Below are 57,671 nucleotides of genomic sequence, written 5' to 3' on the forward strand. Positions count from 1 at the left end.
TGGGCTGATGTCATCAACCGCGCTAACTTGGGTATGGAAGTAATGCACGAGCGCAATGCTCACAACTTCCCGCTTGATTTGGCTGCAAGTGAAGTCACCCCAGTGGCAATGGTTGCTCCTTCTATCAATGGCTAAGTTTTAGTCTTTGATTGACAAAAAGCGCTCCTAGTAATAGGGGCGCTTTTTGTTTGGGGAAAAATATTTTTACTGCGAGGAGGGGAAGTATAGCAGCCACTAAGGGTGTTAGATCGAGCTTATTTGAGGTGGCAATTCGCGGAGATAACAGTTCCCTCGCTTCTGGTAACTCCTGTTAGGCTGGATTGAAGTCGGCTTCTGCTTGGAGACTCACTCATGATAAATTCAAGTTTCTTTAAACATCACAATACATTCATAATTTTCTAAATCGAGAAATAGGCCAACTTGCAAAGTTCCTATTTGTTCAAATCCCTGTTTTTGGTGAAACATTAGGGAACGAGTATTAGCTATTGGCTGGGTAACAATAAACAGCGAAATAAATGAATTTGTAAAAAGTTGATAAATTTCTTTATACATAAATCGAGCCACACCTCTACCCATCCAATCTACCTTTGTTGCTACTCTTTGGAGATAAAAATGCCGCTCGCTTGTGACTCTTTTCTTAAAAACCTCATCTTTCCAGATAATTTTATCCAATTTTTCATTAGATATTTTGGGTTGTGATATAGCCACAAATCCTAGAATTTCCCCATCGGTTTTAGCGGTCACAAAATATCTGCATGGATTATTTAAGCTTTGGACAATCTCATCTTCAGTAATTTATGTTAGCAAAAAGCCGCGCTCGATCGAGGTATTTTGACCGCGCGCATGAGAATTGTGAATATTGACCATCGCCTGTATGTCCTCTCGATCGACTTCCGTGGGCAGCAAGACTATTAACAAGTCTTACTGTAGGTCTATTTGCACTCCTCCTGCGATCGCAAATAACTTCCAGGTAGCGTGGCAACTGCTACAGTGTTTTCCAACAGATCGAAGAACTCAACGCTATAACCTGTTTCTAGTCCATCAACCTGATGCTGTTCCACAACCGTACCGATATCGCCAGCATCAAGTCCTTCTTCAGGAAGGTTGCACAGCAACATGACATCTGAATAAAGTTGATAGTTCATAATTCTTCTGATTCGGGAAATTGTTGCTCGTATTGGGCTAGAATTTCTCGAACTGTTTCGGCGGCGATGTCTGATAGGTCTGATTTAGAATAGATAGTCACCAAAACGATCGAATCGCTAGTTTTGAGGTAATAAATAGCACGGTAGCCAGCACTTTTGCCTTTTTGAATGTCACTGTTTTTAATTCTGACTTTGAAAATTTCGTACTCCATCCCCGGAATGCGATCGCCCGGAAGTTCCCCCGCTTGAAGTTGTTCGATTACAGGCTGAATGTCGTTGCGAATGTTGCGATAGCGTTTGCCTAAAGTTCGCAAGTCTCGTTGAAATCGGGGGGTGAGTTCAATTTGGATCGGTTGTGGATCAATTGTCATCAATGCCATCCCACAGTTGAGACAAGGGGAGAGTTTGTCCGGTAATTGCCTCATGGAAGCCTTGCTGAATCCCTTCGATGACAGTTTCAGTGGGGTCATCATCGGGATCGATATCAGTGTTTTGACGAATTTTTTGTTGCAGTTCTTTGAAGCGTCCTTTATAGATATCTTCCCATTTATCGGACTGCAAGAATTTGATGAAAGCTAAGACTTCTTGTTTTTGGTCTGGCGATAAGACCTTCACATTTTCCAAAATGGCTTGTTCGACGGTCATAATTATCCCTTTTTTTTGATTGCTATTCTACAATCTAGTAACAACATTATATCAAACGGGTGCGGCAACAGCAATTCGGGGGTGAATTCAATTTCGATCGGTTGTGGATCGGTTGCGATCACTCAATTAAACAGCAACAACACCAGATAAGTGTTGTATGTAGCACACGGACACTTTGTCCTAGAGCATTCTAGATCGATTTCCTTTGGTAGATCCTACAAAAATTTGATATCATACTGGTATTTACAGTTCCTTGGTTAATATATGCCAGAAGTAAAGCTGTCTCTTGAAGGTGAAGGTGTTGATATTGCGGCTGCACAGCTCTTTGAAACCACGGGGTTGCAGGGTAATTGGGAAGTAGCAAAAGGTTCTCTCCCTACGAAGGAAGGCACATTGGCAGTGATAGGTACTGTTATAGGGATCGTGGGCGGTACAGTCGCAGTTGCGGAACAAATTCGGAAGTGGTATCAGGAATATAAGAAACCTAAGAAGAAATTTGATGTAGTGCTTGTGGCTGGAGATGTTCGAGTGGTTTTAGAGAATGCCACGATTGAAGATATTCGTGCCGTACTAGAAGAACTGGAGAGTTAGTGTGCAAACGCTTTACATCAAGTTAGTAGCGCTTGAAAACCAGTTTGTAGAACTGCGTTACGCCTTTGGAGAACCCGCAAGGTACGAAACCCAACGGCTTGATTTATCATCCATCGACAACTTGATCCAGAAAGCAAAAGGCAGCTATTATATGTTGCTGCCTGATTTGGAAGGTATGGGCCATCAACTGTTCTGCTGGTTAGATGGTACTGGCAGGTGGTTGAGTCGCGCAATTAATGACTGTAAAGAGGAAGGGTTAGTTTTAGCACTAGATGTGCATGAACGATTAGGACATTTGCCCTGGGAGACTTTACATGATGGAGCGCAATTTATTGTAGAACGTGTAAATCCAGTGATTGTGCCAATACGTTGGGTCGATCGTCCTATCCAGGATTCGCACGATATTCAGCAAGGTCCTCTACGGCTCTTATTCATGGCAACGTCGCCAGACAATGTAGAACCATCACTAGATTTTGAACAGGAAGAAGCCCAAATTTTGACGGCAACCACAGATATTCCTCTCGATTTACGAGTTGAGGAAAGTGGTTGTATTACAGAATTGAGCAAGCTCTGCGGGCGTTATCGCGAACCATTCGATGTGTTTCATTTGACAGGACATTCATCTATTGAAGATGAAAAACCATTTTTTTTAACAGAAACAGAAACTGGAGAACGCCATATTGCATATGCCTCGGAAATTGCTGCTGCTTTGCGATTTCGTATGCCCCAGTTAGTGTTTTTATCAGGTTGCCGAACAGGTGAAGCACCGAGTAATGGTGCAGTATCCTCTTTGGCGGAATCATTGATTGAGCAAGGATGTAGAGCCGTTTTAAGTTGGGGAAGGCCGATCGCAGATGTAGTCGCAACACAAGCCGCAGCATATCTCTATAGCAAACTTGCTGCTGGATATCAACTTGCAGAGGCACTTGCCAATACTTATCAGCATTTGCGAGAGGCTAAGGTAGAGGACTGGCATCTACTGAGACTGTATGTTAGCGGTAAGTGCCCAAAAGCATTGGTTGAACCATTGGGTGATCAGGTATGGTTACCCGAAGAACCAATTTATGAACAGTTTCTAGATTCGCAAGGAATTGTTCGAGTTGCTACACCGCAGGAATTTGTGGGACGACGCAGAATACTGCAACGTAGCTTGAGAGCATTACGAGCTCCAGATAAGCTAGGTGTGATTTTGCATGGTTTAGGTGGAGTTGGGAAAAGCACGATCGCAGCAAGGCTTTTAGAACGTTTACAGGGCTATGACAAAATATTCATCTACCGACAATTAGATGAGGACAAACTGCTAAGGCAGCTTGCAGAACAATGTCTATCGGAAACTGGGCAAGACATTCTACAAGGCAAACTCCCGCTGGCGCAAAAGTTAACTAAATTCTTACGAGAAGGGCTAAATGAATCAGCGCAAAGACTAATCTTTATTCTTGATGATTTTGAAGCAAACTTAGAATTGATAACGGATGGTAGTGCGGTTCTCAAGCCTGATGCTGTACCAGTCCTGATGGCTTTATTGAAGGCAATAACTCAGTCTCGTCTTCCACACCGAGTAATCATCACCTCTACATATGATTTTCCGCTTCCCGATCTAGATCAACGATTATATCGAGAGCAATTAGCTGCACTATCAGGTGCAGATTTACAGAAGAAATGTAATCGTCTAATATCTTTTGCACCTGGTTCTGAAGTCGATCTAGAGCTACGACTCAAAGCTTTGAAAACTTCGGCTGGTAATCCTCGCCTGTTGGAATGGTTGAACAAAGTTTTACAAGTACAGCATCTTAATCAAAAACAAATTCTGGAGGAAGTAGAGAAAACCAGCAAAGAGTTCCGTGAAAGTATTTTGGCAGAGGAATTACTGAAGCGACAACAAACTAAATTGCGACGAATGCTTGGTTTTTGCTTAGTTTATCAGTTACCAGTACCTGCTTCTGCTATAAAAATTATTTGCCCAGAAACTTTTGAGGTAGATAGTTATATCTCCCGATCTGTTGCACTCGGTTTACTTGAGCGCATACACAGTAAAGAAGAGACTTTGTACTATGTTCCGCGAATTTTAGAACCACTTCTTGATTTTCCTGAAGACTCGATCGAGTTATACAAAACTGCGGTGGAACATTTGCATCACATATGGTTAGTTAAAGGTTTTCAAAATGGTATGGTGGCAATGCAAGAATTATCAGAAGATTCTCTGTACGATACTTTTTTAGAGCAAGCTTTACCCACAGATAGGTTATTAGAATTGTACCGACTTGCAACGGAAGGCTTAAGACCAGATGTATTAACAGAAGCAAACTGGTTTTTAGTCATGCGTCTCTATAAGCAAAAAAGGTATAGAGAGGTAGCTACGCTATGTAAATTCGTTATGGAAGGAGCGTTCGGGTATTTAGGGATTTATCCTGTATCTTCCAATCTTCTATACTATTTGGCAAAAGCGCAGGAACATATTGGTGAAGTAGAAGAAGCTTTGGATAATTATCAAGGGGCATTAGATTTATGCTCTCAGCAATGCGAAACGCAAAAAGATTTTGTACTTCCTAAAATTACTAAAGCTTCTATACTTCATGATTTAGCTGATTTGCATAATCAACAAGGGAACTATCAAAAGGCTCTTGAACTCTGTTTACAAGTTCTTCAAATTGATAATGATAATGATAACGATCGTGGTAAAGCTATATCACTCAATCTATTAGCGGAGATTAGAAAAAATTTAGGTGAACCAGAAGAAGCACTAAAAAATTACAAAAAAGCCTATGAATTGGCCCAAAAATTCAGAGACAAAGATTTACTGTTGACTATACAAACTAATATGGCTGCTTTTCAAGTTGATCGGGGTCAAATTGACGCTTGGGATAATTTATTGTCAGGTTTAGTTTCAGACGAAGTACAATCCAAGAACTTTGAAGTTCAAATTAAGCTTCTCAGCAATACTGCATCGCAGAAGCTAAAACAAGGTGAAATAGAAGAAGCAAGGAAACTTCTAGAACAATTAAATAATCTACTACCCCAAATTGATAATCTTTGGCTTAAGGCAGCACTTTTACACAATTTAGCCACTTTTAGATCGGAGTGTGGCGAACGTGAGCTTGCTTTAGAGCTTTATCATCAAGCTCTCGAACTGCACAGAAATAATGGCGATCGACCACATGAAGCACTGACGCTTCAACAGATAGGAATTCTTCATAAACGTCAAAACAATATTGGTGAAGCTTTAAAGTTTCTTGAAGAATCCTACCAATTATATTTAAAAATTGGAAACAAAGAGACTCAAGCTAATGTATTACTACTAACCGCCGAAATACTGATAGATAGAAATGAATTTTGTAAGGCAGAAACAAAAATCAATACTGCTTTAGAACTAGCCAGCACAATTAAACTCCCTCAGTTGTATGCGCTTGCTCTCAGAGATATGGGACTGCTGCAAATAAAACAGGGAAATTATGATGCGGGAACAGATTTTTTAAGGCAAGCTTTGGAACAAGTTAACTCAGCCGTTGATGTTGTTCTTCATGCTACTATTCTCAAGCTTCTAGGAGAAGTTTTATCTACTCAAGGCGACGTAGATGAAGCCCTTAAACACCTAACAGATTCTCTAGAGCTTTATTCCAAAATTAATCAAACTGAGGATATCAAAGAAGTCCACAAGCTGATCGGAGATGCTCATTCTCATAGGGCTTTACAGATACATAATATGGCAGTTCGAGAGGCTAACTTAGGTCATGTAGAATCAGGAATTAAATTGATTGAACAAGCTTTCTCTCTAGTTGAAGAAGTTGAAAATGAGGAAATTAGAGCATTTATTCTATTGTCATGGGGAAACTTTCTAATCATACAAGGAGATTTTGAAATAGGTATAAGTAAAGTATTTCATGCGCTTAAAATAGCTGAGGAACAACAACTCTCCCGAAAGCAAGAAATGCAAGATGCTGCTTTGGCGGTACAGTATGGAAAAATCAGACAACTGTTTGAACTATCTCAAGAGAAATGTCAGAGCAAAGAATTGGATGATGCACTTACTGTGGCTCTGCAATGTTTGAGACTAGCGGAATTATTAAAAGATGTTGAGTGGCGTTCGGGATGCCTCTCATTACTCGGGCAAATCAAGGTAAATCAGGGCGATTATGAAGGTGGAATACTAGATATTGAAATGGCTCTTTCTTTGGCTCAAGAAAATCAGCTTGAGGGAATTCATGAATTACAGCAGGTAATTTTTGCAGTCAATGGGTATGAAGCAGTTCGACTTTATCAGAAAGCTGACTCCGCTCGCCAGGAGGGAAATCTAGAAAATGCTATTGAGCTTGCTTGGGAAGCATTTGAATTTCAATGCCGTGTTAATCACAAAAACAATCAACCTGATACTTTGTGTTTTATCGGAAACTTTTGATTGTTTGCAATCAACCAGAGGAAGGATTGAATAAGCTACAGCAGGCATTAGATATAGCGCAAGAATTACAAGCGCCAGAAATCATAAATCTGGTTCAAGAGGTGATAGATCATTATCGTACTCACCAAGGGGATTGAATATCGAGATACCGTTAGACGACGAGGTTAGTTGGTGAACAATTTGGTAATCGCTCGTGAGGAATAGGTAATTGCTGATTGATAACAGCCATTACCCATTCCTCATCCTAAACCCTAGCTGCCACCAATTCGGGCGACATCGCGAGCGTTTTCTTCAAATGCAGCCGTCAGCGCATCATCACCGCTTAAACCCGATGCGATCGCCCTTTCAATAGCCTGCAACACCCGCTTATAATCCCTCGGCATCACCTTCACAAACACCGGCACCATCGAGTCCCAATTTGCCAGAACCTTCGATGCTTTCGCACTTCCAGTCAAATCAACGTGAGTCTGAATTAACTGCCGCAAATCGCTAATCTCCTCAACATCCTCCAGTTTTTCCAAATCCACCATCGACATATTGCAGCGAGTAGCAAAATCCCCCGCCTCATCCAAAATGTAAGCAACACCGCCACTCATACCCGCTGCAAAATTGCGCCCGGTTTCACCCAAAACTACAACTTTGCCGCCAGTCATGTACTCGCAACCGTGATCGCCCACACCTTCAACTACTGCATTCACGCCGGAGTTACGCACCCCAAAACGTTCGCCCGCCATCCCTCGAATGAAAACCTCGCCGGATGTCGCGCCGTAAAGCACTACGTTACCGACAATCACGTTTTCTTCCGCGACAAAGGTAGAAGCTGGGGACGGATAAAGGATAATCTTGCCGCCGCTGAGCCCCTTGCCCAAATAGTCGTTAGCTTCACCTTCGAGTTCCAGGGTGACTCCCTTGGGCACGAATGCGCCAAAGCTTTGCCCAGCGCTGCCTTGGAAGTGCAGGTGCACCGTGTCATCCGGCAAACCTTCCCAGTTGCGTTTGGTGATTTCGTTGCCGAGAATTGTGCCGACAACCCGGTTGATGTTGGTAATTGGCAGTTTGGCCTGTACCTTCTCGCCGTTTTCGATCGCACCTTTGCACAAATCCAACAACACACTCATGTCCAGAGACTTTTCTAAACCGTGATCCTGCGCCATCTGACAATAGCGCCCGACATCCGCCCCAACTTCCGGCTGATAAAGGATTTTCGAGAAATCCAAACCCTTAGCCTTCCAGTGTTCCACAGCTTGCTGAGGTTCCAAAACATCAGTCCGCCCCACCATTTCATTCAGCGTGCGGAAGCCCAACTGCGCCATAATTTCCCGGACTTCCTGGGCGACGAAGGTCATAAAGTTTACCGTGTGCTCGGGGTCGCCGGTAAAGTTTTTCCGCAGCAGCGGGTCTTGCGTCGCCACGCCCACCGGGCAAGTGTTCAGGTGGCACACGCGCATCATAATGCAGCCCAATGTCACCAGCGGCGCGGTAGCAAAACCGAATTCCTCAGCGCCAAGCAAGGCAGCAATTACTACATCGCGGCCAGTTTTCATTTGACCGTCAGTTTCCACCACAATCCGGCTGCGGAGATTGTTGAGTACCAAAGTTTGGTGAGTTTCCGCCAGTCCCAATTCCCAAGGTAATCCGGCGTGTTTGATCGAAGTCTGGGGCGACGCGCCCGTACCGCCGTCGTAGCCGGAAATCAACACGACATCGGCGTGGGCTTTCGCAACCCCGGCCGCGATCGTCCCGACTCCCACTTCCGACACGAGTTTGACGCTAATCCGCGCTTCTCGGTTGGAATTTTTCAAGTCGTGAATCAATTCGGCCAAATCTTCGATCGAATAAATGTCGTGGTGAGGAGGAGGCGAAATCAAACCCACACCCGGAGTCGAGTTCCGCACCTTGGCAATCCACGGGTATACTTTTTTACCCGGCAACTGTCCGCCTTCACCGGGTTTCGCGCCTTGCGCCATCTTGATTTGCAGTTCCCGCGCTTGGGAAAGGTACAAGCTGGTAACGCCGAAACGCCCGGAAGCAACTTGTTTGATCGCGCTGTTTTTCGAGTCGCCGCGATCGTTCGTCCAAGTGTAGCGATCGGGATCTTCGCCACCTTCACCGGTGTTCGATTTGCCACCAATGCGATTCATCGCTACTGCTAGCGATTCGTGGGCTTCTTTAGAAATCGAACCATAACTCATCGCCCCAGTTTTAAAGCGTTTGAGAATAGATTCGATCGGCTCAACTTCCTCAATCGGTATCGATTCCCGCTGTTTGAATTGCAACAAACCGCGCAAGGTAAAATGCTGCTGGTTTTGTTCGTTAACCAGCCCCGAATACTGTTTGAAAAGCGTATAACTGCCCTCGCGCACCGACTTTTGCAGCGCGTGAATTGTCTGCGGACTAAACAAATGCGCTTCGCCTTCTTTCCGCCACTGATATTCGCCGCCGACATCGAGAGTATGTCCGCTGGATGGGCGGTCTGGGAAAGCGTGATTATGGCGCAAAATAGCTTCTTGGGCGATGACTTCGAGGTCTACGCCTTCAATCCGCGAGGCTGTCCAAGCAAAGTATTTATCGACTACGGATTTGTTCAAGCCGATCGCCTCAAAAATCTGCGCGCCGCGATAACTTTGAATTGTCGAAATCCCAATTTTCGAGGCAACTTTCGTCACACCTTTAGTGGCGGCTTTGACGTAGTTTTTGCAAGCTGTTTTGTACTCGACATTTAGCAGCAATCCTTCGCGGATCGAATCGGCGATCGTCTCAAAGGCCAAATACGGATTAATCGCGCCGCAACCATATCCAATAAGTGTTGCAAAGTGATGCACTTCGCGCGGTTCGCCGGATTCGAGTACGAGTCCCGCCCGCGTGCGCGTACCTTTACGGATCAAGTGGTGGTGCAGGCCCGCAACTGCCAGCAGCGCCGGAATTGCGGCTTGGTCTGGACTGATACCCCGATCGCTCAAAATGATGATATTCACCCCGGAGGCGATCGCGCTGTCTGCTGCTGCAAAAACCTCTTCTAAGGCTTGTTCGAGACCTTTTACCCCGCTTTTGGGGTCAAACAAAATCGGCAGTGTAATCGACCGGAAATTGCCCTCATTTACGTGTTTGAGCTTAGCTAATTCTTCATTGCTGAGAATGGGCGTTTTCAGTTCAATCAAATGACAGCTTTCCGGTTCGGGTTTGAGCAAATTGCGTTCAGCGCCGATCGTAGTTTCGGCAGAAGTTACAATTTCTTCGCGGATAGAATCAATTGGCGGATTAGTAACTTGAGCAAACAACTGCTGGAAGTATTCGTAAAGCAGTTTTGGGCGGTTGGAAAGCACCGCCAGCGGCGTATCCGCACCCATCGCGCCGACAGCTTCCACGCCATCTTTTGCCATCGGCGCTAACAGCAACCGCAGTTCTTCAAAGGTGTAGCCGAAAGCCATTTGCCGCTGCAATAATGTTTCGGGATGAGATTCTGCTACTGCCGGCGCATCTTTCAGTTTGGCTATTTCGACCATGTGCTGGTCGATCCACTGGCGGTACGGGTGTTCTGTGGCGATTTTGGTTTTAATTTCCTCGTCAGAGACGATGCGGCCTTCCTCGGTATTTACCAAGAACATCCGCCCCGGTTGCAAGCGACCTTTTGATACAATTCGTTCTGGGGCGATCGGCAAAACTCCGGCTTCCGATGCCATAATTACCAAGTCGTCTTTGGTAACGCAGTAGCGGGAAGGGCGCAAACCGTTGCGATCGAGCACGGCTCCGATCGATGTACCATCGGTAAAGGCGATCGAAGCTGGGCCGTCCCAAGGTTCCATCAAGCAAGAATGGTATTCGTAGAAAGCTTTTTTCTCGTCACTCATGGACTCGTGGGCTGTCCAAGGTTCGGGAATCATCATCATTACAGCGTGCGGCAAAGAACGCCCAGCCAAAGTCAGCAATTCCAAAGCATTATCAAAAATCGTCGAGTCGCTGCCTTCGATATTGATTAAATTGGGGATTTTCTTTAAGTCATCGCCGAATAGTTCAGACTCGAACAGCGATTGTCGCGCGTGCATCCAGTTAATGTTGCCGCGCATCGTGTTAATTTCGCCGTTGTGGGCGATGTAGCGGTAAGGGTGCGATCGTTCCCAGCTCGGAAAAGTATTCGTGCTGAAGCGCGAGTGAACTAGGGCTAGAGCGCTTTCCATGTCCGGGTCGTGCAAGTCGGGATAGTAATCGCCGACTTGCACCGGCATTAACATACCTTTGTAGACGATCGTCCGGCACGAGAGAGTGGAATTGTACCAATAGGGGTCTGTGTTAGTCCTGCGGATGGCATTGTGAGCTCGTTTGCGGATGACGTACAGTTTCCGCTCGAAAGCCGCCTCGTCAATACCTGCGGCGCGCCGGAGGAACACTTGCTGCATGAAGGGTTCGCTAGATTTGGCGGTGTCGCCGAGGGACGAGTTGTCAGTGGGAACATCGCGCCAGCCCAGCACTTCCTGGCCTTCTTCGGCGGCGATTTCCTCAAAAATGCGTTGGCCGTTTTCGCGTTCAGTTTGATTTGGCGACGAGTAAATCGCGCCAACGCCGTACTCGCCGGCTTCTGGAAGTTCGATGTTTAGGGCCGCCGTTACTTTTTTGAGAAACTTGTGGGGCACCTGCATCAAAATCCCGGCCCCGTCTCCGGTGTTGGGTTCGCAGCCGCACGCGCCTCGGTGGTCGAGGTTCAATAGGATTGTCAGTGCCTGCTCGACAATTTCGTGGGATTTGTTACCCTTCATGTGTACGATGAATCCGACTCCGCAAGCGTCGTGCTCGAACTGCGGATCGTATAGGCCTTGTTTTGCTGGCAGTTCGTTGCTGTTCATTTTGATGTTTTCCTAAAAGTGACGAAAAAATTGCGATCGACAGAGTACCGAGCTTTTTATTGTACCTAATCTGTATTTTCTAATCATGTCTGCTTGTAACTTTTAAGCTTAAGAAAATTGTTATCTCTCAGCAGTCATGATTCATTAGCCATGAGTCATGAGTCATTAGTCAGAAGAAAAATTATCTCCCTCTTCCTCTCTCACCCTGTCCCTCTCCCCCAATCCCCCACTGTCCCCCTGTCCCCCTGTCCCCCTGTCCCCCTCTCTTCCCGTCTCCCCGTTAAGCTTCTTTAAAGCACAGGCCTTTGAGAATGAAGATTTGATGTAGATTGGGGCGATCGCAAATACGGGGTTACAACTGCTGTGATGATTTTGCTATGGTGGTCAAGGTGGGTCGATCGGGCAGAGCAGACAAAAGTGCAAAACTCTACAGTCCGCTAACCGGTTCGCGCGATCGGACTTCGGTTTTAAGGATAAATTAGCTAATATCACAATCCAACGTTGTTTACCACAGGATTCAGCAAGCAATCCTCAAGGAGTGAAAATCATGGTACAGATTCAAGAAATTTCTCAAGTATCTACTCTGCACGCACCTGCTGCACCCAACGGAATAGCCGCTACAGAATTGCGGCCTTGGGGTTCATTTACGACTCTAGAAGAAGGCCCAGGATATAAAATTAAGCGGATCGAAGTTAAGTCTGGACATCGCCTCAGCCTGCAAATGCACCACCACCGCAGCGAACACTGGATTGTGGTTTCTGGTACTGCAAAAGTTACTTGCGGTGAAACAGAAATTGTTCTGTTTACCAATCAGTCTACCTACGTTCCTCAGTGCACTTCTCACCGCCTGGAAAATCCGGGAGTTATCCCCCTGGTTTTAATTGAGGTGCAGAATGGCGAATATCTCGGAGAAGATGATATTATCCGCTTTCAAGACGATTATGCTCGTAATGAAAAGGCTAAGTAACTCAAGTTGCTAAAGATATAGGGGTAAGGTGCGCGGCCCGGCGCACTTTACATTCTCCGGGTAAGGTACACGCCTAGACACATTCTACATTTTCAAAATTCAACATTACTTCCCAATTACTAATTACCAATTACCAATTACTCATAATGATTCATCTGAGCAAAACAGCAGCAACAGAAGTAACGCGCCTTAAGTCGAAGCATCCGAATCCCAATGCTTTATTTCGTCTGGGCGTGGAATCGAGCGGCTGCTCCGGTTTGTCTTATACAATGGCATTTGACGATGCGCCAGCGCCAGAAGACGCTTTATGCGAGTCGGAGGGAATTTCCGTTGCGATCGACCCCCAGCACTTAAAATATCTCAATGAGCTCACTTTGGATTATTCAGAAGACTTGATGGGCGGAGGTTTCCGATTTCACAATCCCAATGCCGCCCAAAGCTGTAGCTGCGGCAACTCCTTTTCTGCCAAGGAATAATCCCTAGGATGACACTCAAAGACTTAGAAAAAGCCCAAAAAACTTTCAAATAAGCCGATAAAGACTACCGATATCGACGCCAGTTCAGCATTAGGAACTGACGACAATATCGAACTCAGAACTCCCAATACTGACTCCGTAATATTAGATCCGGTTGCATCGGAATGATTAAACGGATGATTAATATCAATGCCGCTAACACTCTTCATGACTGTTGACTGTTTACTCGGCTTCAAAAAACTGAATGGTTGAGTATTAACTTTTGACTCGATTTTATTATTCCGATGCAACCGGAAACGATATGAGAACTCAGACATGATAGGTCGGACACGGCATCATGCCGTTCCCCTAACCAGATTAATTGTAGGGACACGGCGCAGTCCCTTCTCGAAAGCTGTGGGTAATATTAATTCCGATGCTACCGGATTTGATTTGATATCACTTCCGCCCTGAAAAGCGCTATAGATTGTTGGTAAAACCCGCCTTTACATCGCGCAAATTATACTATCCCGAATCAACCAGAAATAACATAAAAGCTCGATCGACTATTAACACAATCAAGCTGGCGTACCGAGAATAGTCCACTGCATTAACTGCTGCCACTCGGGAGATTGAGCTAATAAATCTGCATCGAATTCATTTCCCGCATCCTGCGAAAACTCGGCGAAAGCTTCCGCCCAATTAATGACTGTTTCCACAGGCAAATAAGGCGTATAATTCCAAGAACGCTGCAAAAACTCTACCATCTCAACAGAATGACCGGTGCGGTACAAATACCAAGCAATCCAAACTAAGGTACTGTACTTGATTTGCTTTTCCAACAAACGTATTTTATCCGGCAACTCGGGGCGGGCAAAAAAATTATCCATCACTGCCGCGAGGGATCTAGCCTGCGGTAAACCTTTGTACATGGCGCTTTGTTCGTGCTGGCGGTAGCAAACAGTTACTTGTTGCAACCACTCTGCTTCGCATCCCATTAAGGCTAAACGCAGCACTAAATCTGTATCTTCCGCCGGGGGAAATCGAGGATCAAATCCGCCGACGCGCTCTAACCACTGACGGCGAAATACCATCGCGCTGGGTAATACTGGTTTCCACCGCAGCCACATTTCTAAGTCTAATTTAGGTACATTTTGCCAGGGTTTGACATCTTTTAGCGGTTCGCCTCTACTATTAACTAGACGCCAGCCGCTGTGAACTATTCCTAGATTTGGTCGCGCTGCAAATACAGCCATTTGTGCTGCTAATTTGTCGGGAAAAAAGTAGTCGTCAGCATCCAGAAAGGCGATGAATTCTCCTCGCGATAGCTCGATGCCGTGATTCCTGGCAATCGAAACTCCTTGATTCTGTTGGTAAATGTAGCGAATTCGATCGCCATATTTCTCTAAAACTAACTTGGTATTGTCTCGGGAGCCGTCGTCTACGACAATAATTTCCCAGTTAGCATAGGTTTGATGCAGAACGCTATCTACGGCTTGGCCGACGTAATCCGCGCAGTTGTAAGCCGGAATTACTACGCTCACCTGCGGGGTGCGATCGATCGTAACATTACTCATAATTAATTATCTTAAATTCGATTGCGTCTTTATTTTACAATGAGCGTAGGGTGCGTCAGGAACTGACGCACCCATTAAGGGCTTCTTGTGTTCATTAATTTGGGGTCAAGAATTTGCCAAGGTAAGTTGGTGCGAGTTCAGTAAATCATGGGGACGAATTGCCAAAGGGTAGCGATCGCCTTTTACCTTCAAATACTTGTCAGCTATTTGCAAAACCTGTTCCGGATTGGCTGGCTTGCTCAAAAAATCCGAAGCACCTGTCAATTTCGCTCGCGTGCGGTCAATTATACCGTCTTGACCGGTCAAAAACACGATCGGAGTTTCGCGAAAAGCAGGTGTTTTTCGCAAAAAATTGCACAAAGCAAAACCGCTTGTCTTCGGCATCACCACGTCCATAAAAATTAAAGCAGGCTTTTGTTTGGCGAGGAGGCCCACTCCCTGCATCGGGTCTTGAATTTTTAGGACTCGATATCCCTCCGGCAACAAAATTTGCTCTAAAAATTCGCATACTGTCGGACTGTCATCGATACAAGCAATCAAAGGGCGACCCGGCCCAGCGATCGCCGCGGCAAGGCGCCACTGTTCTATAGGCGACGGCAAGTCTGGTACTGTTCGGAAATTTACTAAACCCTGCTTGATGTAATTAACTAAAGCGCGAGTTGCCACTGTCACGCACTGCTTTTTCTTAAATGCAATATCCCAAAGAGTATTCTCGCCGTTGAATACGTTACCCAAAGCGATCAAAGAATTAGAACTAAATCGATTTTGCTGCAACTGGGCCGACGGTTTTAAAAGCGGTGCTTGTTCTGGATCTACCAACCACAAACCCATTCCTTTCCACTTCTGCCAAATTTCTTCTGTACAACACAGAACTTTCTCTACTTCTGTTAAAGACAGCAGCAAAGAAGAAGTAATTGTAGAAAAATATTTCTGGGACGGACGCCACTCCCGGCGCAAACCCGATTGACCGATCAAAGCAAAGAACACTTCGGAAAGGCTGGTGTGGACGATCGCCTTAGCTTGTTCCAGACTCATTTCGCTGGCTGCTACCCCTCGCTGAAGCAGTTGATATTCCCACAGTTCTCCAGCATTGAGGTCTCTGAGATCGACATGAAAATTTCGACAGTGTTGCCCGATCGCCCTATACCAGCGCCTCGCTCTGTGCGATCCTCCCGTAGCATACACCAAACAACCCTGAAAAAAATAAAGTTGCCATTGTTGCTCCCCTTGCTCTAACAGGAGTTTCCCCGTTGCTTGTTTCTGGCTGAGTACAGCCAGAGTATGGGACAACATTTTGTATCCGATTGCGGTAGCAGACATATCAACTCGCATCCCCTGTACTCTGTTTGTACCATTATATAGCTGCTGAGTTTTGAAAGATAACAGTAATATTACTGAATTTGAGTTAAAAAACACCACTAATTGTGCGAATTTAACCCTCTCAGGGAGTGATTCCCCTCGGGCGTTTTAGCCAGGAGGATGCAACGCCTCTTTGTACTATTAACTAATAAATAAAATACTGTTTGTTACTAATAACTAATTGCCCTCGCTATCTTTGGGAGGTACTGGATCGTAACCCCCAGGATGAAAAGGATGACAGCGCAAAATTCGCTTAAACGCCATTGAACTGCCACGGGCAGGCCCAAATCTTTCTATTGCTTCGATCGCGTATTGCGAGCAAGTTGGGTGAAATCTACAGGCGTTAGGCAGGTAAGGAGAAATCCCCATTTTGTAGCCTCGGATTAATCCGATTAGCAATATTTTCACAATTTTTACCTCAGTGATTGATTAGATTAATAGCAAAATATCGTCCCCTACCGCTGTCAGCTAGGTGAATCGAAGGCATTCTCAGCATTGATAATTACGCTAACTTTTCCAGTCCTAATTATACCTATTTTCCTTTTTATTTTAGATAGTTAAAGCACAATTTGAGGAGATAATATGGTACTTGTCTCTGAGTTGGCTACTTGACCGATACCTAAAAAATTACCGTCTCGATCGTAAACCTGCAACGGGTAGGGATGTTGGGGTATTGGGTTGGGGAAGGGATTGTTGCTAATTTCTTCCTCTCCGCCGATCAGCGTTTCGGGAATCGGGAGGCGCTGTCCTTGAAACCAGCGTTTGGTATATTCAGGAGAAAGGACGATCGCCCCTAAATGTCCCAAAACCGCCGATGGCAAAATCGGGCAGAATTTATTCTCCTGCAATTGCAGTTCCAATTGTTCAAAACTGAGACTTTGGTCGATCGAGAAACCGCTACTTTCGGTGCGAGTCAAACAAGCCAAAGTACCGCCTGTATTCAACACCGCGCCCAAATCCCGCGCGATCGCCCGAATGTAAGTACCCGCCCCGCAGGCGATCGACAAATCCAATTCAGGAAAATCCCCCGATCGCCAATCCAAGATTTCCAGTCGAAAAACCTCGACATTCCTAGCAGCAACTTCCACAGTTTCGCCTTTTCTAGCTAACTCATAAAGGCGTTTTCCTGCCACCTGCACCGCACTAAAACTCGGTGGAAACTGCTCAATTTTTCCTATAAATTTTGGCAGTGCAGCTTGCACTTTTTCCAAACTCAACTCCGGCACCGGTCGAGAATGGATAATTTCTCCTTCTAAATCGTCAGTAGCAGTAGTTAAGCCAAACCGAATCGTGCCTCGGTAAGCTTTATTGTGTTGGAGATATTGCAGCAGTCTGGTTGCTTTGCCCAGGGCGATCGGCAAAACGCCAGTCACAGCAGGATCGAGGGTTCCTCCGTGTCCGACTCGCTTGAGTTTCAATAGTCGGCGCACTCGCCCCACGCAGTCGTGAGATGTCATGCCCGCAGGTTTGTTGAGATTGAGAAAACCGTCAGTAGTCATTAGGAAGAAGGAAGAGGGAAGAAGGAAGAGGGAAGAAGGAAGAAGGAAGAAGGAAGAAGGAAGAAGGAAGAAGGAAGAAGGAAGAAGGAAGAAGGAAGAAGGAAGAATGCAACGGGCAATGTATGGGATTTAAGTGATACAAGGAAGCAGGAAAAAGGAAGATGAGAAGTTTTGAGCTTGCTTTATTGGGGAACGCTAAAGCTAAAATTATTCGCAAGGCGAAAGCGGTTTTGAGTTAAAATTCAACATTAAAAACTTAAAACTAAAAAGTACCCGCCCGCCCAATTATCAATTCCCAATTCCCAATTACCCATTACCCATCAAAAAATAAAGTCAGCCTGACTGATAGAAGTGCGGGCAACTCCGAATAAAGTAGCCAGAGTTTCCTTACTGCTTGTAAACTGAATAATTGTACTCGTCGTAGTTCCGGCCCCAGCGGAAATGGTGAGTTCGCCAAAGGTGAGACCGGCAGTCAAGCGAATTCGATCCGTACCATCAGTAAAATCTGTAATCACATCACCATCTGCCTGACGCCCGATCGCAAAAGTATCGTTTCCGACGCCGCCAGTTAAAGTATCTCGCCCGCGATCGCCCGATAAACAGTCATCGCCGATGCCACCAAACAGCGAGTCATCGCCCGCACCCCCAAAAAACGTGTCATTACCCGCGCCGCCCAACAAAGTATCAGTGTCTTGGTTGCCAAACAGCAAATCATTGCCATCGTCGCCCAGCATTGAATCAGAACCTTTACCACCGTAGAAAGTATCGTCGCCGAGGCCGGCCAAAACGCTGTCACCACCCGCACCGCCGAACAGCAAATCATTGCCAGCGTCCCCCAGTATTGAGTCGTCGCCGTCGCCGCCGTAGAGGGAATCGTTGGCGGCTAAGCCCAAAATGCTGTCAGGGCCACCCAAACCAAATATCAAGTCCGCGCCCGCACTACCCCTGAGAGAGTCGGGGCCACTGGTGCCATTCCTGCCGCCAGATGCCCCGGAGGGACGGGTACCCGTGGCGGGAGTTGGGGTTGTGACGGGAATTGGCTGAACTGGCACTGCTGATGGCATGATTCTCAAGATGGTAGAAATTTGCCATTCTAACTTAGCTTAAAAGCGGAAGTTATAAGCTCGCCAACCCCCCAGATCAGAAATATCGATCGCATCCGCCACAGCATAAGGTTCGCACAAAAAGCCCTGCACCGTCGAGCCGTCCTCCAACACCAGCGTACCAATTCCCAGCGGCGGGGGAATTTTAGCGACAAATCCGCCGAAAGCGGAGATCGACAACTCCCAAACTTCCACCTCGATCGCGCTACCGCCCTCTATCTGACGCACCAATCCCGGCTTGCCCAGAGCAGTACCCGTCAAAGCGTACAGCTTGTAAATCGGGCTGGTACGGCAGGCGCGAACCAAAATGCCTCCCCCCTCAATTAGTTGATAATTCAGCGGCTCACCGCTCAAATGAGCGCCAACTACGGCTATTTTGACTCGTTCTTCTGAGGAAGATTTGGCTGCGATGGCGGGTTCTGGGACGGTTGGCAGCGCCAGGCCGGTTGCGCCCAAAGTTCCCCCCAAGCGATCGTGGAAAGCAGATCCCAGGCTGCAGAGCGATAAATCGTGCCACGCAGGAGCCATCAGTGTCAATCCTGCGGGCAATCCGCTGCTTTGAAACCCGCTGGGTACTGCGATCGCGCACAAATCGAGCAAATTCGCAAAGTTCGTGTAGCGCCCGAGATTGGTGTTGAGCGCGATCGGCTCGGCTGCAACTTCTGCGACAGTATATATCGTACCTGTCGTCGGCACCGCCAACACATCCATTGACTGCCACTGAATTTCTGCCTTCTGGCGGAGCTCGGCCAACCGATAGGACGCGCGGTAAGCCGCGACGGCATCGTAGCGTTTGCCGCCGCTGATAATTTCGTAGACGATCGGATCGATATCCTCTGGGTGCGCGTCGAGGAAATCGCCGATCGCGGCCAACCTTTCTGCTACCCAAGGCCCGCCGTAGAGGAGTTCGGCAGCATCCGCAAAGGGTTTGAAGTCAATAGGTGCGATCGTGCAGCCCAATGATTGCAAGCGCGCGATCGCTTCTCGGTAGCGCTGTTCGGCTTCTGCATTCCCGAAAAATTCGAGTTCGCCCTCTCCGGGAACCCCCACCCGCAAGCTGGATAAATCCGGCAAAACTTTCGTTTCAGGGTGGCGAGAAAACGCATCCTCAGCGTCAAAACCGCTGGCTACTTCCAGCACGGAGGCCGCATCCGCACAGGTGAGAGCGAACACAGAGACGCAATCGAGCGATCGCACCGCTGGTAGTAGGCCGCGAGTGCTGATCGAGCCGCAACTTGGCTTCAGCCCGACAATGTTGGTAAAAGCAGCGGGAACCCGCCCCGATCCTGCCGTATCGGTACCCAGAGCAAAACTCACCAATCCGGCCGAGACTGCTGTGGCGGAACCGGAACTCGATCCGCCCGGGATGTAGCGCCGATCGAACGGATTGCGGCAAACTCCATAGGGCGTGCGGGTTCCCACTAATCCTGTGGCAAACTGATCCATGTTTGTTTTGCCGATCGCGATCGCACCTGCCGCGCACAGGCGCTCTACGACTGCGGACGATCGCGCTGGAGTGCGAGCAAACGCAGGACATCCCGCCGTAGTCGGAACGCCCGCCCAATCGAGATTATCTTTGATCGCAAAAGGTATTCCGTAGAGCGGCAATTGTTGCGGGTCTAGGCTTTCCAAAGCTTTGGCGCGTTCGAGGGTTTCCGCCTGCGGTGCTAAATAAATCCATACTGCCGGATCTGCATAGCGTTCGATCCGATCGTACACGCTGGCGATCGCATCGGCAGGCGCGATCGAGCCGGTGCGGTAGCGAGCGAGCAGCGAATGAATGTCGAGACTCTGAGTGTAGTTAACTTTTTCCATAATGCACCCTCAATTAACTCTGTCGATTTTAGATTTTAGATTTTAGATTTTAGATTAAAGAAATGACTTCACAGGCTGTGTTTGGCGATCGTTCGATTTTAGATTTTAGATTTTAGATTTTAGATTGAAGAAATGACTTCAAAGGCTGTGCAAGGCGATCGTTATTAAAAATAGAAGGTTAGTTTACCGCATTGTCGATCGTACTTGCATCTAGTCGAGGGATCGAAGTATTTCTTGAGAAATATTCAACCCAGACCTTGCGGGTTTCGTCTTTGTGTGCAGGTAAACTTCGCGATTTCCAATCGCCCCCTATCATCGCCCGCTTTAATCTTCCAAAAATTTTAATTAACAACTCCCAAAAAAACCATTTTTTGTAACATCTTACACATTTTCTCATTAAGTTTGCTGTTACCGTTTGAAACGTAGCAATCTAGTAAAATTGCACGCTACATTGTGCTTACCTTTCAAAAAGCTAAGTGCATTGCTGTTACTGACTGTCTCGAATAACTCCTTGGGTTGCAAACAGGACTTATACAGACAAAAACCAAAAAATTTAACCGCTTCTAGGGTTCCGATTTGAATCAGTTTCTAACTCAGCTTAGAAAGTTCAAGTGCTGGTCCGAGAGAAGCAGACTGGTCATCCCAATATTTTATTAATTTGAGGGGAACACTAGCCAGTTACACGGCGGGATAAAAGCCCGGGAGAAACGCGATCGGTCATCAAGACTCGGTTCGTTAGCTCTCGGGCTTTATCCTTGTATATCAAGGGGGTTTGCGGAAGCTAAGGAAGCCAAAGAAGGTGCAAAAGCTCGATCGACATATTCACCTCTAACCAGCAACCAGAATATGCTATGAATATCCGATATTACTCCCCAAAAATAACGCGATCGCCCTTATCCTACTGCGCCCTATTTTTCATCACCTTGTTTTTCGCTGTCGGCTGCGTCAACCCGGCAATTTATATCAAAACCACGACAGAAAGCGAAGCAGCTTCTTCAGTAAGTGCTGATGCAGTTAGCCTCGGATTTAGCGCGTGGCCAGGCTGGTTTCCGTGGCAAATTGCCAAAGAGCAAAAGATATTTGAAGCCAACAATGTTCCTGTAGACTTAAAATGGTTTGACGGCTACTTAGAATCGATCAGCACCCTCACAGCAGGACAGATAAATGCTAACAGCCAAACCCTCGGCGATACCGTAAACTCTATATCAGGCGGTGCCGATCAAGTAATTGTTTTAGTCAACGACAACTCGACTGGAAATGACAAAGTGATTGTCGCCGAAGGCATCAATTCCGTTGCCGATTTAAAAGGCAAAAAAGTTGCAGCCGAGGAAGGTACAGTCGATCACTTTTTATTGCTGTTAGGGCTGAGAAAAGCAGGTTTATCAGTGCAAGATATTCAATTTGTACCGCTGGAAACTGGTAAAGCTGCGGCGGCTTTCGTCGGAGGACAAGTCGATGCGGTGGCAGTATTTGCGCCGTTTACCACGCAAGCATTAAAACGATCGAACAGCAAGGAACTATTTAGTTCAAAAGATTTTCCGGGGGCGATTTCCGACCATTTGGTATTCACGCGAAAGTTTATCGGCGAACACCCCGATCGAGTGCAAGCGCTGGTCAATTCATGGTTTGCCACATTGGAATACATGAAATCAAATAAAGAGAAATCTTACGAGATTCTAGCCAACCGCGCCGGAGTTAGCGTCGAGGAATACAAAGAATATGAAAATGGCACTAAGATATTTACGATCGAGGAAAACTTGAAAGCCTTTCAACCGGGAAATGACATGACATCATTGCAGTTTGCGGCGGCCGAAATGACTAAATTTCTCGTCGATGTAAATTTAGCAAAAACCCAACCAGATATCAGCACATTATTTGACGATCGTTTTATAAAAGCTTATGCCGAAGGTAAAAGCTAAAAGGCATAATTTAGGATTGTGCAGACACAAAAAACCGTAAAAAAAATACTTTTTATAATCCCCAAAATCTACTCCAATTACTCGACAAACCGTTCCGCAATTAAATCATGCCACCAAATCCCGATCCGCGATCAATCCAATCCCACCTCAAGCAAAAAAACCTAAATCCCACCGTTTTCTGGCGGATTGCGGAAGAGATACCACAACCCCTCAATATTGGGTTAACGGTAACATCGATCGCACTGCCGCTGCTGCTGTGGTCGCTAGTAACAACCTTCGCCAACGTAGACCCCAAATTTTTGCCTTCCCCCGGCAAAGTTTTAGAGGCATTTGGTCGGCTGTGGAACACTCGCGAACTTTTGAAAGATACGGTAGCGAGTTTGTGGCGGGTGGGAGTGGGCTTTCTGTTCGCCTTGGTTTTTTCCATACCAATTGGCGTGCTGATGGGCAGTTTTCCCAGTATTCGCGCCTTGCTGGAACCCATGTTCGGCTTGATGCGATATATGCCCGCACCAGCGTTTATTCCCCTGCTAATTCTCTACTTGGGAATCGGCGAAGAACCCAAAATTACCCTGATATTTATCGGCGTCTTTTTCTTCAATTCGCTGATGGTGATGGATACAGTCAAGTTTGTTCCAAAAGACTTGATCGAATCTACTTATATGTTGGGCGGTAATCGCTGGGAAATCCTCACTCAAGTTATTTTTCCCCACGTTTTGCCGGGAATTCTTGATGCTAGCCGCATCAACTTAGCTGCGGCTTGGCAATTGGTAATTGTCTCGGAATTGATTGCGGCAACCGAAGGCTTAGGCCGCCGGATCAGCGTCGCAGGTCGATTTCTCCGAACCGATGAAATTTTTGTGGGGCTGATTGTCATTGGGGCGATCGGACTGACTTTTGATTTGCTTTTTCAATACCTGCTGCGGGTTTCTTGTAAATGGTCAAGTCAGAAACAGTAAGCAGATGTTAAAAGGCAGAATGGTGTCATTTTTTTACTTACTACAATACCGAGGATAAACTCATGTTTCTACAAATCAACAACCTGCACAAAAACTTTGAAACGAAAAACGGTAAATTAGTTGTCCTCAAGGACATCAATATGAGCATCAAGCAAGGCGAATTTATCTGCGCGGTAGGCGCATCCGGTTCGGGCAAATCTACTCTGTTGAGGCAGATTGCGGGATTGGACAAGCCGACAACAGGGGAAGTGAAAATTGATGGCAAAGAAGTTGTTTCCCCTGGGCCGGATCGAGGTATGGTATTTCAGCATTACACTCTTTATCCTTGGATGAACGTGCAGGAAAATGCCGAGTTTGGCCTCAAACTTCAAGGCGTGTCCAAGAAAAAGCGGCGCGAACAAGCGAGCTATTATTTGAGTGTGGTAGGATTGACGCAGTTTGCTTCGTCGCTACCGAAGGAATTGTCCGGCGGGATGAAACAGCGGGTGGCGATCGCCCGCGCCCTCGCTTCTGAACCTAAAGTGTTATTAATGGATGAACCTTTCGGCGCCTTGGATATCCACACTAAAGAATCGATGCACGAATTCATGCTCGATTTGTGGCGTCGCACTCAGATTACAATCTTTATGATTACCCATGATGTGGAAGAAGCGGTGTTTCTTTCCAATCGGATTTATGCTTTGGGCGCTCGTCCCGGTACAGTGAGAAAGGAAATGTCGATTAATTTGCCCGATCGCACTCCCAGCATTAAACGCCACGCCAAATTCCACGATTACCGCGACGAACTCATGGATTTGATGCGGAAACACGGACAGGAAGCAGTTGCAATGGCTGCTTAAATAGAAATAGGTTTGTATTTGCACTTGTGGGGCGGGCAGGATGCCCACCCCACAAGAACATTCACTCTTTGTGGAACGGGCCGAAGAGCCCGTTCTTGAGAATGGTGCAAGATGTAAACGGACAGGAAGCAGTTGCAATGGCTGCTTAAATAAAAATAGGTTAATAGTTGCACTTTTTGCGCCGGCGCCAAGAGTTTAACTCCCAACCTAAGTAAGTGGAAACTTAACATCTTGCACCCTTATCAATTACCTATTTAGGAACGGGCAAGATGCCCGTTCCACAATAAAAGTGAGTGTTGTAGAACGGGCATCTTGCCCGTTCTTGAGAATGGTGCAAGATATCAGTGGGAATAAATATTACTTTGGGAGAGGGCGGGTTTTGCCGCTACAAAATACTATTGTTTTATTTCGCTGACCTACCCAAATACATCAAGAGGAACTTATGGTGCAACTATCATCGATCGACCCAAACTCACAAATCGATTCAAGCCTCGTATTAATCGAAGAAACCGTACCGGGTGGCGCGTACTGGTCGGGAGTCATCAAGCGGGGAAACACCCTGCGAATCACCGATTTAGAAGGCTCTCGCGGCGTTTCCATGCTGTGCTACAACGCCGACAATGCGATCGAACGTTTCAACGCAGCAGACACCGCCAAAATTCAATTCAACGCCTTTCTCAAAAAAGGCATGGTGCTCTACACAGACATGGGGCGCATCCTATTTTCCATCACCCAAGACACCTCCGGCTGTCACGATTTGCTAGGAGGATGCAGCAACGCCATTAGCAATGCCAAAAAATACGGCGAAGGAGACTGGAAAAACTCCCGCGACAACTTCCTCAAAGCCCTAAGTCGGTGGGGATTGGGCAAAAAAGATATCATGCCCAACCTCAACTTATTTACTCGCATTGCCGTCAAACCAGACGGCACGATGGAGTTTCGCGAAGGCTGCGAAAAACCTGGTAGTTTTATCGATTTGCGAGCCGAAATGAACGTATTGACCATTATATCTAACTGCCCCCACATCCTGCATCCGGGTTCAATTTACGATCCAAAACCCATCCAAATTCAGATTGTGAAAACCCCCGCACCCGCACCAGACGACTTGTGCCGCACCGCCAACCCGGAAGCCGTGCGCGGGTTCATCAACACTGATGCTTTGTTCGTGCAATAGACTCGATTCCAGCACTCAATCTTGTCCGCACCAATCGGCGGTAAAAAATTCTGCAATTCCATCACAAAAAGTGAACCATGACTGCAACTACTCAACAAGTCCTCGATCCAAAAACTGCAATTTATAACGAAGTTTTACCCGCCAGACATCCCTGGTCTCGTGTCATCAAAAAAGGACAGATTCTCCGCATTGTAGATTTAGGCGGAAATCAAGCAGTAGATTTTTTAGTTTACAATGCCGATGACCCTTCCGAACGCTACAGCGCCCCCGATACGATCGTCAATCAAGGCAACATCTTTGTCACTACAAATAGCCAACTCCTTTCCAACGAAGGGCGAGCCATGATGACCATAATTGCTGACTCCTGCGGGCGACACGATACCTCCGGCGGCGCCTGTAGCTGCGAGAGCAATTCGGTGCGGTTTGGACTAGATAAAAAATACCAGCACGCCTGTGTTGAAAATTTCCTCGCCGCAATTCTTCCCTACGGTTTGGGCAAGCGAGATTTAGTCAGCAATCTCAACTTTTTTATGAATGTTCCGGTTAGCGAAGATGGCACGCTTGAAATTGTTGACGGCATCTCCGATCCGGGAAGTACAGTTGATTTGCGAGCTGAAATGAACGCGCTGGTTGCTATTTCTAACTGCCCGCAAATGAACAATCCTTGCAATGCTTACAATCCTACGCCGATTCAGTTGATTGTTTGGGATGCGGTATAGGTTGTAGTTGCGGGTTCGCCAGAGACCGCCAGGGGTTTAAACCCCTGGCTAATAGCTAAAGTCCTCTAAAGAGGACTGAATAATCGATTGCCCATTAGCAATTAGCAATTACCAATTACCATTAACAATTACCAATTACCAATTACTTAAATGTTTAACAAAGTTTTGATTGCAAATCGCGGTGAAATTGCCTGCCGAATTATCCGCACGCTCGATCGCCTCGGAATTGCTTCGGTAGCAGTATATTCTGAAGCCGACGCCCGCGCCAAGCACGTTTTCGCCGCCAGCGAAGCCGTTTGTATCGGTGCAGCCGCCGCAGCCGAGAGTTATTTGCGGTTCGATCGCATTCTCGAAGTTGCCCGCCAAACTAAAGCTCAAGCTATCCATCCGGGTTACGGCTTTTTGAGCGAAAATGCTGAATTTGCCGAAGCTTGTGCAAGCGAAAATATTGCATTTATCGGTCCGACTCCGAGTCAGTTGCGCTGCTTTGGATTGAAGCACACCGCGCGGGAAATAGCCGCTGCAAATCAAGTGCCGCTAACTCCCGGAAGCGAACTTTTAGCAAGTTTAGAGGATGCGGAAAAAGCGGCTGGGGCGATCGGCTATCCGGTGATGCTCAAAAGTACCGCAGGCGGCGGCGGCATCGGTTTGCAGGCTTGTTTTGGCGATCGAGATTTGGCAGAAGCCTTTGAAAAAGTACAGCGTTTGAGTCAAAGTAATTTTAAACAAAGCGGCGTTTTTTTAGAGAAATACATTCAAACAGCCAGGCACATTGAAGTCCAAATCTTTGGAGATGGCAAAGGAAATGTCATAGCCTTGGGCGAGCGAGATTGTTCGGTGCAGCGGCGCAATCAAAAAGTAATTGAAGAAACCCCCGCCCCTGCTATTAGCGACGAACAGCGAAATCAGTTGTACGGTGCAGCCGTGCGGCTGGGAAAAGCGGTAAATTACCAGTCAGCGGGTACTGTTGAATTTGTATTTGATGTCGATGCGAAACAGTTTTATTTTTTGGAAGTCAACACGCGCTTGCAAGTTGAACACGGCGTTACTGAAGCTGTCAACAACATCGACCTCGTTGAGTGGATGGTAAAACAGGCTTCTGGAGATTTGTTCCCCCTAGAAGAGTACCGCTATCGGCCGCAGGGACACTCAATTGAGGTGCGAATTTATGCCGAAGATGCCGGCAAGAATTTTCAGCCGAGTTCCGGGTTGCTGAATCAAGTTGCGTTTCCCGAAAACGTCCGCTGCGACAGTTGGATAGAAACCGGCACGGAGGTTACTCCTTTTTACGATCCGCTGCTAGCCAAAGTAATCGTTTGCGGGGATAATCGAACGCAGGCGATCGCTCAACTCAAAGCTGCTTTAGATGCCAGTGAAATAGCGGGAATTGAAACTAATTTAGATTACCTCAGCCAGATTTTGGACGATTCCCGATTCAGCCGGGGCGAACTGAGCACCCGCTTTTTAAACTCTTTTGAATACGCACCTTTAACGATCGATGTATTGGATGGGGGAACCTACAGCAGCATTCAGGATTATCCGGGGCGGATTGGCTATTGGGATGTGGGCGTGCCGCCTTCTGGGCCGATGGATCATCTGGCATTTCGATCGGCAAATCGTTTAGTAGGAAATCCCGAATCGACAGCAGGACTGGAATTCACAGCTACAGGTCCAACTCTGCGCTTTAATGCCGATACAGTGATTAGTTTGACTGGTGCAATTATGAAGGGAACCCTAAACGGCGAATCGGTGCCGTTTTGGACAGCAATTCCCGTAAAAGCTGGCAGCATTCTCAAGTTAAAAGCCATTCAAGGCGGCGGCTACCGCACTTATTTAGCGGTGAAACATGGCTTTAATGTCCCCGATTATTTGGGCAGCAAATCAACTTTTGTACTGGGCAAATTTGGCGGACACGCAGGCCGCACGCTGCGTCCGGGAGATGTGCTTAAACTGCTTCAAACTGCAACTCTGGAAGCAGAAATATCTTTGCCTCCGGAACTAATTCCCACCTACAGCAATAATTGGGAAATTGGCGTTTTGTACGGGCCTCACGGCGCGCCGGATTTCTTTACTGAGTCAGACATCGAAATGTTTTTCTCTACAGAATGGCAGGTGCATTACAACTCGACGCGGACGGGCATTCGGCTGATCGGCCCGAAGCCCACCTGGGCGCGTCAAGACGGCGGGGAAGCGGGTTTGCACCCGTCTAACATTCACGATAATGCTTACGCGATCGGCACGATCGATTTTACGGGGGATATGCCTGTAATTCTCGGTCTTGACGGCCCGAGTTTGGGAGGTTTTGTCTGTCCTGCTACTATTGTGCAGTCGGAATTGTGGAAAATCGGGCAACTGAAACCGGGGGACAGCATTCGCTTTCACTGTTTGAGTTTTGCTGAAGCTTTGCAGCGGGAATTAGCACAAAATAGGCAAATTGCTACTTTTAGTTTGCCTGTTTTTGGGGAAAATGCGGAGGAATTGCCCGCAGTTCCCGCTTCTCCAATTTTGCACGAAATTCCAGAATCTCCGGGACAGGTTGCTGTTACTTACCGTCAAGCTGGGGATAAATATATTCTAGTTGAATACGGCCCGTTGGTGCTGGATTTAAATTTGCGTTTTCGGGCGCACGCATTGATGGAACAGTTGAAAGCAAATCCGTTGCCGGGTGTTATCGAATTAGTGCCGGGAATGCGATCGCTCCAAATTCACTTTGAGGGCCGCCAGATTTCGCAACAGCAGCTAATGCAGGCGCTGATTGCGGTGGAGGCGGAACTTCCGGCGATCGAGGATTTGGAAGTGCCGGCGCGAATTGTGCACTTGCCTTTATCTTGGGAAGATGAATCGACGCTGTTGGCCATTGAAAAATATATGCAGTCTGTGCGATCGGATGCACCTTGGTGTCCCAGCAATATTGAGTTTATTCGCCGCATAAACGGGCTTGACAGCATCGAACAAGTCAGAGAAATTGTATTTAATGCTAGCTATTTAGTGATGGGTTTGGGAGACGTTTATTTAGGCGCGCCCGTCGCAACTCCCCTCGATCCGCGCCACCGTTTGGTTACTACTAAATACAATCCCGCCCGCACTTGGACTCCTGAAAATGCAGTTGGCATTGGCGGCGCCTATTTGTGCGTTTACGGGATGGAAGGGCCCGGAGGTTATCAATTTGTCGGCCGCACGGTGCAAATGTGGAATCGGTTCAAACAAACGGCGGATTTCCAGTCTGGTAAACCTTGGCTTTTGCGCTTTTTTGACCAAATCCGATTTTATCCGGTTTCTCATGAGGAATTGCACCGCTGTCGGGAAGCATTTATCGAAGGGAAGTTTAAATTAAAGGTTGAGGAAATCACGTTTAATTTGAGAGAATACAATGAGTTTTTGCATTCTATTGCTAACAGTGCGGCTGAATTTAAAGCGCAGCAGCAGGCCGCATTTAATGCAGAGCGCGATCGCTGGGCTGCATCCGGGGAATTTGAAGCTGAATCTGCCGCAGAAGCCCCGGCGGATGTGGCTTCTGAAACAGCGGCGGAGGTTACTTTACCGATCGGTTGTGAGGCAGTTGTCGCTCACGTTTCGGCCAATGTTTGGCAGGTGCTGGTTAATGTTGGAGATGCGGTTGCAGAGGGCGATCGCCTGTTAATTTTGGAAGCGATGAAAATGGAAATTGCTATTACTGCTGATGTTGCGGGCACTGTTGCCGAGTTGTTTTGTGAAAAGGGGCAAACGGTGACAGCCGGACAAATTCTAGCGGCTGTTCAACCGAATTAATCCCTCTGTTGTCACTTCGGGGACAGTAGAAGCCGTTGGATAATTGGGGGATGATTTTGATTGTTTTGTGGGATGGGATATCGTAGCCAGTCCAATGTATTTTGACTGAAGGTGGGACACGCCACAAGAATCATCCTCTAATTGTACAATGCTCGCTCATTTAATCAAGGTTTAGCAGCAGTTACCCCTCCTAAAGGGTGCGGGTACATCAATCAAGCAGGCTAGTGGGCGATCGCCCCGCAATTTTCGGCGGCGGGCAGTTTTTCGGAAGGCTTAGCCGCTGTCAAGCGCGATGGCAAATCTGGCTTCATCAATCAAGCTGGAAAGCTGGTCATTTAGGAGGTTCGATGCTCTGTTTAGGCTTTAAATTTGTTTAAATCTCGTTAACTTAACTCCAGCAGCCCAGAATAGACCGGCGAACCATCCTGAAATACCAGCAATTCTCCCGGCTGAATTTGCGTCCAAACTTCGTTATCTGTCAGCGGAAAAGTCGCAATAACAGCCACGCGATCGTCCTCGTTGGTCAATTCCCGAAAATCGACAGTTACATCTTCGTCGATCGAGTGCGCGCTAGCAAAAGGTGCTTGTCGCACAATATAATGCAGATTAGTAGAACAATGGGTGAACAAGTGTTCTCCATCGGAAAGTAAATAATTAAAAATTCCGTGTTCTGCCAAACTTTTAGTAATTTCCTCCAGTACCGGGTAAATTTCTGTTAAAGCAGGTTTACTTTGAGGAAAAGTAGAGCGCAGCTTTTCTAATATTAAACAGAATGCTTTTTCGCTGTCAGTTTTGCCAACAGGTTTGTAAACTCCGGCACATTCTGGAGAAAAATTTTCGAGATTTCCATTGTGAGCAAACACCCAATAACGCCCCCAAAGTTCCCGAATAAAAGGGTGGCAGTTTTCCAGAGCAATTTCGCCTTGGGTAGCTTTGCGGATGTGAGCAATGACGTTAGTTGAATGAATCGGATAGCGACGCACTACTTCTGCAACCGGAGAAGCAATCGCAGGTTTAGAGTCTATAAAAAGGCGACATCCCAAACCTTCAAAGAAAGCAATTCCCCAACCGTCTTGATGAACGTCTGTTCTGCCACCTCTTGCAGAAAAACCCTCAAAAGAAAAGCAAATATCTGTTGGAACATTGCAGTTCATTCCCAGTAATTGGCACATAGCTTTTAAATCTCTGGAGTTTGAATGGATGTCGCAGCTATTGGCAGCTACAGATTGGCGGTACTATTATTATAGTATTAACGGGCTTAAATAAATTAAATATACCTAATATTTTTGCTTGGTCAAGCGTAATGATACTGAACTTAAAAGTTTTGCTAGCTAAAACAATTGATTGTGTTTCTCTGCGAACGATGTTAATCGCTCACTCGCTCCGCACTATTTACCTGCATACAACGAGTATAAAGTTTTAGCCGATATGCAAAGAAATTGATATAATTTTGATTGTTTGCGGCCATATTTACGAAAAAACCAACCCCTTCGTAATTCAACAGTTTAAAAAATATACTTCTTTTTTTGCTTAATTGCTATGAAATAACAGAAAAAAGTATTATCTCTTCTAATAATAAATGCCAGCCGCGAGCGATGAAAAATAAATAAATTTGTATTTTTATATCGCTACCATCAGCAGTGAATATCATTACTATTTGCTACTTGATTATTGCTGGTTAGCCAGATATTTTGAGGAAAATTAAAGACAATGACCAAGGAATGTCTGAGGAAATAAGAGCGCTGATTTTTGACTCTTCATTCACTACTAAATCTGTAGGAAAAAAACGGGAACCGGATTGTCAATCAGCCGTCACATAGTGGAAGAAAGCGAGGGAGGCAGTTTGACTGGTTCGTTGGTTTTGGGAGAAGGAATGGAATTTACGATCGCCCTTCATCTCGAATAGTACGCGCGTGCGTAGCTATCCCGTAGGAAATCACACTTTTTCTCACTTTTGTTTGTAGCTTTTGTCTCACATAGTATAAATAACATGAAAAATCAAAAGTGCGATCGACAAATTTGGAAAATCCTTAGCAGCTTAATACTAGGATTTGGATTGCAGGCATTATTCAGCATTCCCGCCTTAGCAGAAACGACAGATCCTGAAACAACAGTAAATAGTGCAAATTCAGAAGATGCAGTTAATGAATGGTATCAATTACCCGCACCGACAAATAATCTAGCGGATAATTTTGATCGTAATCCCGATCGGCAATTACTCGAAAAATCTGACAAGGTAGAGGTAAATTCACCGATAAACCCCGCATCCGAGCCGCCTGTACCTATCGCGAGTAAGATAGAAACTTACATACCCGAAGCTAGCGAAACCCAGCCCGCAGCAATACCTCCGTTAGTTAAAGAAAATAAATTAGAAACTCCCCCCTTAGTTTACCAGGCTGAAAACTCACTAGAACAAGTTACATCAGTTTCCCAACTCAGCGACGTACAGCCCACAGACTGGGCATTTCAAGCACTGCAATCCTTAGTAGAAAAATACGGCTGCATAGCTGGATACCCAGACGGAACCTATCGCGGAAACCGCGCCCTTACCCGCTATGAATTTGCAGCGGGGATCAATGCTTGTTTAGATACAATCCGCGAGTCCATCGCCAAATCAACTGAAAGTCTAGCTAAGCGAGACGACTTAATAAAACTGCAAAAATTACAAGAAGAATTTGCCGCCGAAATTGCCACAATCCGAGGCAGAGTGGATGTGCTAGAAGCGCGAACTAGCGAACTAGAAGCCAATCAATTTTCAACCACAACTAAGCTGTCTGGATTCACCGTTTTTGGAATACAAGGGCGCACTCCCAACCGTGCGGATCGGACTCCCAGAGACGGCAAAAGAGATACCAAAGACCCGGGTACAAATGTCAACATCATTAACCTAAATCAATTCTACTTAACCACTCAATTTAGTCCTCGCAGTAACTTATTAATCGGTTTTTACAACCAGAACGGAAGCAATTCACCACAATTAACCGAAGACGTAAACCTTGCTTATAATGTAGCCGAAACTTCTGGATTAACTCTCAGCGACCTCAACTACCGCTTCCTGGTCGGGGACAAATTGGCAGTGTTTGCAGGAACAGCAGGAGTTAACATGATTACCGCTTTTCGAGGGCCGAATCGGGCAGAAAGTGCAGCTTCGGGCCCCCTTTCTGGCTTCGCTCAAAGAAACCCAATTTTGAACACGGGTTTGGGTTTAGGCGGCATCGGCATTGACTGGCAATTTGCGAAGCGAGCCAGTTTGCAAGCAGTTTATTCAACTAATATTTCTGGATTTTTTGTCAGTTCTAACGGGTCTCAAGGACACAATACATTGGGTGTACAACTAACTCTGACACCAGCCGATCCTGTTGATGTTACTGTCTATTATGTTAACGATTATTCGCCGGACGGTAATCTGATTAGTTTGGCAGGAGATAGTCAATTAACTGCTATCAATCCTAACACAAATAAGTCCGCTCCTCTGCAAACAAATGCAGTTGGAGCAAGTTTAAATTGGCGCATTTCATCGCGAGTTTCTCTGGGAGGTTGGGCTGGTTATACTAATTCTCGCATTCCAGGTAAATCTGGTACGGTAGCCACTACAAACTATATGATTTTTGTAAATTTTCCCGATTTGTTTAAAGCCGGAAATTTAGGAGGAATTTATATCGGGCAACCGCCTAAAATTGTCAGCAGCAATTTACCTACAGGCAATAACGTTCCTGATTTTCTAGATACGGGTTTAGGGCGATCGGGCGGGCAACCCGGAACGACTACTCATGTAGAGGTATTCTACCGTTGGCAGGTGAATGATAATATCAGCGTCACCCCTGGATTGATCTTGATTTTTCAACCCGGTCACACTCCCGATAGCGACCCGATCTCAGTTGGTGTATTGAGAACTTCTTTTTCCTTTTAAGAGTTTAATCCTGTGGGGCCGGGTTTAGTCGATCGCGAATTGCACATAATTTTGGTGAACCCGCCCCGGAGGAACGGCCCACAATAAAATTTAATTTTGTGGAACAGGCAGGATGCCTGTTCAGCGAAAAAGGTGTTCTTCGGTCAGCAGACAGTGATTAAAACCCCAGCGGGATGTCCTAACATTTTTTCTCAGTAAAAACCCGCTCTCTTTACTGCAACTTTACATTTAGTAGTAATTTCCGCGTTTTTATCTTTTTTTTCTACATACAAATACCTAATCATTAAGTTTAAAAAAATACGCATAAACACGCTTGAAATATAAGTTTTCCTAACTTAATCTATTATTAAGAGCATTACTAATAGTTCTTTAAGTTTAGGTTTAGATAAATATGATTAAATCAACGGGCTGTCTTGGGTTTCTGAGCTTTGCTGTAATTTCTGCTATGACTGCCTATCCGTGTCAGGCACAAACCACTGTCAAATCGCAGACAAATGTAAATGCCACACAGGAGATTACAATTACCGAGTCACCAAATCTTGCTAACACTTCTGCTAGCAATCTCGGGAAAAATCCTAACATTTCTAAATCTTTTACCGTCTCAGAATTGAATAGCACACCTCCTAACTCTACTTCTCCTATAACAACTCCTCAAAATCAATCTGCACGCACAAATCCGTTAGGATGCCGATTTTTTGATAGTCCTTCGATGCAGCAATAAATGTTCCTGCCTCTCTTAATAAATAGAATATCCAGGCTGAATAGAGGGCGATCGTTTTTTAGGATCGCCCTCTATTTCCGCGAGGGTACTTCCTAATAAAATTATAGGTAGTAAACAGGATTGATGAAATTAACTGTAGTTTAAATATTATCGGGGAAAGTCAGAAAGTTGTTTGATATCCTTCAAAAGTATTTGAGGCTTCCCTTTGTACTGTTCTACCTTCCCACTGACATACACATATCCCCGTCCCACACCCGCATAACGCTTCTCGATTAGCCGCTTCAAGGGAGCCATTTCATCAGTTTCAGCATCTGGAATCCACAAATCTAATTTATGATACACCGAACCAGCATAAATTAGAGCGCTACCGCCGATCCATTTAGTAATTCCCGCCTGCAAATCACAGAAAATAGTAAGAGATTTAGCTCTCTCAGAAGCCGCTAATATTTTCGGGTAGTGCAACCTCAAAGAAAGCGCTCCTGCCGTTGCTTCCGACAACCGAAACTCTTCAACAATCGAGCCTCGCATCGACCACCAAGGCAGTAAATTAGCATAGTTGCGAGAGGGAATTTTGGCATTGGTAATCGGATTCCAAATCACCAGATTGTAAGCTTTTGCTGCCGATTCTGCCTCAGTCATTGGTCGGTGATACAATCTGGAGCGCCCGTATTTGACAAAGTAGGGACTCCAGCCTTCTTCAATCAGTTTAAGATTGTAATTTTCTCCGTCTTTATGTACGTAACATAGGAGACGCCCGTAGTTGTCGCGGTGTTTTTGTAGAGCCACTTCAACCGAATCGTCTGTATCAAATTCTATGTCAATTTGAGCAAGTCCATCATCTGTTGTGGCGAAGTATTTTTTAGCCATTTCCGAAGCTGCTTTCCCCGCCACAGTTACAGGTTTGGAGCCTCCCGGATGACTTTCTTCTGTATCGATGCAAATCAGCCGCAGAGACTCGGTTTTGCCGTTGAGAGAAATTTTGATGCTGTCGCCGTCAACTACTTTAGTTATTTGCAGGTTCTGAATTCTGGTTGCCATATTTTGAACCCTGTTGCATTTGAGATTTCATGCAGGTATCGCTTGGATTATACACGAGTTCGTTATCACTAGCAACTGTAATTTTTGTTTTTTATATTAAAATTTGCCAACAGTCGCGTATTTTATCAAATCTGGAAAAAAATCCCGAAAATCCGATTCTAAGCGTTGATAGTTAGCTGTCAAATCTTCTATGCCGCTTGCCAAGTTATTTGTCCGTTTGAGTCGCGCCGACATTCTGGTAAGAGTGATACCGATTTCGGCAATTTCCTGATAAGATGAAAGCAAGTCGCGGGCAATTATTGTTGGCAGCAACCGCTGGAGAGATTCAGGCAATATATCGCGGTTGTCTTGCAGGACTTTATAGACATGGCGAGAAAAATCGGGAAGGGGAATTTCTGAATATTCCCCCCAATTTTTAGCTAAGAAGTGGTCGTAAAACACGTCAATCAAAACTCCTGCAAACCTGCGTCTCTGCGAAGAAACAAGGCTTTTACTCGATCGCACTATGGCGTGAGAGTCCGTGTAGCTATCTACTTTGCGGTGCAAATCGATGCCTTTTCTAATTTCCTCGGGATAAAGGTTGACGGCCGAACCTTTGACAAAATCTCCTAAGAGGTTGCCAATCAGGGATTCTGGCGTGCCTTTTGATAAGAATAGATGAGCCAAATAATTCATCGATTATCAATTAATTTTTGTGGAGCGATCGAGTTTCACCTTCCAAGCTCCTGATATATTCGCGAATCACATCGGTTTTTGTTCGACCGCTGTTCGCGCAATAAGCTTCCAGCCGAAGCATTTCGATTTCAGGCAGTCGAATGGTTAGAACTTTAACATTGTTACTCATACTGCAATTATACTGAAAAATGCAGTACAATTATAGCAGATAAATGCGCTTTGGCAGAATGTTGCCGCACCATGCCAAGACGACTTCCCCGAAGTTGAACGTCCAACAAAGGAGCAATTTAATTATGATTCAAGATCCAGAAAAAGAACCAGAACGCTGGGACGAGCCGATTTTAGCGGATAACCCCAAGCAAGCGAAACAGGAGTGCCAAAAACGAGCCGCTACCGAGTTGAATTAGAATCTGTAACTCAACCCGGAAAAGTCGAAAATCGCCCTCAAGTGTACCGTTGCAGCTACAAGGAGAAAGAGTAATGGCTGTTCTGGAATGTGTAAAACCAGGTGCTAAATTCGGTCAAATTATTCTGGCCGTCGATCTGACTGTTGCCGGTGCTGTCGATCGCGTTCTGGCAAAAATTCAAGACTTGGGATATGACCCAGAAATTCGTCATGTCAACTATCCGTCTGGAGTTCACGTCTTGGCAATTCTCAAAGACGAACAGCACAAGCAAGCAGTTGATGATGACTACTTGTTAGACGAGTGGCTGCAAGTAAGATCGGAAATTAACCCCGATGCGGTTCATTTGTGGCGCGGTAAATAAACCAATTAACAATTAAACCGCAGATGAACGCAGATGAGCTGATGGGAATTTCATCTGCGTTCATCCGCGTTAATCAGCTAAAATCTGCGGTTGCATACCCCTACGAACCGCCGCGCAATTTATCCAAAACCGTCCGGTCTTCCAAGGTCGAAGTATCTCCAGAAACCTCTTCTCCCGCAGCTAAAGAACGCAGCAATCGGCGCATGATTTTGCCGCTTCGCGTTTTCGGCAAAGCATCGGTGAATCGAATTTCGCCGGGACGGGCGATCGCCCCAATTTCCTTAACAACGTGCTGCTTCAATTCCTTAGCCAATTCATCGCTAGGTTGCTGCGAGTTGTCCAGCGTGACAAAAGCCACAATTTCCTCACCTTTAATCTCATCCGGTTTACCAACAACCGCAGCTTCTGCCACCGCTGGATGCGATACCAAAGCTGACTCAACTTCCATTGTGCCGAGTCGGTGTCCGGCCACATTAATTACATCGTCAACGCGGCCCATTACCCAGAAATAACCGTCTTTGTCCTTGTGCGCGCCGTCCCCTGCAAAGTACACAAATTCGCCATCTTTCGGGTGCAAATATTCCCAATAGGTGCGGCGAAAACGATCGGGATCGTTGTAAAGTGTACGCATCATTCCCGGCCAAGGATGTTTCACCACTAAATAACCGCCACTTTCGTTAGTTACGGGTTCGCCATCTTGGTCAACAACATCGACCACAATTCCAGGGAACGGTAGGGTTGCAGAACCTGGTTTTGTAGGAATTGCACCGGGCAAAGCGGTAATCATAATTCCCCCGGTTTCTGTTTGCCACCAAGTATCGACGATCGGACAATTCGAGTTGCCAATTACTCGTTGATACCACATCCAAGCTTCGGGATTAATCGGTTCGCCGACGGTTCCTAACAATCGCAAAGATGACAAATTGCGTGCATTCGGCAAGTGTTCGCCCATTTTCATAAAGGTGCGAATTGCGGTGGGTGCAGTGTAGAAAACGGTGACGCCGTATTTTTCAATTACATCCCAAAAACAGCCTGGATTTGAAGGGCGAGGAGCACCTTCATACATTAAAGTTGTTGCACCGTTGGACAGCGGCCCGTAGATTATGTAACTGTGTCCGGTAATCCAGCCTACATCAGCAGTACACCAGTAGACATCGGTATCTTGAAGGTCGAAGATCCACTTGGTTGTCATGTGGGTGTAAAGGTTATAACCGCCCGTTGTATGGACGACTCCTTTGGGTTTTCCGGTACTTCCAGAAGTGTAAAGAATGAACAGCAAATCTTCGCTATCCATCGGTTCGGCAGGACAATTGGCAGATGCACCTTTTTGCAAATCGTGCCACCAATGATCGCGCCCGGGTTCCATGTCAATTTGCTGTTTGGTGCGCTGAACTACCAGAACGTTGGTGACGCTGGGTACGGCATCATTTGCTAATGCTTTGTCTACTTGTGTTTTGAGGCCGACTGCTGCATCTTTGCGGAAGCCTCCGTCAGCGGTGATGACGAGTTTTGCTTGGCCGTCGTTAAGCCGATCGCGCAAAGCTTCTGCACTAAAACCGCCAAAAACAACGCTGTGTACTGCACCGATTCTGGCGCAGGCTAGCATGGCGATCGCAGCTTCGGGAATCATCGGCATATAAATGCCGACGCGATCGCCCTTTTGGACTCCCAATTGTTTGATGACGTTCGCCATTTGGCAGACTTCGCGGTGGAGTTGCGCGTAGGTGAGGGTGCGGGAGTCTCCGGGTTCGCCTTCCCAAATCAGGGCGGCTTTATTTTTGCGCCAAGTGGTTAAGTGGCGATCGAGACAATTGTAGGAAATGTTAATTTTGCCGTTGACAAACCATTTAGCAAAAGGCGGCTGCCAGTCGAGCACGGTATCCCAGTTTTGGAACCAGTGCAATTCTTGGGCGGCAAGTTCTGCCCAGAATGCTTGGGGGTCAGCTTTGGCTTTATCGTAGAGGGCTTGGTACTCTTCTAAGCTTTTGATGTGTGCTTTTTCGGAGAATTCAGCGGGCGGCTGAAATAGGCGTTTTTCATGAAGAATTGATTCGATGGTATCTTGTGACATCGTTCTTAACTTTAATTTCGGTTAGTCTTTGTAACTATTGTTTGCATAAGTTGGGACCAAAGTATGTTTATTTTCCTTAAGACTTTGGAAAATTTTGTAATAGGTTGAGAGGTTGTTCTTTTTTTGCTCGCCGATGAAGGCCGATTAACGCAGATGAAGAGGATTTTTCAGCCTATTTAATGCTTGATTATTCTTGAAAATTATTGTGCTACAAACTTTTAAATTGTAGTTTTTTGTCAATTAAATTAGCTAGAATTAGAGACTTAGTTAAATTTAATTAAAGGAAAGCCATGACCCAAAATTTAGAAGCAAGCCAACTTTCTCTAAACGACGTTCGCCGCCTTCTAAAATTGGAAAGACAAACAGGAGGCTCTTTTACTGATTTTTTCTCTCTGGAACCTCTGACGGACTTTGAACAGCAGCACCTGTTGGAAATCAGCAATGACTTTTGGCGGTATCTAGAAGCAGGTAAAGTTTCTGAAGAATTGGTTAAGTTTTTAGCACTTTCACCGTTAATGAGATTAACGGGATTTTTTAAAGTTCCTGTGGTGCTGACAATGGAAGATAGCATCCCGATCGAGGTTGAGGATGGGGATACTTTAATTAAAGGGCGCTTGGATATTTTAGCCGTAAATCAGGCGGATGCAGAACTCGCGGCGGCACAGTTTTGGATTTTGGTAGTGGAGGCGAAAAATAGTGCGATCGATCCTTGGGCCGGTTTGCCGCAATTGCTGACTTATGCTTATAAAAGTTTGCAGCAGCAATCGTCTGTTTGGGGATTGACGACGAATGGACGTAACTATCAGTTTGTGTATCTGACGCGGGGAAATCCTTGCACTTATCAGATTTTACCAGACTTGAGTTTGACTGACCGAGAGCGATCGCTCTTGTTGGCGCAAGTCTTGAAAGCGATTTGCAAGTTGCAGAATGTGCAGTTACAGTTGGCTTAATCTCTCAGGTTAAAATCTGTGCTTACCCATACTGCCTAGAAAAATATTTTGTAACATCGGAGGAAACACATTTAGCTGCTAATCGCTTTCTGTCGCTGGTTCCAAATGTTGTTAACTCCTGTTTAAAAACTGCCCATTTAATAATAAATTAAGATTTGTTAAAAATTTGCTCTAGCGAGTGACAAAATACAATCTTTTCTCTAAGATAAGAGACAATTTGACCCGGAAACTGAAGGTAAGAAAATGTCTGAACTTAGACAAAATCTAATTACCAGAGATTGGGTAATCATCGCCACCGAACGGGCGACAAGACCGGATCAATTCGCTAACAAAAAAAAGTTGGCAGCCGTAGTGCCACCGCACCGTGCCGATTGCCCGTTTTGTGTGGGAAATGAGGAAGACGGAACCTTAGAAACTTGCCGTTTGGGCGATCGCACGGGCTGGAAAGTCAGGGCAATTCACAACAAATATCCCGCCCTCTCTCCGACAGCCAAATGGATGAGGATATCATCTGGAATTCACCGCACGATGGCGGGAATCGGCATTCACGAGGTAATTGTCGAGCACCCGCGACACGATTTGACGACCGCTTTGTTGAGCGTTGAAGAAGTTGCAAACATACTTTTAGTATACCGCCAGCGCTATGTAGAAATTAGAAAACATCCCCATATTGAAACAATTATTATCTTCAAAAATCACGGGGAAAGCGCCGGGACTTCTCTCGAACACCCCCACTCGCAGATAGCAGCGACGCCCGTTGTACCCAGTCAATTTCGCAGCCGCATCGACGAAGCGATTAGATATTTTGACGACACGGGAGATTGTCTATTTTGCCGGACTTTGGAAGATGAATTAGCTGCGAAAGAAAGAGTGATTTATGAGAGTGAACATTTTGTGGCTTTTATCCCTTACGCTGCACTTTCACCGTTTCACACTTGGATTTTTCCGCGCCGCCATTCCTCTTCGTTTGATGAGATTACTGATGCAGAAATTACGGATCTTGCTGATACTTTGAAAACTGTACTGGCTAAGTTTTATTACGGATTGAACAATCCAGATTACAACTATAATATTCGATCGGTGCCGATCGCCCAACGGGCCACAAAATACTTTCACTGGTATATCGCAATTATTCCCCGAGTCACCAAGCAAGCTGGGTTTGAGTTGGGCAGCGGGATGTTTATCAATACTGCTTTGCCCGAAGAAAGTGCGGAGTTTTTGCGATCGATCGAAATTCCTAGCGACAGTAATTTCCCCCCCCATCTAAAGTATCCTACATCACAATAGTCAAATTTACTTCAAATTGGGGTGGAAATGCACGCAGCCACTCTGATTTGCGAGTCTGTCTTGGGAGAAAAAAGTGATCTTATTTGAGATTTGATATTTGAGATTAAAAAATTGGGGATAACGAATGATCTAAGGGTTTAGATCACCCAGCTACAGTTGCATTCTTTTGTGAAACTGGTATCATTTACGAACTCAAGTTATGAAGGTACAAATACTTAGGGATTGTACCAAACTCACAATAAACTTTCGACATACTGCCAGCCGTCGTCGCTAAAAGTAGCTCTCAACATATCTCTAATTGTGGCATCGATCGATAATATCCCCTCGCCCGAGTCACCATTTTCGCCGATTTCGCAACTGTCTTCAGACATATGTTCTTGGATATGGGCCAGAGTAGAGGCGAAATTAGCCAGAAAATAATGTTCGTGTACCCACGCTGTCGGATCTGGTATTTCTCCACTCCCAAAAGCTCGATCGACTAAATCTTTTTTGGCAACATCGTCAGTCTGGTTTTTCATGTTGAGTTCGATTTAGGTAGAATTGGTAACTTATCCCATTTTAAGGTTAATTGTCAACAGGATCGCGATCCCGATCGACCGCAGCAGTGACAAATTTGTGTAGTTTGTGCGATCGCGATCCTAATTTTTTTGTCGATCGCGTGTTATCATCTTACCTCACACTCGGTGGCCAATAATCTTCACCTCGGGCAAAATACACTTGGGCATCATTCCGTGAACTCCTTTTTGGGGATTGTTGACAGCCTGCGTAATCCGAAAATTTACCGCAAGCGAACAGAAAACATAAGCATCTTCCTCTTTAAAACCTGCAAATTTTTGCAGCCAATAAACCGTCTGTTTTACAGCCATCTCAAACGCTTCATCTAATGTTCTACCAAATCCCATAATCACAATATGAGTGGGCGTTTCAGCAAACGGAAATATCAGAAAAAAATCCTTGCGTAAGATGATTTGAATAGTCCCGTTCATCGAAGTTTCTATAGCAGTACCGTCAACTTCACCGTCTCCTTGTGCCGAATGTCCGTCGCCGAGGGACAGTAAACCGCCACGCAGAAAAACAGGTAAAAATAACCGCGTTCCTGCTTGGAGTTCCTGATTGTCCATATTGCCCCCGTACCGCTCTGGAGGAATAGAAGAACGGTTGATTTCGGCATTGGCGACGCCCATAATTCCAAAAAAAGGATGCAGGGGAATTCCAAGGCGGCTACCTGGGGGGAATTCAGCAGTTTTTTGCTGTAAATCTAGCGGAATAAACCGCAATTTAGGTTCGGGGAAATACTCAGGTAATGCTCCCCCTCCGGCGCGAATTGCATTAAATCCTACTGATAAACTCGGGTAAACATCCTCAATGTAAATTTCTAAAACGTCTCCCGGTTCGGCATTGTTAACATAAATCGGGCCTGTCAGCAAGTGGGGCCCGGGGCCAACTTTGCGGTGGGGAGGCAAATTCTGACAAATATCTAAAAATTCGGGGGTGAGAAATTCGGGCGGGGCCTTGTCAGCAACATAATATCCTGAATAGGTTTCGATATCGATACGATCGCCCGAATCCACCCTTAAAGCAGGTTCGATATTCGGAGAAAAACCGCCCAAGTGTACAGTTTTGCAGTTAGCTTTGAGAAGGTGGCGGGTCATGGGATTTTAGATTTTAGATTTTAGATTTTAGATTGAAGGAAGGGTGTTAAGAATGTTATATCGCAAGTCTCAATCATTTATTTTTGAGAATTTTTTTTAATGAACCACAGAGGGCGCAGAGGGCGCAGAGAAAGAGAATTCAGAGATAAGAAAAGGTCAAAAATGGTTGAAGTTTATTATATCTGAGATCCTCTACTAAATTTTTAACTTTTTGATAACCTTGGCAGTTAAAAATTCAAAGTCTAGCATCTCAAATCGACTCTCGCTGTTTTTTCTTCAGACTAATGACTGTTTAGTAATTCAGTTGGCGGGGGCGGCTTTATATGTATTTGGGTTGGCAGTTCTATTTTGGTTGTAAAACCCAGCCCTACAGACTAATGACTTCTTCCTTCTGTTGACACAAATGGGCATTGCCGTATCCCTACAGATATCTGATTAAACTGAGATGTTGCACTCTTCTCAATTAACTGTTTAGAAACGGGATCTTCGGCCCGTTCCACAATAACATTGAGTTTTGTGGAACAGGCATCTTGCCTGTTCTTAACAAAGGTGCAAGATGTAAGATTAAACCTTGTCTTTCGCAGGGGGAACCAAACCAGTTTTATTCAAACCTGCATCAATCTGCCTGAGTAATTTAAAATCGTCTTCGGGTAAGGAATTAACAGGCGAGTGTTTTTCCAGAAACGAGAATGCTTGGCGAAATTCACGCGGCCGGGAGTCGATCGCACCATCGAAGTGACAAGGTACAATTTTTTCAAAGTCCCAACTCGCCACTTTATCCACCCAATCGAGAGTTTCCCTCGGCGCGCGGTTGAGAATCAATGTCTGCAAAATCGGCGCCACAAACAACCGCCCTCCTCCCCGCAAAGCCTCAAAAGATCGCTCCCAATGTGTTTTCCACTTGAACGGATACAACCCGAAATAAGCTTTCCTAGAGCGTTCTGGCGCTTTGCCTGCGTTGGCGAACACCTCCGACCACGGCGGCACTTCCAGCACGCTAGGCGTAAAATACATGGCAAATAAGGCGATTCTCTGCCACCCTTTGCGCCGATTTTCGTGGGTGTCTGCCACCGTGTCCAAGGCGCTGTCTTTGGCGTGAAACAGCAGCGGGTACGAGTCGAGTTGGACGATCGCGGGCGGATTTTCGGGAATCGAAACTATGGAATCTGTTAGCATCAGCGTGCGCGATCGTCTGTGAAATAACGCAACTTCAGCAAATCTGCCCAAACCGAGGTCGAGGGGGCCGAGAATTGCCCAGTCAAATTGATCGGCTAACGGCGTGTTGCTGCTGTCAAAGGGCAGTACAGACGTGCGTTTCGCAGGCAAACCCAGCCAACTCAGCGGCAAATTCACCGGGAAACTCCACTGCTGCGGGGCTACCAACACCTGCGCTTCGGGAAAACTCCTCGCAAAGGGGCCGACAAAAACTTTGTGCTCGATGCCCGAAACCGTTGTCAGCAGGATGTACTTAACCTCGCCGTGCTCGGCTACTAACTCCTTTACCAAGCGGATGCACTCAGGAGTGGGTGCAACGGGGGCGTAGACGAGAAGGCCTTCGGGTTCTAGTTTAATTACTGTCATCCGAATCGGGACGACTACGTAGAAAATGCCTTGTAGTTGGTCAAAAGTCCAGATTGTGTCCTTGACTATTTCCTTGCGGATGGTGCGCCGCTTGCTGTAGGGATAGAGGGGGACAACTGGCCAAAAGGCCCAAGAATAGTCCCGAGAATCAATCTGTGCTGATGTTGGTATGCCTTCGCCCTCTGCCACTGCGCGACTCCTTGCCGATTTTTTTGTACGTGCGTGCGATCGAACTGTTTTTATCTTATTTCACTCGTGTTGCGCGGATTCGAGGAGTTGAAACCGGGTTTCACCAGGCATGGGTGCGAGAACTATTAAACCAACTGTTCAGGATCGATGCCTAACTCCCGCAACCGCGCCGCTAGTCTTTCCTCTCGCTGTTGAGATTCTGTCAGTTGCTGTTGAGATACTGTCAGTTGCTGTTGAGATTCTAGAACTTGCTGTTGAGACTCTATCAGTTGCCGTTCCGCCGCCGTCGCTCTTTCACCCGGACTCAAAATCAACCCTCCTTGGGCCGTAAACCACCGCAACCACAAACGATTCATACTCTTATAAGTGCCTTGCCACCAACCTAAACTCAACTGCAACTCAGGAATAAATAACCGCCCATCAATTAATTCTGCCGGTTCATAGTGGCCTCCTACAAGATGAAAAGCTCGCAATTCATCCGTGTAGCGACTGAACACAAAATAGTAAGGAATCCGCAAAATTTGTTCATAAACTTGCCACTTAGTCGGCGGTTCCCCAGCTTGCTGAACAGTCCGCCCTAAATCTTCATCTTCAGTTCCCGGCGATAGCAATTCCACCACCACAAACGGATTTACCCGTTCTTGCCAAACTACATAACTCAAACGCATATCGCGCCCTTGATAAAGCCTTGGCACACCCACCGCAGCAAACCAATCCGGGCGTTTATGCCAGCGCGGTTGTGTTGCATCGTAATACAAATTTAGATCACTGGCTGTAAAGACTTGTTCCGCATCCCATCCCGGCGACAAAAACGTGAATTCCAAGAGTTGCGGCTGATCTAAATGAAATGTATCGGGCAAACCGGGCTCCTTTGGGTCTTCGCTAGGTAAATCATACATTGTTGGCAAACTCTGCCGGGGGTCAAGAGGCGGTTCAGCTTGAGCAGGCGGGTAAGTCGGGAATGTCATAATGAATTCTGAGGTTGCTTATCCTGATATGATTATAGCCTTGTGAGAATGTCTTGCATTTCCAAAGAATTCCCATTAACTCTCAATCTCAAATCTCAAATCAAACCTCCAAAATCGATATGACTCAAAACTACCGCATCACTCTTTTACCAGGAGACGGCATCGGCCCTGAAATTATCGCTGTGGCGGTAGATGTCCTGAAACTTGTCGGCCAACAATTGGACATCGGCTTTGAATTTCAAGAAGCTTTAATGGGCGGCGCTGCTATTGATGCAACAGGCAATCCGCTGCCCGAAGAAACACTGGAAAAATGCCGCAACTGCGATGCAGTATTGTTAGCAGCCATTGGCGGTTACAAGTGGGATAATTTGCCCCGCGAACAGCGCCCGGAAACTGGATTATTAGGGCTGCGCGCCGGATTGGGATTGTTTGCCAATTTGCGTCCTGCGACTATTTTACCGCAATTGGTTGATGCTTCTAGTTTGAAACGGGAAGTTGTCGAAGGCGTGGATATTATGGTCATCCGCGAACTCACAGGCGGCATTTATTTCGGCAAACCGAAAGGCATTTTTGAGACGGAAACCGGCGAAAAACGCGGCGTTAATACGATGGCTTACACCGAGTCAGAAATTGATAGAATCGGGCGAGTGGCTTTTGAGACGGCCTCTAAGCGGGGGAAAAGGCTGTGTTCCGTTGATAAAGCGAATGTTTTGGATGTTTCGCAACTGTGGCGCGATCGTATTATTGCCCTTTCTTCAGAATACCCTGATGTCGAACTTTCTCACCTCTACGTTGACAACGCAGCCATGCAGTTAATTCGCTGGCCGAAACAGTTCGATACAATTGTCACGGGCAATTTATTCGGCGACATCCTTTCCGATGCGGCGGCGATGCTAACTGGTAGTATTGGGATGCTGCCTTCTGCTAGTTTGGGAGCAAGCGGGCCGGGAGTTTTTGAACCCGTGCACGGTTCCGCACCGGACATCGCTGGACAAGATAAAGCAAATCCCATCGCGCAAGTTTTGAGTGCGGCAATGATGCTGCGCTACGCCTTAAATCAACCGGAAGCTGCTAATAAAATCGAGCAAGCAGTTGTCGAAGTTTTGGATCGAGGTTATCGCACTGGCGATATCATGTCGGAAGGCATGAAACTCGTTGGCTGTCGAGCGATGGGCAATGCTTTAATTGAAGTTTTGCAAGGTTGATCGATGGTCTGGTAGGGGCGGGTTTTACGAATAATATTCCACGCACACACACAACCTCATAAACCCGCCCCCACACAACTAATAACCTATATCAACCTTGACTTTGAGCGCAGGTAAAAAATGTACATTGAGGCTTACCGTTGGGTGAGGGCGGGTTTATAAGATTATTAATTTTTGGCAATTATGGTTGGTAAAACCCGCCCCTACAGGAATTGGGGTTTAATGTTCGGCTGTCAAAAGCTGAAATTGCTCGGTATCTATGCGATTTGCTTGATACAAAGTTTGAGCAATTTCCGAAAGCGCTAGCACAGAATGTGCGCGATAACCGTTGGCCTGCATCTTATCTTTGACTCCCTGTTCGTGGTCGATTAATACCACGATATCTTCCACATTCAACCCAGCCGATTTTAACTTAGCCGCGCCTTCCATCACGCTTTTGCCACTAATCAAAATATCATCGACTACGACAATCGTTTCTCCTGCCTGAAAATGCCCCTCAATCAATTTGCCCGCCCCGTAAGTTTTCACCTCCTTGCGCGGGAAAATCATCGGGCGTTCCATCCGCAAGGCTAAACCGGTTGCTGTGGGTAAAGAACCGTAGGGAATTCCGGCAATGCGATCGAATTTTAAATCCTTGAGAATGTCTGCATAAGCGCTGACAATTTGGTGGAAAATCTGCGGAATAGAAATTATTTTCCGCAAGTCGATGTAATATGGAAATACGGCGCCCGATGCTTGTACGTGGTCGCCAAAAACTACGCAGCCGATGTCATAAAGTTGCAAGATTAAATCGCGGTGAGGTTCCGGTTGCAAAAAGCAAACATCCGGCAGCCACAGTTCGCAAGTGGGACTACCTTCGATCGCCCGCAGCCTCTGTTTATTAATACTATCCCGCAATTTCTCAATTTCTCGGCGCGGCTCTTTCTCGGCTAATAAACTTGGGGGGACTGGCAGCAATAAATCTTCACCATTCTTGCTTAAACCAGCCGCCAGCAGTTGTGCGAGGTCGTTTTCTTCTGTGAGGTCATTTTCTACGGGGATGTCTCCTTCGACTAAAATTAAGCGTTCAGGAGCCTCTTTGCGGATGCGGGCTAACATATCCGGCATTACTCCTACTTCTAAACCGAGTTTTTCGGGAGTTCCCCAAGTTTGAGAGAGTCGGACTAATTGCAAGTACAAAGGGTTGTCTGGCGTCGGGTATTCTTGCAAATCCGCCGCTGAGGGGTTGGCGGTGCCACAGAGGACAAAAACAGTTTTTCCAGCGTATAACAAAAAAGGCGCTACTTGGTCGAATCCGGGATAGGGACTTAAAGTAATAGCGTCAACTCGCCAGTCTTGAAATACAATTTTGGCAAACACTGTGCTGGTATTTAAATCGCAGTGTTTGGCATCTAAAATTACTGGCAGGTGAGGGGGAATAATTGTTAAAATTTCTTGCAGCAATGCCCAACCGGGAATACCGAGAGATTGGTAAAAACCGAGGGTGATTTTGCAGGCACAGATTAAATCGGCTGTTTGGTCGATCGCACTTTTTAGCTTTGACAACAAATCAGTTACAAAAGTTTGAGTCTCTTCCCCAGTCATGGAAACCAGGGCGGGCAAGGTTTCCGGGTCGGGGTCGAGGGCTAAATAAAGCAAACTTTGATTGCTTTCAACAGCCGCTAACAGTTTATCGAAAAAGTTGGTTTGATCCGTCATAGTGTGTTATGGAGGTAAGGGGAATTTAAAAAAATGCAGCTCAAAGTGGGATTGGTGTTGTGCCGGAAGAAACCGATCCCCGTTGAAATTGAAATTAAGAATCTTTTAAGATTGTAGAATGTAAAGAGCAGGAAATCTGTAACTTTGGGAGCAGTTTCATGGGGAATGATTTTGGGGTTGGCTACACCAGTGATTGCACCTAACCCGCAGCAAATCAATTAGTTGCGGTAAACTAACCAGTGTCCGGGCGGCGATTTTATCGGCATTCGCCTGCGGTACGCGAGTTTAGCAAATGCCAATTTGCAAGGGACTGATTTGAGAGAAGCAAATTTTAGGGCAGCTAATTTATCGAGGGCAAATTTGAGCGGTGCTTCTTTGTGGCAAGCTAATTTACAAGGCGCTAATTTTACTCAAGCTAATTTAATCCAGAGCCCGTTTGACGGGTCTAATCTAAAAAATCCTACCGTTGGAGGTATTTTTTGGGTTGACGGTAGTATTAAATAGATGCAGAAGCTAAAGCAATGCCCGCCTTATATTAGGGGTAGTAATAAATGATCGGTACGATCGACTTTACGATTTGGGACGAGTTGCTGCAACGCTACGTTGACGATTTCGGCCGCGTCAATTATCGGGGCTGGAAAGCTGAGGGGGCGGATGTTTTGAGGGCGTGGCTGGAAAGTTTGGCGGATGTGGATTTGGCGGATGGTACTGATGCGGATGCGCGGCTGGCGTTGTGGCTGAATGCGTATAATGCGATCGCAATTTCTCAAGTTCTGGAAGTATATCCGATCGCGTCCATCCGTCCCAAAATTTTGGGAATTCCCAACTGGCTGAGTTTTTTGGATTTTTTCACTCGTTCAAATTCGATTATTGGCGGCAAAAAGTACAGTCTCAATCAAATCGAACACGGCATTTTGCGGCCGGAATTTGCCGAACCGCGCATCCATTTTGCATTAGTTTGCGCTTCTGTCGGGTGCCCGCTGCTGCGCCGGGGGGCTTATTTCCCGGAGTCGGTACGGACTCAACTAGAAGCGGATGCGAGCCGTTTTATTCACAATCCTGATAAGGTGCGATATGAGGCCGAGAAAAAGACGCTTTATTTGAGCAAGATTTTTAAATGGTACGGCGAGGATTTTGTAAAAGCGGCGGGTTCGGTGGCTGAGTATGTGGGCGGTTATTTGGGGCCCGAGGCGGCTGTGGGTGATGGATGGGCGATCGTTTTTTTGCCTTACGACTGGAATTTGAATCGGGTTGAAGGATAAAATTTGCGCCTAGGGGTAGGTGTTTTTTTGATGGGGCAATTTTTTTCGGCTGTATCAGTTGCGTAGTATGGGTTTAAGGCTTTTTATGAAAAATCTGCCGGACGCAAATGCTGTATTGCTTGCTGTGAAAGGTTTTGAGGTGTGTTGAAAATTTTGCCTGTTGATAGGTCGGTATTGAAATGGTAGTTTTAATATCTACCGACGCATCGGAGCGCTTGCAGGTCTAGCGTGGTTGTGTCGAGTGTCTCAGTGTAAACCATTTATGTTATTGCCAACCGATTTGAGAAATGATAGTGTTTAATTGTAAATCTTATTTTTACAGGGGTAAAATCATGGTCACTAGAGCAGATATTAAGAAATTAATAATTGAAGGTAGTGAAAACAGTATAAAAGAAGCGAAAAAAAATTGTGACAATACTTTTAATTGTGGATTAAATAAAACGGTTATCATGTCAGTTTATAAAGATGATAATATTACACATCTTTATAATGATTTTAAAGAGGTTATGACATTCCTTGCCCCAAAAGATGTTTTTGAAAACTCAGCTTATTACTCTTTAATTCGGAAATGTATTAGTAAAATGTTTAAGGAAAAATATTCAACTAATATCAATCAGGAAGCTTTAAGCGATTCAGATTTCCTAAATACTGAAGCTCCCAAGTATTTAAGTTCGGTGACAACCGCAGATTCTTTTTTTAAACAACTTTGGGATTGTTTAAAACAGTGTAAATTTCCTTATGATATAATCGCTATTGCTTGGGTAACAGTATTGAATACTTCTCCTTAAATAAAAAAAAGAAAAATTTATCGTGTTTTAATATAAAGAACACTTCAGATTTAACCGAAGTATTTTTTATTATCTTATTGATTTTGTTTTCAAACTGTGGACTTGTAATATTTTTCAGTCTTAGGTCAGAAAATTAAAGTATGAGAAAACCACCTTATTACTATTTAAGAAATATTAGCCGTCGCTGGCACACAGAAATTAAGAAAGTAGATGATAAGGTGATAATTCTTTCCCCTTACCTGACATCAAAAACAGCAGAAGCCATTTTGAAAGGGTCAAACTACACTGAATGTGAAGTATACACAATCTTTTCAGTTCGTAATTTTGTTTCTGGTGCTTCGTCATTAAAAACATTAAAAACTTTACATCAATGCGGATGTAAACTTTATCATTTACCAAGACTTCATGCGAAAATAATTATAGCCCCTGGTAGGTTTGCCACTATAGGAAGCCAGAATTTAACGAGAAATGGTGTGAAAAACAAAGAAGCTAGTGTAATAACTTTTGATAAAGAAGAAGTGAAAAAGATTGAGGAAATGCTTGGCAGGTGGTTGATAGAATGCAAACCTATTACTACTGAAATGATGAATGAGCTTGAAGCTAAAATAACTGCTTTAAGAAAAAAATTTAGTTTGATAAATCGAGAATTAAACAAAGAAATAAGTACATTAGAAGATGATCTTTGGAGTAATGAAGACGAACGTATTGAGAATAAATTATTAGCAGAAGAAGCTGAAAAACAGAGACAACTAGAAGAACAGAGACAACTAGAAGTACAGAAACGGCAGGAAGAACAGAGACAACTAGAAGTACAGAAACGGCAGGAAGAACAGAGACAATTAGAAGCACAGAGACGGCAGGAAGAACAGAGGAGAACAGTAATTAATGTTTCTAGGACTCGATTACAACAGCTTTTAGTACAGGGTGAGGTAGAGTTAGAGCTTGCTAAAGAGTTTATTAGGGAATCGGCGTATTGGGATCATCCTAGTGGTTCTCTAGTTCGTGCGCGGAAACACGCTGAGCGCATATATGATACCTATCGGAATAATTGGGTAATCGATTTTGGAGGTAATTCATTTTTAGTTGGTGCTGCCATCTATCGTTGTCAACAAGCTTTATTAGAGTTTCTGGAAAGAGCTGAGTGTAGAGACGTGATGCCCATACTTCAACTTCGAGAACAATTAGAACTTATTGTTCGAGGGGCAGTATCTAATCACGCAGGAGATGAATACAATGGTTATTATCCTGTGGATGACAATTTCATGCGATTTGGGACTCAAGCTATCAATATTTACGATTTTGTGAATTTGATTTTTAGCAAGGCGGGTATTGATGACTCTTTATTCGATTCGGATAGAGAGAACTAAGGTAGAGGTTGCTATCTTAGCTTACTTTATAGATGTTTGACGTTCTAAATCAGGATATGAAGGTTTCCTGATGTGGTTTCAATACTTACAGGCTCTAGGCGGGGAAATACCCCAAATTCTCTCATAGAGCCTTGAACGGATTCAAGTTGCAATCAACCTAAATCCCTATCAGGGATTGAAACATGACCTTAATCAGGTTGAGGGTGGAGATTTTCACTAATCGGTAGGTGGTTAGATGAATGCTAACCAATTAGCTATCGATCCGCCCTTCAACCTCTCCACTCAAAATCTGTTGAACCGTCAAACTTAGCTGTAGAAACATCGGAGATACGATCGCCTCTCCATCCCGAAACACCCCAACCTCAAAATATTGCCCGTCCTCAAGCCGCAAAACCGTCACCACTTCTTCTATTGGATCGATAACCCAATACTCTGCGATGCCCCGCGCTGCGTACTGAGCTCGTTTGCGTTGGCGAAGCCCTCGAAGAGGATCGTAATCCCGATCCCTGCCCACTCTACCCGGACTCACTACCTCCACAACAAACCGAGGAGGCAACATATCGAAAGTGATAGTTAGCCTGTTTGCTGTCAGCGGAATGTGTTCAGGTTCCAGAATTATCAAATCGGGGTAGCGGTTGGCGGCATCTCCCGATCGCAAAACGGCAACTTGAACCTCGCAATTATGCGTTTTAATCAGCCTGAGTGGCACTAGCCCGCTGCTAGCAAGATAGAAAAATAGATAGTTAGCAATGAAATTATTAGGTTCAGATTCTGGTGGTAAAGCTCTTAACTCCCCATCCATTAACTCATAGCGTTGACCCGTATCATTTGAGTAATTAAGGTACTCGTCAAAAGTTAATTTTTTAGATTGAGCTTGTACCATAATATTACATTCCTTGATTTATTCGTTCCTTTCTGCTGGGAATTTATTTATGTAGAAACGGTTTCAACAGCCGAAGGATATCAATCAAATCTGCTGTGCAAGTTCAGCAGGTGTCCCAGCCTCCATCGACAATCAACCCACAAGTGACATATTAAAAACTATCACAGTTCAAATCCTCTGGAATATAAACAATGATTTCAGATAAATTTCGACGCGAGTTGCGAGAACAAGCCAAACTCTGGCAAGCAGAAGGACTCATCGACACTTCATTCTACCAACAACTTTCCGAACGCTACCAATTCAACACACTCGAAACCGCCTCCCGCAACCGTTTCCTCAGCATTCTCATCAGTCTCGGCGGCATTCTCCTCGGTATAGGAGTCATCACCTTTGTAGCCGCAAACTGGCAAGTTTGGTCGCGCGAAGTGAGAGTTGCACTGCTGCTAAGTCTTTTCGTAGCAGTCAATGCAGCAGGTTTCTATCTGTGGCGAATTCCCCCATCCCGCAGCCAAAACTCCCCTCCCAATATGCCCGCAACAAAAGGGCGAAACAAACTCCTAGGTGAAGGATTGTTGCTGTTAGGATCTCTGATTTTAGGAGCAAATATGGCATTGATGGCGCAAATGTTCCATATTGGCGGTTCTTCCTACGGACTTTTCCTTGCTTGGGGAATCGGCGTGCTCGGAATGGCTTACAGTTTGCGGTTGACTTCCTTGGGCGTTTTGTCCGCACTTTTAATCGGTTTGGGCTATTGGCTTGCCGTGTTAGATTGGTCTTCCAAAGTCGAGTTTTCTTGGCTGGAAGTTTTGGTGCGGCAAATGCCGATCGCAGCCAGTATAATGTTTGTGCCGCTGGCTTATTGGTGTCGATCGCGTGCTATTTTTGCCATAGGTGCGATCGCGATAATTTTTTCCCTACAAGTTTCTATCGTCCAAGGCTTAAATCTAACCTGGGGTACAGCAATTTTTTGCGCCCTACCGCCCGCTTTGCTGTGGGGATACGACGATGCAATCTGGCCGAAGGTACGCAGCAAGCTGTTTCAACCTACCGCCCGCTGTTTAGCACTGCTGTTTCTCGCCAGTTTATTTTATTTTCTTTCTTTCCACTGGTTGTGGCAAGATTCGCCGAATCCTGCGCCAACTAAGCCGGATTGGGTTTTGCTGGCAAATGTGGCTGTTTTGGGCGGTTTCACGGTGTTTGAGTGGCTGCGCTTGGGACGTTTGGAACTGCGGCGACCAAGACAAAAAGCAGTGGATTTGACTACAAGTGCGATCGGCATTTTAATCCTCGCCAGCGCCTTTATACCGCTTTTTCACCTCAGTTTTACCCCCATTCCTCAATTAGCGACTTTTCTGTTCAATGTTTTATTATTTTTGCTCGCTGTCGGCTTAATCCGAGAAGGCTTAGCTTTAGGAAACCGCCGGACTTTTTGGGGAGGCATGGTATTAATCACCCTGCAAATTATCAGCCGAGTCTTTGAATATAACACAGAATTGTTGCTCAAATCTTTTGTATTTGTTTTGTGCGGAATAGGCGTAATTGCTGCTGGTTTGTGGTTCGAGCGCCACTTCGCAAAAATCCCCGATGAATAGGAGCATTCTACTAGAGTGCGATCGTCCCGCTTGCACTGCACTCGGAAAATGATTATGCCGATTCAAAGGTCAACGATATTATTCTGCGAACCAATTTCCAATTCCCAATATGAACACCGAAAATCCAGATTTCACAGATAAAAGTTCCGAAATAGCAGATACCAGCGCTAATCCCCCATCATTCACCCTTCCCCCGGAAGCAAAACGCCTTCCCGCGTGGCGGCTGTGGGTTCCTTTACTCTTGCAAATCGGACTAATTGCCGCCGTACCCGCTCCCGCAGTTTACACTTTTATGACTGGCAAAACAGTTGTCCTGCAAACAGTACCAGTAGACCCTTACGACTTTTTGCGCGGATATTACCAAGTTTTGAGCTATGATATTTCCGCTAGCACAAATCTCCAAAAACTCCCCGGCTGGAAAGATTTATCTGCCGAAAAAACACCTTGTCCGCCCGGCGTTAATTGTCCCCAAAATACGCACAATGTCAAGCCACAAACCAGTTTTTATGTAATCTTAGAAGCGCCCAAAACCGCGACTAATCCCGGCCGCCCCCAAGCTTGGAAACCCGTCCGCGTCAGTCGAGAAAATCCCGGCAATTTGCCCGCCAATCAAATCGCAATTAAGGGCAAATATAACGGTTGGCAGATGGAATACGGCTTAGAAACTTATTATATGCCAGAAGATGAAAGGGAAAAAGTCAATCAGGAGATTAGCGAAGCTCAAAGGAAGCAGCGACAATCTTTTTTGGTAGAAGTAAAGGTTGACAAAACAGGCCATGCTGTGCCTGTGAGTTTGTGGGTGCGCGATCGCAATTATCGATTTTAGCTGATATCTCGCACCATTGTCAGCAACAGGCAAGATGCCTGTTCCACAAGAAAATTTATATTTTGTGGAACAGGCATCTTGCCTGTTCCCAAACAAGTAATTGAGAATGGTGCAACATATGAGTTTGAGCCAATCAGGGCAAAAGGTCGATCTGTCTTTTGCCCTTGTTTTGAGTATTTTGGCTTAGGGAGGGGGCGGAGGTTGGGCGATTCCCTAGCGCAACGGGCCCGCAGGCGCGATCGGGATAGCTTCGCTCGCGCGGACATTTCAATTGCCGACAACCCAGGAGAATCTATTAAGATATATAAGACTTGTGCAAATCTTGCCAGTTCAAGGGCGCAAGTCATGACTCTACTGGAGCTTCTCATGTTAGCCGAGCTAATCTCTGCCAGACGAATACTCAAGACCAAACTCCTCGACTTCTTAGGACTTCCCGAAAATTGCCAAGACCAAACTGATCATCTCGTCAACCGAATTGTATCCCTGCTGGAAGCAAATCCAGCCGAACAAGAAAGATTTTGGGAGACATTCAAAAGTGAATTAGCCGTCGATCCGGTAGAATTAGAAACAATACTCAAGTGTTCGCCAGCAGAACGCCAGCAGTGGATTGAACAAGACAAACTCCCTGTTCTAGAATACCGCTCTTTCCGCAAATCAGGAATCCATTTAGAATATCCCGTTCACGACAGAAGATTCATCTTAAGTCTAACGCCAACCGATATTAATAATTGGCGCAAAGAACCCAAAGGGCTGATTAAAAATAATCGCCCAACAGCCTCCCCAATCAATACAGAAAACCCCGCCGAAAACGAACAATCCCGAGTAGCTTTTAGTTCCGAGTGGGAAAAAATCATTGCCGACTGGAAAGAACAAGGTTCGGCGGAAATTTCAGCAACCTTCCAGCTAGCTTACTGGACAGTTTGGGCGTCGCGCTGGGCCAAAGAAAATCAGCTCAACAGCTTTAAAGCAATTAAATATAAGGAAGTCTACGAAACTCACCAACAAGAATGGTACCAGCGAAAAAATCAAGCAGTCAAGTTACTGATTGAGATGCCCTATGCCATGCTTTACTTCTACCGTCCGGCGGATGCTGACAAATTATATCTCGAACTGTGCGACGACCACCAGGAAATGATGAAAGATGGCTACTATTGGGATAAGTGGGATTTTTTCTATCAGAACCGCAAATTGGTAAATAAGTGCCGCGAATGCGTGTACTCCGACATCAAAGATTATTACTCGCTTTACTACCTGGAAATCAAGAGCGATAAGTTTCCCGATTTTAGTTTTTCTTTCCACACGCCGTACACGATAGGCCGAAAATTTTTGCCGCATCCAGAAACGCTGCCTTATGTAGACCACGTAGAACAGGACGGCATTTTTCGCTTTGGCCGCCCGCTGCTGGAACAAGAGAAAGCTATTCACACAGAAAAGGATGTATTGCTGAAGTTTGAGGCGGCTTTGGCAGAAGCGAAAAAGTTTTTTTAGTCATTACTCATTAGTCATTAGTTATGAAGCATTAGCGATGAGTAAATATTTCTCCGTTTAAAAGTAAGAAGTCAGCAGTATTTAGTCAATAATTGGCGCGTCCATTACTAATGACTGCTGACTAAGGACTTTTGAACTTGGATTACTTGAATGCTGCCGCCAGCATAAAGTTTTGGTTGTTGAGCTTCTTCGGAATTGTACGATCGCAATCCCACCTCTGCCAACAAACTCCCCAATTCAGTTTCAGTCTCAAACAACCACAAAAATACAGCCAACCCTGGCCTAAATACCGGATTTGTGGGCGAGTGAAAATCTACCAAAATGAATAGACCACCGGAATTGAGGACACGGTATACTTCCTCAAAGATTTGTCGCAATTGCCCCGATCGCATTTGGTGCATCGCAACGCTGCTGTGTACTCCTGTCAAACTGACAATCGGGAAAAGGCATCAACTCAGCAAAAGCTTCTACATAATTCGCTGATGGCACATTTTTCTTTGCCCGTTGCAGAGATAATGGCGAAGCGTCAAGTCCTGTGACATCCTGGGAATATTGCACCAGAAATTGCCTAGTTTTACCGCTACCGCAGCAACGGTCTAAAACTTTAGTTTCCGCGCTCACGGTCAAATTTTACACTGCTAGTTGGCCCAAACGAGCATCGCCGCCTACGCTCAAAGCAGCAAGACGCGCGATCGCATCGTAGAGCCACTGATACCGATAACTTAAATCTCTAAAAATTGTTGCCACAGTCAAAATTATGTATACCTTGTTATCGACATAAGATATTATTAAGTCATATGATAAAGATAAGTAACAGAACTGAGACGATGGGAGAGCTGTAACCGCTATGGGTCGTGTGGGAGTATTGCTATTAAACTTGGGCGGGCCAGATCAAATCGAGGATGTCCGTCCTTTCCTGTTCAACTTGTTTGCTGACCCGGAAATCATTCGCATCCCGTTTCCGTGGATGCAAAAACCGCTCGCCTG

At 45.7% G+C, this 57,671-nt stretch carries 51 protein-coding genes, 2 pseudogenes and 1 riboswitch (1 of these 54 running past the window's edge); of the genes and pseudogenes, 28 read left to right on the forward strand and 25 right to left on the reverse strand.

Going from position 1 to position 57,671, the window contains the following annotated elements; all coding sequences use genetic code 11:
• Window positions 1–135, forward strand: a pseudogene (locus QT996_RS16605) (photosystem II q(b) protein); the annotation flags it as partial.
• Window positions 136–360: 225 nt separating this feature from the next.
• On the opposite strand, the gene QT996_RS16610 reads toward QT996_RS16605, so the two are convergent.
• The 4 genes from QT996_RS16610 to QT996_RS16625 all read right to left on the reverse strand — a co-directional run bounded on the left by QT996_RS16610 (window position 361) and on the right by QT996_RS16625 (window position 1,790).
• Window positions 361–795, reverse strand: coding sequence for a GNAT family N-acetyltransferase (locus QT996_RS16610; RefSeq protein ID WP_333047856.1), 435 nt, complete (start codon window positions 793–795; stop codon window positions 361–363).
• A gap of 137 nt (window positions 796–932) precedes the next feature.
• Window positions 933–1,145, reverse strand: a complete 213-nt coding sequence (locus QT996_RS16615; protein WP_333047804.1) for a DUF4926 domain-containing protein — start codon at window positions 1,143–1,145, stop codon at window positions 933–935.
• The gene (locus QT996_RS16620) at window positions 1,142–1,516 is read right to left on the reverse strand and encodes a type II toxin-antitoxin system RelE/ParE family toxin (RefSeq protein ID WP_333047805.1); all 375 of its coding nucleotides are present in this window, start codon (window positions 1,514–1,516) and stop codon (window positions 1,142–1,144) included. Before QT996_RS16620 ends, QT996_RS16615 begins: the two co-directional genes overlap by 4 nt.
• Window positions 1,506–1,790 (reverse strand): hypothetical protein, encoded by a 285-nt coding sequence (locus tag QT996_RS16625; RefSeq protein ID WP_333047806.1) that lies wholly within the window; start codon window positions 1,788–1,790, stop codon window positions 1,506–1,508. Before QT996_RS16625 ends, QT996_RS16620 begins: the two co-directional genes overlap by 11 nt.
• A 264-nt stretch (window positions 1,791–2,054) precedes the next feature.
• Between QT996_RS16625 and QT996_RS16630 the strand changes: the two genes are divergently transcribed.
• Complete coding sequence (locus tag QT996_RS16630) at window positions 2,055–2,381, forward strand: hypothetical protein (RefSeq protein WP_333047807.1); 327 nt, start codon at window positions 2,055–2,057, stop codon at window positions 2,379–2,381.
• Between the two features lies 1 nt (window position 2,382).
• A complete protein-coding gene (locus QT996_RS16635; RefSeq protein WP_333047808.1) occupies window positions 2,383–6,774 on the forward strand; it encodes a tetratricopeptide repeat protein in 4,392 nt (1,463 codons plus the stop codon).
• Window positions 6,775–7,025: 251 nt separating this feature from the next.
• Here the strand turns inward: QT996_RS16635 and gltB are convergent, their stop codons facing one another.
• Complete coding sequence (gene gltB, locus QT996_RS16640) at window positions 7,026–11,612, reverse strand: glutamate synthase large subunit (protein ID WP_333047809.1); 4,587 nt, start codon at window positions 11,610–11,612, stop codon at window positions 7,026–7,028.
• 547 nt (window positions 11,613–12,159) lie between these two features.
• On the opposite strand from gltB, the gene QT996_RS16645 reads away from it, so the two are divergent.
• Window positions 12,160–12,579 (forward strand): phosphomannose isomerase type II C-terminal cupin domain, encoded by a 420-nt coding sequence (locus QT996_RS16645; protein ID WP_190732468.1) that lies wholly within the window; start codon window positions 12,160–12,162, stop codon window positions 12,577–12,579.
• Window positions 12,580–12,725: 146 nt separating this feature from the next.
• Window positions 12,726–13,055 carry an iron-sulfur cluster assembly accessory protein gene (locus tag QT996_RS16650; protein ID WP_333047810.1) on the forward strand — a complete coding sequence of 110 codons (330 nt, stop codon included), beginning with the start codon at window positions 12,726–12,728 and terminating at the stop codon, window positions 13,053–13,055.
• 23 nt (window positions 13,056–13,078) lie between these two features.
• On the opposite strand, the gene QT996_RS16655 is transcribed toward QT996_RS16650, so the two are convergent.
• The 5 genes from QT996_RS16655 to truB form a co-directional block, all read right to left on the reverse strand.
• Window positions 13,079–13,264, reverse strand: coding sequence for a hypothetical protein (locus tag QT996_RS16655; protein WP_333047811.1), 186 nt, complete (start codon window positions 13,262–13,264; stop codon window positions 13,079–13,081).
• Window positions 13,265–13,612: 348 nt separating this feature from the next.
• Window positions 13,613–14,611, reverse strand: coding sequence for a glycosyltransferase (locus tag QT996_RS16660; protein ID WP_333047812.1), 999 nt, complete (start codon window positions 14,609–14,611; stop codon window positions 13,613–13,615).
• 105 nt (window positions 14,612–14,716) lie between these two features.
• Window positions 14,717–15,931 (reverse strand): response regulator, encoded by a 1,215-nt coding sequence (locus QT996_RS16665; protein WP_333047813.1) that lies wholly within the window; start codon window positions 15,929–15,931, stop codon window positions 14,717–14,719.
• 216 nt (window positions 15,932–16,147) lie between these two features.
• Window positions 16,148–16,378 carry a membrane protein insertion efficiency factor YidD gene (gene yidD, locus QT996_RS16670; RefSeq protein WP_333047814.1) on the reverse strand — a complete coding sequence of 77 codons (231 nt, stop codon included), beginning with the start codon at window positions 16,376–16,378 and terminating at the stop codon, window positions 16,148–16,150.
• A gap of 149 nt (window positions 16,379–16,527) precedes the next feature.
• Window positions 16,528–17,469 (reverse strand): tRNA pseudouridine(55) synthase TruB, encoded by a 942-nt coding sequence (gene truB, locus QT996_RS16675; RefSeq protein ID WP_333047815.1) that lies wholly within the window; start codon window positions 17,467–17,469, stop codon window positions 16,528–16,530.
• On the opposite strand from truB, the gene QT996_RS16680 reads away from it, so the two are divergent.
• The gene (locus QT996_RS16680) at window positions 17,426–17,602 is read left to right on the forward strand and encodes a hypothetical protein (protein ID WP_333047859.1); all 177 of its coding nucleotides are present in this window, start codon (window positions 17,426–17,428) and stop codon (window positions 17,600–17,602) included. The genes truB and QT996_RS16680 overlap by 44 nt on opposite strands.
• A 187-nt stretch (window positions 17,603–17,789) precedes the next feature.
• Here the strand turns inward: QT996_RS16680 and QT996_RS16685 are convergent, their stop codons facing one another.
• Window positions 17,790–18,533, reverse strand: a complete 744-nt coding sequence (locus tag QT996_RS16685) for a calcium-binding protein (RefSeq protein WP_333047816.1) — start codon at window positions 18,531–18,533, stop codon at window positions 17,790–17,792.
• A 39-nt stretch (window positions 18,534–18,572) separates the two neighbouring features.
• Window positions 18,573–20,387, reverse strand: coding sequence for an allophanate hydrolase (atzF, locus tag QT996_RS16690; protein ID WP_333047817.1), 1,815 nt, complete (start codon window positions 20,385–20,387; stop codon window positions 18,573–18,575).
• A 552-nt stretch (window positions 20,388–20,939) separates the two neighbouring features.
• A riboswitch (guanidine-I (ykkC/yxkD leader) is annotated at window positions 20,940–21,094 on the forward strand.
• Window positions 21,095–21,238: 144 nt separating this feature from the next.
• On the opposite strand from atzF, the gene QT996_RS16695 reads away from it, so the two are divergent.
• The 7 genes from QT996_RS16695 to QT996_RS28670 all read left to right on the forward strand — a co-directional run bounded on the left by QT996_RS16695 (window position 21,239) and on the right by QT996_RS28670 (window position 30,104).
• Entirely contained in the window at window positions 21,239–22,306 is a 1,068-nt protein-coding gene (locus QT996_RS16695; protein WP_333047818.1) for an ABC transporter substrate-binding protein, read from the forward strand.
• 107 nt (window positions 22,307–22,413) lie between these two features.
• A complete protein-coding gene (locus QT996_RS16700; RefSeq protein WP_333047819.1) occupies window positions 22,414–23,265 on the forward strand; it encodes an ABC transporter permease in 852 nt (283 codons plus the stop codon).
• Between the two features lie 62 nt (window positions 23,266–23,327).
• On the forward strand, window positions 23,328–24,104 hold the full coding sequence (locus QT996_RS16705; protein ID WP_006630934.1) for an ABC transporter ATP-binding protein: 777 nt from the start codon (window positions 23,328–23,330) through the stop codon (window positions 24,102–24,104).
• Window positions 24,105–24,546: 442 nt separating this feature from the next.
• Entirely contained in the window at window positions 24,547–25,278 is a 732-nt protein-coding gene (locus QT996_RS16710; protein ID WP_333047821.1) for an urea amidolyase associated protein UAAP1, read from the forward strand.
• Window positions 25,279–25,355: 77 nt separating this feature from the next.
• Window positions 25,356–25,997, forward strand: coding sequence for an urea amidolyase associated protein UAAP2 (locus QT996_RS16715; RefSeq protein ID WP_333047822.1), 642 nt, complete (start codon window positions 25,356–25,358; stop codon window positions 25,995–25,997).
• A 150-nt stretch (window positions 25,998–26,147) separates the two neighbouring features.
• Window positions 26,148–29,765: an urea carboxylase gene (gene uca, locus QT996_RS16720; protein ID WP_333047824.1), complete on the forward strand. Its 3,618-nt coding sequence runs from the start codon at window positions 26,148–26,150 to the stop codon at window positions 29,763–29,765.
• Between the two features lie 231 nt (window positions 29,766–29,996).
• The gene (locus tag QT996_RS28670; protein ID WP_445304573.1) at window positions 29,997–30,104 is read left to right on the forward strand and encodes a WG repeat-containing protein; all 108 of its coding nucleotides are present in this window, start codon (window positions 29,997–29,999) and stop codon (window positions 30,102–30,104) included.
• A gap of 44 nt (window positions 30,105–30,148) precedes the next feature.
• Here the strand turns inward: QT996_RS28670 and QT996_RS16725 are convergent, their stop codons facing one another.
• Window positions 30,149–30,937, reverse strand: coding sequence for a class II glutamine amidotransferase (locus QT996_RS16725; protein WP_333047825.1), 789 nt, complete (start codon window positions 30,935–30,937; stop codon window positions 30,149–30,151).
• Between the two features lie 818 nt (window positions 30,938–31,755).
• Between QT996_RS16725 and QT996_RS16730 the strand changes: the two genes are divergently transcribed.
• Window positions 31,756–33,675: an iron uptake porin gene (locus tag QT996_RS16730; RefSeq protein WP_333047826.1), complete on the forward strand. Its 1,920-nt coding sequence runs from the start codon at window positions 31,756–31,758 to the stop codon at window positions 33,673–33,675.
• 445 nt (window positions 33,676–34,120) lie between these two features.
• Window positions 34,121–34,396: a hypothetical protein gene (locus QT996_RS16735; protein WP_333047827.1), complete on the forward strand. Its 276-nt coding sequence runs from the start codon at window positions 34,121–34,123 to the stop codon at window positions 34,394–34,396.
• 147 nt (window positions 34,397–34,543) lie between these two features.
• Here the strand turns inward: QT996_RS16735 and QT996_RS16740 are convergent, their stop codons facing one another.
• The 3 genes from QT996_RS16740 to QT996_RS16750 all read right to left on the reverse strand — a co-directional run bounded on the left by QT996_RS16740 (window position 34,544) and on the right by QT996_RS16750 (window position 36,278).
• Window positions 34,544–35,434: a thermonuclease family protein gene (locus tag QT996_RS16740; protein ID WP_333047828.1), complete on the reverse strand. Its 891-nt coding sequence runs from the start codon at window positions 35,432–35,434 to the stop codon at window positions 34,544–34,546.
• Window positions 35,435–35,530: 96 nt separating this feature from the next.
• Window positions 35,531–36,109, reverse strand: coding sequence for an ACP phosphodiesterase (locus QT996_RS16745; protein WP_333047829.1), 579 nt, complete (start codon window positions 36,107–36,109; stop codon window positions 35,531–35,533).
• A gap of 10 nt (window positions 36,110–36,119) precedes the next feature.
• Window positions 36,120–36,278: a ribbon-helix-helix protein, CopG family gene (locus tag QT996_RS16750; protein ID WP_332952379.1), complete on the reverse strand. Its 159-nt coding sequence runs from the start codon at window positions 36,276–36,278 to the stop codon at window positions 36,120–36,122.
• A gap of 43 nt (window positions 36,279–36,321) precedes the next feature.
• Between QT996_RS16750 and QT996_RS16755 the strand changes: the two genes are divergently transcribed.
• Together QT996_RS16755 and QT996_RS16760 are read left to right on the forward strand one after the other, a co-directional pair.
• Entirely contained in the window at window positions 36,322–36,516 is a 195-nt protein-coding gene (locus tag QT996_RS16755; protein ID WP_333047830.1) for a hypothetical protein, read from the forward strand.
• A 73-nt stretch (window positions 36,517–36,589) separates the two neighbouring features.
• The gene (locus QT996_RS16760) at window positions 36,590–36,877 is read left to right on the forward strand and encodes a hypothetical protein (RefSeq protein ID WP_333047831.1); all 288 of its coding nucleotides are present in this window, start codon (window positions 36,590–36,592) and stop codon (window positions 36,875–36,877) included.
• A 100-nt stretch (window positions 36,878–36,977) separates the two neighbouring features.
• Here the strand turns inward: QT996_RS16760 and acs are convergent, their stop codons facing one another.
• The gene (gene acs, locus QT996_RS16765; protein WP_333047832.1) at window positions 36,978–38,948 is read right to left on the reverse strand and encodes an acetate--CoA ligase; all 1,971 of its coding nucleotides are present in this window, start codon (window positions 38,946–38,948) and stop codon (window positions 36,978–36,980) included.
• A 290-nt stretch (window positions 38,949–39,238) separates the two neighbouring features.
• Here acs and QT996_RS16770 point away from each other — a divergent pair, with 290 nt between their 5' ends.
• On the forward strand, window positions 39,239–39,898 hold the full coding sequence (locus QT996_RS16770) for a restriction endonuclease subunit R (RefSeq protein ID WP_333047833.1): 660 nt from the start codon (window positions 39,239–39,241) through the stop codon (window positions 39,896–39,898).
• 243 nt (window positions 39,899–40,141) lie between these two features.
• A complete protein-coding gene (galT, locus tag QT996_RS16775) occupies window positions 40,142–41,185 on the forward strand; it encodes a galactose-1-phosphate uridylyltransferase (RefSeq protein ID WP_333047834.1) in 1,044 nt (347 codons plus the stop codon).
• Between the two features lie 233 nt (window positions 41,186–41,418).
• Here galT and QT996_RS16780 read toward each other — a convergent pair whose 3' ends face one another.
• From QT996_RS16780 to QT996_RS16795, 4 genes are all read right to left on the reverse strand, one after another.
• Window positions 41,419–41,703 carry a hypothetical protein gene (locus tag QT996_RS16780; protein WP_333047835.1) on the reverse strand — a complete coding sequence of 95 codons (285 nt, stop codon included), beginning with the start codon at window positions 41,701–41,703 and terminating at the stop codon, window positions 41,419–41,421.
• A gap of 156 nt (window positions 41,704–41,859) precedes the next feature.
• On the reverse strand, window positions 41,860–42,837 hold the full coding sequence (locus QT996_RS16785) for an acetamidase/formamidase family protein (RefSeq protein WP_333047836.1): 978 nt from the start codon (window positions 42,835–42,837) through the stop codon (window positions 41,860–41,862).
• Window positions 42,838–43,401: 564 nt separating this feature from the next.
• Window positions 43,402–44,607, reverse strand: a complete 1,206-nt coding sequence (locus QT996_RS16790) for a DUF4336 domain-containing protein (protein WP_333047837.1) — start codon at window positions 44,605–44,607, stop codon at window positions 43,402–43,404.
• A gap of 125 nt (window positions 44,608–44,732) precedes the next feature.
• The gene (locus QT996_RS16795; protein ID WP_333047838.1) at window positions 44,733–45,575 is read right to left on the reverse strand and encodes a Uma2 family endonuclease; all 843 of its coding nucleotides are present in this window, start codon (window positions 45,573–45,575) and stop codon (window positions 44,733–44,735) included.
• Window positions 45,576–45,694: 119 nt separating this feature from the next.
• On the opposite strand from QT996_RS16795, the gene leuB reads away from it, so the two are divergent.
• Complete coding sequence (gene leuB / locus QT996_RS16800) at window positions 45,695–46,780, forward strand: 3-isopropylmalate dehydrogenase (protein WP_333047839.1); 1,086 nt, start codon at window positions 45,695–45,697, stop codon at window positions 46,778–46,780.
• 219 nt (window positions 46,781–46,999) lie between these two features.
• Here leuB and QT996_RS16805 read toward each other — a convergent pair whose 3' ends face one another.
• Window positions 47,000–48,478: a bifunctional orotidine-5'-phosphate decarboxylase/orotate phosphoribosyltransferase gene (locus QT996_RS16805; protein ID WP_333047840.1), complete on the reverse strand. Its 1,479-nt coding sequence runs from the start codon at window positions 48,476–48,478 to the stop codon at window positions 47,000–47,002.
• Between the two features lie 264 nt (window positions 48,479–48,742).
• On the opposite strand from QT996_RS16805, the gene QT996_RS16810 reads away from it, so the two are divergent.
• From QT996_RS16810 to QT996_RS16825, 4 genes are all read left to right on the forward strand, one after another.
• Window positions 48,743–48,982: a pentapeptide repeat-containing protein gene (locus QT996_RS16810; RefSeq protein WP_333047858.1), complete on the forward strand. Its 240-nt coding sequence runs from the start codon at window positions 48,743–48,745 to the stop codon at window positions 48,980–48,982.
• A gap of 47 nt (window positions 48,983–49,029) precedes the next feature.
• Entirely contained in the window at window positions 49,030–49,740 is a 711-nt protein-coding gene (locus QT996_RS16815; protein WP_333047841.1) for a DUF547 domain-containing protein, read from the forward strand.
• Between the two features lie 332 nt (window positions 49,741–50,072).
• Window positions 50,073–50,528, forward strand: a complete 456-nt coding sequence (locus QT996_RS16820) for a hypothetical protein (protein ID WP_333047842.1) — start codon at window positions 50,073–50,075, stop codon at window positions 50,526–50,528.
• A gap of 140 nt (window positions 50,529–50,668) precedes the next feature.
• Window positions 50,669–51,895, forward strand: a complete 1,227-nt coding sequence (locus QT996_RS16825) for a phospholipase D-like domain-containing protein (RefSeq protein ID WP_333047843.1) — start codon at window positions 50,669–50,671, stop codon at window positions 51,893–51,895.
• Between the two features lie 250 nt (window positions 51,896–52,145).
• Here the strand turns inward: QT996_RS16825 and QT996_RS16830 are convergent, their stop codons facing one another.
• A complete protein-coding gene (locus tag QT996_RS16830; RefSeq protein WP_333047844.1) occupies window positions 52,146–52,778 on the reverse strand; it encodes a Uma2 family endonuclease in 633 nt (210 codons plus the stop codon).
• A 191-nt stretch (window positions 52,779–52,969) separates the two neighbouring features.
• Between QT996_RS16830 and QT996_RS16835 the strand changes: the two genes are divergently transcribed.
• Both QT996_RS16835 and QT996_RS16840 read left to right on the forward strand, forming a co-directional pair.
• Window positions 52,970–54,370, forward strand: a complete 1,401-nt coding sequence (locus QT996_RS16835) for a DUF2157 domain-containing protein (protein WP_333047845.1) — start codon at window positions 52,970–52,972, stop codon at window positions 54,368–54,370.
• A gap of 109 nt (window positions 54,371–54,479) precedes the next feature.
• The gene (locus tag QT996_RS16840; protein WP_333047846.1) at window positions 54,480–55,196 is read left to right on the forward strand and encodes a GDYXXLXY domain-containing protein; all 717 of its coding nucleotides are present in this window, start codon (window positions 54,480–54,482) and stop codon (window positions 55,194–55,196) included.
• Here the strand turns inward: QT996_RS16840 and QT996_RS16845 are convergent.
• Window positions 55,193–55,543, reverse strand: coding sequence for a hypothetical protein (locus QT996_RS16845; protein WP_333047847.1), 351 nt, complete (start codon window positions 55,541–55,543; stop codon window positions 55,193–55,195). The genes QT996_RS16840 and QT996_RS16845 overlap by 4 nt on opposite strands.
• A gap of 19 nt (window positions 55,544–55,562) precedes the next feature.
• On the opposite strand from QT996_RS16845, the gene QT996_RS16850 reads away from it, so the two are divergent.
• On the forward strand, window positions 55,563–56,684 hold the full coding sequence (locus QT996_RS16850) for a hypothetical protein (RefSeq protein WP_333047848.1): 1,122 nt from the start codon (window positions 55,563–55,565) through the stop codon (window positions 56,682–56,684).
• Window positions 56,685–56,791: 107 nt separating this feature from the next.
• Here the strand turns inward: QT996_RS16850 and QT996_RS16855 are convergent.
• Window positions 56,792–57,431 (reverse strand): annotated as a pseudogene (locus tag QT996_RS16855) (class I SAM-dependent methyltransferase).
• A gap of 100 nt (window positions 57,432–57,531) precedes the next feature.
• On the opposite strand from QT996_RS16855, the gene hemH reads away from it, so the two are divergent.
• Window positions 57,532–57,671: the beginning of a ferrochelatase gene (gene hemH / locus QT996_RS16860; RefSeq protein WP_333047849.1), read on the forward strand. 1,024 nt of this gene lie beyond the right edge of the window; 140 of the gene's 1,164 nt are visible here — the first part of the coding sequence; the start codon lies at window positions 57,532–57,534; its stop codon lies off the right edge, out of view.

It is taken from the genome of Microcoleus sp. S13C4 (genome assembly GCF_036700865.1).
Lineage (GTDB): Bacteria > Cyanobacteriota > Cyanobacteriia > Cyanobacteriales > Microcoleaceae > Microcoleus.

Excerpts from the sequence above, each read along its gene's own strand:
- QT996_RS16715 (WP_333047822.1), top strand. The coding sequence starts at position 25,356 with ATGACTGCAACTACTCAACAAGTCCTCGATCCAAAAACTGCAATTTAT.
- QT996_RS16695 (WP_333047818.1), top strand. The coding sequence starts at position 21,239 with ATGAATATCCGATATTACTCCCCAAAAATAACGCGATCGCCCTTATCC.
- QT996_RS16795 (WP_333047838.1), bottom strand. The coding sequence starts at position 45,575 with ATGACATTCCCGACTTACCCGCCTGCTCAAGCTGAACCGCCTCTTGAC.
- QT996_RS16735 (WP_333047827.1), top strand. The coding sequence starts at position 34,121 with ATGACTGCCTATCCGTGTCAGGCACAAACCACTGTCAAATCGCAGACA.
- QT996_RS16820 (WP_333047842.1), top strand. The coding sequence starts at position 50,073 with ATGGTCACTAGAGCAGATATTAAGAAATTAATAATTGAAGGTAGTGAA.
- QT996_RS16725 (WP_333047825.1), bottom strand. The coding sequence starts at position 30,937 with ATGTGCCAATTACTGGGAATGAACTGCAATGTTCCAACAGATATTTGC.
- acs (WP_333047832.1), bottom strand. The coding sequence starts at position 38,948 with ATGTCACAAGATACCATCGAATCAATTCTTCATGAAAAACGCCTATTT.
- QT996_RS16755 (WP_333047830.1), top strand. The coding sequence starts at position 36,322 with ATGCGCTTTGGCAGAATGTTGCCGCACCATGCCAAGACGACTTCCCCG.
- galT (WP_333047834.1), top strand. The coding sequence starts at position 40,142 with ATGTCTGAACTTAGACAAAATCTAATTACCAGAGATTGGGTAATCATC.
- uca (WP_333047824.1), top strand. The coding sequence starts at position 26,148 with ATGTTTAACAAAGTTTTGATTGCAAATCGCGGTGAAATTGCCTGCCGA.
- QT996_RS16730 (WP_333047826.1), top strand. The coding sequence starts at position 31,756 with ATGAAAAATCAAAAGTGCGATCGACAAATTTGGAAAATCCTTAGCAGC.
- QT996_RS16785 (WP_333047836.1), bottom strand. The coding sequence starts at position 42,837 with ATGACCCGCCACCTTCTCAAAGCTAACTGCAAAACTGTACACTTGGGC.
- QT996_RS16620 (WP_333047805.1), bottom strand. The coding sequence starts at position 1,516 with ATGACAATTGATCCACAACCGATCCAAATTGAACTCACCCCCCGATTT.
- QT996_RS16665 (WP_333047813.1), bottom strand. The coding sequence starts at position 15,931 with ATGTCTGCTACCGCAATCGGATACAAAATGTTGTCCCATACTCTGGCT.
- QT996_RS16850 (WP_333047848.1), top strand. The coding sequence starts at position 55,563 with ATGTTAGCCGAGCTAATCTCTGCCAGACGAATACTCAAGACCAAACTC.
- atzF (WP_333047817.1), bottom strand. The coding sequence starts at position 20,387 with ATGGAAAAAGTTAACTACACTCAGAGTCTCGACATTCATTCGCTGCTC.
- QT996_RS16750 (WP_332952379.1), bottom strand. The coding sequence starts at position 36,278 with ATGAGTAACAATGTTAAAGTTCTAACCATTCGACTGCCTGAAATCGAA.
- QT996_RS16780 (WP_333047835.1), bottom strand. The coding sequence starts at position 41,703 with ATGAAAAACCAGACTGACGATGTTGCCAAAAAAGATTTAGTCGATCGA.
- QT996_RS16840 (WP_333047846.1), top strand. The coding sequence starts at position 54,480 with ATGAACACCGAAAATCCAGATTTCACAGATAAAAGTTCCGAAATAGCA.
- QT996_RS16705 (WP_006630934.1), top strand. The coding sequence starts at position 23,328 with ATGTTTCTACAAATCAACAACCTGCACAAAAACTTTGAAACGAAAAAC.
- QT996_RS16685 (WP_333047816.1), bottom strand. The coding sequence starts at position 18,533 with ATGCCATCAGCAGTGCCAGTTCAGCCAATTCCCGTCACAACCCCAACT.
- truB (WP_333047815.1), bottom strand. The coding sequence starts at position 17,469 with ATGACTACTGACGGTTTTCTCAATCTCAACAAACCTGCGGGCATGACA.
- QT996_RS16835 (WP_333047845.1), top strand. The coding sequence starts at position 52,970 with ATGATTTCAGATAAATTTCGACGCGAGTTGCGAGAACAAGCCAAACTC.
- QT996_RS16830 (WP_333047844.1), bottom strand. The coding sequence starts at position 52,778 with ATGGTACAAGCTCAATCTAAAAAATTAACTTTTGACGAGTACCTTAAT.
- QT996_RS16615 (WP_333047804.1), bottom strand. The coding sequence starts at position 1,145 with ATGAACTATCAACTTTATTCAGATGTCATGTTGCTGTGCAACCTTCCT.
- QT996_RS16845 (WP_333047847.1), bottom strand. The coding sequence starts at position 55,543 with ATGACTTGCGCCCTTGAACTGGCAAGATTTGCACAAGTCTTATATATC.
- QT996_RS16815 (WP_333047841.1), top strand. The coding sequence starts at position 49,030 with ATGATCGGTACGATCGACTTTACGATTTGGGACGAGTTGCTGCAACGC.
- QT996_RS16650 (WP_333047810.1), top strand. The coding sequence starts at position 12,726 with ATGATTCATCTGAGCAAAACAGCAGCAACAGAAGTAACGCGCCTTAAG.
- gltB (WP_333047809.1), bottom strand. The coding sequence starts at position 11,612 with ATGAACAGCAACGAACTGCCAGCAAAACAAGGCCTATACGATCCGCAG.
- QT996_RS16645 (WP_190732468.1), top strand. The coding sequence starts at position 12,160 with ATGGTACAGATTCAAGAAATTTCTCAAGTATCTACTCTGCACGCACCT.
- QT996_RS16680 (WP_333047859.1), top strand. The coding sequence starts at position 17,426 with ATGCCCGCAGGTTTGTTGAGATTGAGAAAACCGTCAGTAGTCATTAGG.
- QT996_RS16805 (WP_333047840.1), bottom strand. The coding sequence starts at position 48,478 with ATGACGGATCAAACCAACTTTTTCGATAAACTGTTAGCGGCTGTTGAA.
- QT996_RS16710 (WP_333047821.1), top strand. The coding sequence starts at position 24,547 with ATGGTGCAACTATCATCGATCGACCCAAACTCACAAATCGATTCAAGC.
- QT996_RS16630 (WP_333047807.1), top strand. The coding sequence starts at position 2,055 with ATGCCAGAAGTAAAGCTGTCTCTTGAAGGTGAAGGTGTTGATATTGCG.
- leuB (WP_333047839.1), top strand. The coding sequence starts at position 45,695 with ATGACTCAAAACTACCGCATCACTCTTTTACCAGGAGACGGCATCGGC.
- QT996_RS16700 (WP_333047819.1), top strand. The coding sequence starts at position 22,414 with ATGCCACCAAATCCCGATCCGCGATCAATCCAATCCCACCTCAAGCAA.
- QT996_RS16825 (WP_333047843.1), top strand. The coding sequence starts at position 50,669 with ATGAGAAAACCACCTTATTACTATTTAAGAAATATTAGCCGTCGCTGG.
- QT996_RS16625 (WP_333047806.1), bottom strand. The coding sequence starts at position 1,790 with ATGACCGTCGAACAAGCCATTTTGGAAAATGTGAAGGTCTTATCGCCA.
- QT996_RS16745 (WP_333047829.1), bottom strand. The coding sequence starts at position 36,109 with ATGAATTATTTGGCTCATCTATTCTTATCAAAAGGCACGCCAGAATCC.
- QT996_RS16740 (WP_333047828.1), bottom strand. The coding sequence starts at position 35,434 with ATGGCAACCAGAATTCAGAACCTGCAAATAACTAAAGTAGTTGACGGC.
- QT996_RS16655 (WP_333047811.1), bottom strand. The coding sequence starts at position 13,264 with ATGAAGAGTGTTAGCGGCATTGATATTAATCATCCGTTTAATCATTCC.
- QT996_RS16770 (WP_333047833.1), top strand. The coding sequence starts at position 39,239 with ATGACCCAAAATTTAGAAGCAAGCCAACTTTCTCTAAACGACGTTCGC.
- QT996_RS16660 (WP_333047812.1), bottom strand. The coding sequence starts at position 14,611 with ATGAGTAATGTTACGATCGATCGCACCCCGCAGGTGAGCGTAGTAATT.
- QT996_RS16760 (WP_333047831.1), top strand. The coding sequence starts at position 36,590 with ATGGCTGTTCTGGAATGTGTAAAACCAGGTGCTAAATTCGGTCAAATT.